The sequence below is a fragment of the Wolbachia endosymbiont (group B) of Ablattaria laevigata genome, assembly GCF_964277395.1.
GTDB lineage: Bacteria > Pseudomonadota > Alphaproteobacteria > Rickettsiales > Anaplasmataceae > Wolbachia.
In genome coordinates this window covers 230687-288357 of the sequence record NZ_OZ195519.1, presented here as the reverse complement: position 1 = coordinate 288357, position 57671 = coordinate 230687, and the positions used below count along the sequence as shown (strand labels likewise).

General features: G+C 33.6%; 66 protein-coding genes, 2 tRNA genes and 2 pseudogenes (2 of these 70 running past the window's edge). 16 read left to right on the top strand and 54 right to left on the bottom strand.

The window, feature by feature from the left end; genetic code table 11:
- A protein-coding gene (locus ACICP1_RS01495; protein ID WP_395460943.1) for a heme lyase CcmF/NrfE family subunit crosses the window boundary here: on the bottom strand, positions 1-911 show its beginning. Its footprint begins 1171 nt before the window's first position; 911 of the gene's 2082 nt are visible here — the first part of the coding sequence; the start codon lies at positions 909-911; its stop codon lies off the left edge, out of view.
- A gap of 146 nt (positions 912-1057) precedes the next feature.
- Here ACICP1_RS01495 and ACICP1_RS01490 point away from each other — a divergent pair, with 146 nt between their 5' ends.
- A complete protein-coding gene (locus tag ACICP1_RS01490; RefSeq protein WP_395460942.1) occupies positions 1058-2308 on the top strand; it encodes a hypothetical protein in 1251 nt (416 codons plus the stop codon).
- 221 nt (positions 2309-2529) lie between these two features.
- On the opposite strand, the gene ACICP1_RS01485 is transcribed toward ACICP1_RS01490, so the two are convergent.
- A complete protein-coding gene (locus ACICP1_RS01485) occupies positions 2530-2826 on the bottom strand; it encodes a JAB domain-containing protein (protein WP_395461300.1) in 297 nt (98 codons plus the stop codon).
- 204 nt (positions 2827-3030) lie between these two features.
- Between ACICP1_RS01485 and ACICP1_RS01480 the strand changes: the two genes are divergently transcribed.
- The 3 genes from ACICP1_RS01480 to ACICP1_RS01470 all read left to right on the top strand — a co-directional run bounded on the left by ACICP1_RS01480 (position 3031) and on the right by ACICP1_RS01470 (position 4976).
- On the top strand, positions 3031-3978 hold the full coding sequence (locus ACICP1_RS01480) for an IS110 family transposase (RefSeq protein ID WP_395460941.1): 948 nt from the start codon (positions 3031-3033) through the stop codon (positions 3976-3978).
- A gap of 139 nt (positions 3979-4117) precedes the next feature.
- Positions 4118-4465 (top strand): IS630 transposase-related protein, encoded by a 348-nt coding sequence (locus tag ACICP1_RS01475; protein ID WP_213864026.1) that lies wholly within the window; start codon positions 4118-4120, stop codon positions 4463-4465.
- 10 nt (positions 4466-4475) lie between these two features.
- Positions 4476-4976, top strand: a complete 501-nt coding sequence (locus ACICP1_RS01470; RefSeq protein ID WP_213864029.1) for an IS630 family transposase — start codon at positions 4476-4478, stop codon at positions 4974-4976.
- A 58-nt stretch (positions 4977-5034) separates the two neighbouring features.
- Here ACICP1_RS01470 and ACICP1_RS01465 read toward each other — a convergent pair whose 3' ends face one another.
- Positions 5035-5493 (bottom strand): RadC family protein, encoded by a 459-nt coding sequence (locus ACICP1_RS01465; RefSeq protein WP_395460940.1) that lies wholly within the window; start codon positions 5491-5493, stop codon positions 5035-5037.
- A gap of 731 nt (positions 5494-6224) precedes the next feature.
- On the opposite strand from ACICP1_RS01465, the gene ACICP1_RS01460 reads away from it, so the two are divergent.
- Complete coding sequence (locus ACICP1_RS01460) at positions 6225-7331, top strand: D-alanyl-D-alanine carboxypeptidase family protein (protein WP_010405178.1); 1107 nt, start codon at positions 6225-6227, stop codon at positions 7329-7331.
- A 32-nt stretch (positions 7332-7363) separates the two neighbouring features.
- Here the strand turns inward: ACICP1_RS01460 and rmuC are convergent, their stop codons facing one another.
- The 4 genes from rmuC to ACICP1_RS01440 form a co-directional block, all read right to left on the bottom strand.
- Positions 7364-8704, bottom strand: coding sequence for a DNA recombination protein RmuC (gene rmuC / locus ACICP1_RS01455; protein WP_064085792.1), 1341 nt, complete (start codon positions 8702-8704; stop codon positions 7364-7366).
- A 263-nt stretch (positions 8705-8967) separates the two neighbouring features.
- Entirely contained in the window at positions 8968-10128 is a 1161-nt protein-coding gene (locus ACICP1_RS01450; RefSeq protein ID WP_353281697.1) for a porin, read from the bottom strand.
- 100 nt (positions 10129-10228) lie between these two features.
- Entirely contained in the window at positions 10229-11032 is an 804-nt protein-coding gene (locus tag ACICP1_RS01445) for a hypothetical protein (protein ID WP_264375901.1), read from the bottom strand.
- A 172-nt stretch (positions 11033-11204) separates the two neighbouring features.
- Positions 11205-12227: a hypothetical protein gene (locus ACICP1_RS01440; protein WP_353281695.1), complete on the bottom strand. Its 1023-nt coding sequence runs from the start codon at positions 12225-12227 to the stop codon at positions 11205-11207.
- Positions 12228-12452: 225 nt separating this feature from the next.
- Here ACICP1_RS01440 and secA point away from each other — a divergent pair, with 225 nt between their 5' ends.
- Positions 12453-15104: a preprotein translocase subunit SecA gene (gene secA, locus ACICP1_RS01435; RefSeq protein ID WP_010405317.1), complete on the top strand. Its 2652-nt coding sequence runs from the start codon at positions 12453-12455 to the stop codon at positions 15102-15104.
- Between the two features lie 130 nt (positions 15105-15234).
- Here the strand turns inward: secA and ACICP1_RS01430 are convergent, their stop codons facing one another.
- The 3 genes from ACICP1_RS01430 to dprA form a co-directional block, all read right to left on the bottom strand.
- Entirely contained in the window at positions 15235-15543 is a 309-nt protein-coding gene (locus tag ACICP1_RS01430) for a transposase (RefSeq protein WP_264375903.1), read from the bottom strand.
- A gap of 630 nt (positions 15544-16173) precedes the next feature.
- Complete coding sequence (locus tag ACICP1_RS01425; protein ID WP_010405218.1) at positions 16174-16314, bottom strand: hypothetical protein; 141 nt, start codon at positions 16312-16314, stop codon at positions 16174-16176.
- A gap of 274 nt (positions 16315-16588) precedes the next feature.
- On the bottom strand, positions 16589-17665 hold the full coding sequence (dprA, locus tag ACICP1_RS01420; RefSeq protein WP_353281691.1) for a DNA-processing protein DprA: 1077 nt from the start codon (positions 17663-17665) through the stop codon (positions 16589-16591).
- 61 nt (positions 17666-17726) lie between these two features.
- Between dprA and ACICP1_RS01415 the strand changes: the two genes are divergently transcribed.
- Positions 17727-18101: a ferredoxin family protein gene (locus ACICP1_RS01415; RefSeq protein ID WP_010405211.1), complete on the top strand. Its 375-nt coding sequence runs from the start codon at positions 17727-17729 to the stop codon at positions 18099-18101.
- Between the two features lie 32 nt (positions 18102-18133).
- On the opposite strand, the gene ACICP1_RS01410 is transcribed toward ACICP1_RS01415, so the two are convergent.
- Both ACICP1_RS01410 and ACICP1_RS01405 read right to left on the bottom strand, forming a co-directional pair.
- Positions 18134-18400, bottom strand: a complete 267-nt coding sequence (locus ACICP1_RS01410; RefSeq protein WP_010405208.1) for a hypothetical protein — start codon at positions 18398-18400, stop codon at positions 18134-18136.
- Positions 18401-18560: 160 nt separating this feature from the next.
- Positions 18561-18884 carry a hypothetical protein gene (locus tag ACICP1_RS01405; RefSeq protein WP_139686411.1) on the bottom strand — a complete coding sequence of 108 codons (324 nt, stop codon included), beginning with the start codon at positions 18882-18884 and terminating at the stop codon, positions 18561-18563.
- Positions 18885-19333: 449 nt separating this feature from the next.
- Between ACICP1_RS01405 and ACICP1_RS01400 the strand changes: the two genes are divergently transcribed.
- The 4 genes and pseudogenes from ACICP1_RS01400 (at position 19334) to ACICP1_RS01385 (ending at position 22448) form a co-directional block, all read left to right on the top strand.
- Complete coding sequence (locus ACICP1_RS01400; RefSeq protein ID WP_039833309.1) at positions 19334-20287, top strand: D-alanine--D-alanine ligase; 954 nt, start codon at positions 19334-19336, stop codon at positions 20285-20287.
- The gene (locus ACICP1_RS01395; RefSeq protein ID WP_010401947.1) at positions 20268-21026 is read left to right on the top strand and encodes a cell division protein FtsQ/DivIB; all 759 of its coding nucleotides are present in this window, start codon (positions 20268-20270) and stop codon (positions 21024-21026) included. Before ACICP1_RS01400 ends, ACICP1_RS01395 begins: the two co-directional genes overlap by 20 nt.
- Positions 21027-21252: 226 nt before the next feature.
- Positions 21253-21566 (top strand): annotated as a pseudogene (locus tag ACICP1_RS01390) (transposase); the annotation flags it as partial.
- Positions 21567-21627: 61 nt separating this feature from the next.
- A pseudogene (locus ACICP1_RS01385) lies at positions 21628-22448 on the top strand (IS630 family transposase).
- A 50-nt stretch (positions 22449-22498) separates the two neighbouring features.
- Here ACICP1_RS01385 and ACICP1_RS01380 read toward each other — a convergent pair.
- The 3 genes from ACICP1_RS01380 to ppdK all read right to left on the bottom strand — a co-directional run bounded on the left by ACICP1_RS01380 (position 22499) and on the right by ppdK (position 28014).
- Positions 22499-23533 carry an efflux RND transporter periplasmic adaptor subunit gene (locus tag ACICP1_RS01380; RefSeq protein WP_395460939.1) on the bottom strand — a complete coding sequence of 345 codons (1035 nt, stop codon included), beginning with the start codon at positions 23531-23533 and terminating at the stop codon, positions 22499-22501.
- A gap of 257 nt (positions 23534-23790) precedes the next feature.
- Positions 23791-25188, bottom strand: coding sequence for a hypothetical protein (locus ACICP1_RS01375; RefSeq protein WP_395460938.1), 1398 nt, complete (start codon positions 25186-25188; stop codon positions 23791-23793).
- A 156-nt stretch (positions 25189-25344) separates the two neighbouring features.
- Positions 25345-28014: a pyruvate, phosphate dikinase gene (gene ppdK / locus ACICP1_RS01370; protein ID WP_395460937.1), complete on the bottom strand. Its 2670-nt coding sequence runs from the start codon at positions 28012-28014 to the stop codon at positions 25345-25347.
- A 540-nt stretch (positions 28015-28554) separates the two neighbouring features.
- Here ppdK and fabG point away from each other — a divergent pair.
- Positions 28555-29289: a 3-oxoacyl-[acyl-carrier-protein] reductase gene (gene fabG / locus ACICP1_RS01365; protein ID WP_395460936.1), complete on the top strand. Its 735-nt coding sequence runs from the start codon at positions 28555-28557 to the stop codon at positions 29287-29289.
- 93 nt (positions 29290-29382) lie between these two features.
- Entirely contained in the window at positions 29383-29718 is a 336-nt protein-coding gene (locus ACICP1_RS01360; protein ID WP_265041683.1) for a TrbC/VirB2 family protein, read from the top strand.
- Between the two features lies 1 nt (position 29719).
- Here the strand turns inward: ACICP1_RS01360 and ACICP1_RS01355 are convergent, their stop codons facing one another.
- From ACICP1_RS01355 to carA, 36 genes are all read right to left on the bottom strand, one after another.
- The gene (locus tag ACICP1_RS01355) at positions 29720-31009 is read right to left on the bottom strand and encodes a M48 family metalloprotease (RefSeq protein ID WP_395460935.1); all 1290 of its coding nucleotides are present in this window, start codon (positions 31007-31009) and stop codon (positions 29720-29722) included.
- 71 nt (positions 31010-31080) lie between these two features.
- On the bottom strand, positions 31081-31725 hold the full coding sequence (gene ribB, locus ACICP1_RS01350; protein ID WP_007302560.1) for a 3,4-dihydroxy-2-butanone-4-phosphate synthase: 645 nt from the start codon (positions 31723-31725) through the stop codon (positions 31081-31083).
- Between the two features lie 3 nt (positions 31726-31728).
- Positions 31729-32223, bottom strand: a complete 495-nt coding sequence (gene greA / locus ACICP1_RS01345) for a transcription elongation factor GreA (protein ID WP_007302559.1) — start codon at positions 32221-32223, stop codon at positions 31729-31731.
- Positions 32224-32232: 9 nt separating this feature from the next.
- On the bottom strand, positions 32233-33774 hold the full coding sequence (gene atpA, locus ACICP1_RS01340) for a F0F1 ATP synthase subunit alpha (protein WP_007302558.1): 1542 nt from the start codon (positions 33772-33774) through the stop codon (positions 32233-32235).
- The gene (atpH, locus tag ACICP1_RS01335; protein WP_007302557.1) at positions 33771-34319 is read right to left on the bottom strand and encodes an ATP synthase F1 subunit delta; all 549 of its coding nucleotides are present in this window, start codon (positions 34317-34319) and stop codon (positions 33771-33773) included. The genes atpA and atpH overlap by 4 nt, the downstream gene beginning before the upstream one ends.
- Before the next feature lie 38 nt (positions 34320-34357).
- Entirely contained in the window at positions 34358-34711 is a 354-nt protein-coding gene (locus ACICP1_RS01330; protein WP_127464124.1) for a YraN family protein, read from the bottom strand.
- Positions 34712-34722: 11 nt separating this feature from the next.
- Entirely contained in the window at positions 34723-35151 is a 429-nt protein-coding gene (gene rplQ / locus ACICP1_RS01325; RefSeq protein WP_010404731.1) for a 50S ribosomal protein L17, read from the bottom strand.
- Positions 35152-35158: 7 nt separating this feature from the next.
- Positions 35159-36226 (bottom strand): DNA-directed RNA polymerase subunit alpha, encoded by a 1068-nt coding sequence (locus ACICP1_RS01320; protein ID WP_264375913.1) that lies wholly within the window; start codon positions 36224-36226, stop codon positions 35159-35161.
- Positions 36227-36246: 20 nt separating this feature from the next.
- Complete coding sequence (gene rpsK, locus ACICP1_RS01315; RefSeq protein WP_006012273.1) at positions 36247-36633, bottom strand: 30S ribosomal protein S11; 387 nt, start codon at positions 36631-36633, stop codon at positions 36247-36249.
- Between the two features lie 24 nt (positions 36634-36657).
- A complete protein-coding gene (rpsM, locus tag ACICP1_RS01310; protein ID WP_010404723.1) occupies positions 36658-37026 on the bottom strand; it encodes a 30S ribosomal protein S13 in 369 nt (122 codons plus the stop codon).
- Between the two features lie 59 nt (positions 37027-37085).
- Complete coding sequence (locus ACICP1_RS01305) at positions 37086-37727, bottom strand: adenylate kinase family protein (RefSeq protein WP_264374634.1); 642 nt, start codon at positions 37725-37727, stop codon at positions 37086-37088.
- Complete coding sequence (gene secY / locus ACICP1_RS01300; protein WP_010404717.1) at positions 37724-39052, bottom strand: preprotein translocase subunit SecY; 1329 nt, start codon at positions 39050-39052, stop codon at positions 37724-37726. The genes ACICP1_RS01305 and secY overlap by 4 nt, the downstream gene beginning before the upstream one ends.
- Before the next feature lie 3 nt (positions 39053-39055).
- Positions 39056-39526 (bottom strand): 50S ribosomal protein L15, encoded by a 471-nt coding sequence (rplO, locus tag ACICP1_RS01295; RefSeq protein ID WP_006012263.1) that lies wholly within the window; start codon positions 39524-39526, stop codon positions 39056-39058.
- Between the two features lie 3 nt (positions 39527-39529).
- Complete coding sequence (gene rpsE, locus ACICP1_RS01290) at positions 39530-40042, bottom strand: 30S ribosomal protein S5 (RefSeq protein ID WP_010404712.1); 513 nt, start codon at positions 40040-40042, stop codon at positions 39530-39532.
- 12 nt (positions 40043-40054) lie between these two features.
- On the bottom strand, positions 40055-40426 hold the full coding sequence (gene rplR, locus ACICP1_RS01285; protein ID WP_052265059.1) for a 50S ribosomal protein L18: 372 nt from the start codon (positions 40424-40426) through the stop codon (positions 40055-40057).
- A 5-nt stretch (positions 40427-40431) separates the two neighbouring features.
- Positions 40432-40977 (bottom strand): 50S ribosomal protein L6, encoded by a 546-nt coding sequence (gene rplF, locus ACICP1_RS01280; protein ID WP_395460934.1) that lies wholly within the window; start codon positions 40975-40977, stop codon positions 40432-40434.
- A 16-nt stretch (positions 40978-40993) separates the two neighbouring features.
- Positions 40994-41389: a 30S ribosomal protein S8 gene (gene rpsH / locus ACICP1_RS01275; protein WP_007302546.1), complete on the bottom strand. Its 396-nt coding sequence runs from the start codon at positions 41387-41389 to the stop codon at positions 40994-40996.
- A 22-nt stretch (positions 41390-41411) separates the two neighbouring features.
- Complete coding sequence (gene rpsN, locus ACICP1_RS01270; RefSeq protein WP_007302545.1) at positions 41412-41720, bottom strand: 30S ribosomal protein S14; 309 nt, start codon at positions 41718-41720, stop codon at positions 41412-41414.
- 12 nt (positions 41721-41732) lie between these two features.
- On the bottom strand, positions 41733-42269 hold the full coding sequence (gene rplE / locus ACICP1_RS01265) for a 50S ribosomal protein L5 (RefSeq protein ID WP_052265060.1): 537 nt from the start codon (positions 42267-42269) through the stop codon (positions 41733-41735).
- A 6-nt stretch (positions 42270-42275) separates the two neighbouring features.
- On the bottom strand, positions 42276-42593 hold the full coding sequence (rplX, locus tag ACICP1_RS01260; protein WP_010404700.1) for a 50S ribosomal protein L24: 318 nt from the start codon (positions 42591-42593) through the stop codon (positions 42276-42278).
- On the bottom strand, positions 42593-42952 hold the full coding sequence (gene rplN, locus ACICP1_RS01255) for a 50S ribosomal protein L14 (protein WP_395460933.1): 360 nt from the start codon (positions 42950-42952) through the stop codon (positions 42593-42595). The genes rplX and rplN overlap by 1 nt, the downstream gene beginning before the upstream one ends.
- Positions 42953-42970: 18 nt before the next feature.
- Complete coding sequence (gene rpsQ, locus ACICP1_RS01250) at positions 42971-43201, bottom strand: 30S ribosomal protein S17 (protein WP_010404696.1); 231 nt, start codon at positions 43199-43201, stop codon at positions 42971-42973.
- On the bottom strand, positions 43194-43397 hold the full coding sequence (rpmC, locus tag ACICP1_RS01245) for a 50S ribosomal protein L29 (RefSeq protein WP_007302540.1): 204 nt from the start codon (positions 43395-43397) through the stop codon (positions 43194-43196). Before rpmC ends, rpsQ begins: the two co-directional genes overlap by 8 nt.
- A gap of 11 nt (positions 43398-43408) precedes the next feature.
- Positions 43409-43822, bottom strand: a complete 414-nt coding sequence (gene rplP / locus ACICP1_RS01240; RefSeq protein ID WP_006012233.1) for a 50S ribosomal protein L16 — start codon at positions 43820-43822, stop codon at positions 43409-43411.
- A gap of 11 nt (positions 43823-43833) precedes the next feature.
- Positions 43834-44454 (bottom strand): 30S ribosomal protein S3, encoded by a 621-nt coding sequence (rpsC, locus tag ACICP1_RS01235; RefSeq protein WP_353278293.1) that lies wholly within the window; start codon positions 44452-44454, stop codon positions 43834-43836.
- A gap of 39 nt (positions 44455-44493) precedes the next feature.
- A complete protein-coding gene (gene rplV / locus ACICP1_RS01230) occupies positions 44494-44844 on the bottom strand; it encodes a 50S ribosomal protein L22 (RefSeq protein WP_007302537.1) in 351 nt (116 codons plus the stop codon).
- Positions 44845-44853: 9 nt separating this feature from the next.
- Positions 44854-45138 carry a 30S ribosomal protein S19 gene (gene rpsS / locus ACICP1_RS01225; RefSeq protein WP_010404687.1) on the bottom strand — a complete coding sequence of 95 codons (285 nt, stop codon included), beginning with the start codon at positions 45136-45138 and terminating at the stop codon, positions 44854-44856.
- 3 nt (positions 45139-45141) lie between these two features.
- On the bottom strand, positions 45142-45966 hold the full coding sequence (gene rplB, locus ACICP1_RS01220; RefSeq protein ID WP_264682342.1) for a 50S ribosomal protein L2: 825 nt from the start codon (positions 45964-45966) through the stop codon (positions 45142-45144).
- A gap of 1 nt (position 45967) precedes the next feature.
- Complete coding sequence (locus tag ACICP1_RS01215) at positions 45968-46255, bottom strand: 50S ribosomal protein L23 (protein WP_015588346.1); 288 nt, start codon at positions 46253-46255, stop codon at positions 45968-45970.
- Positions 46252-46866, bottom strand: a complete 615-nt coding sequence (gene rplD / locus ACICP1_RS01210; RefSeq protein WP_006012216.1) for a 50S ribosomal protein L4 — start codon at positions 46864-46866, stop codon at positions 46252-46254. Before rplD ends, ACICP1_RS01215 begins: the two co-directional genes overlap by 4 nt.
- Before the next feature lie 2 nt (positions 46867-46868).
- Complete coding sequence (gene rplC, locus ACICP1_RS01205) at positions 46869-47591, bottom strand: 50S ribosomal protein L3 (protein WP_395460932.1); 723 nt, start codon at positions 47589-47591, stop codon at positions 46869-46871.
- 16 nt (positions 47592-47607) lie between these two features.
- Positions 47608-47922: a 30S ribosomal protein S10 gene (gene rpsJ / locus ACICP1_RS01200; protein WP_395461299.1), complete on the bottom strand. Its 315-nt coding sequence runs from the start codon at positions 47920-47922 to the stop codon at positions 47608-47610.
- 14 nt (positions 47923-47936) lie between these two features.
- Positions 47937-49109 carry an elongation factor Tu gene (gene tuf / locus ACICP1_RS01195; protein WP_395460931.1) on the bottom strand — a complete coding sequence of 391 codons (1173 nt, stop codon included), beginning with the start codon at positions 49107-49109 and terminating at the stop codon, positions 47937-47939.
- 77 nt (positions 49110-49186) lie between these two features.
- Positions 49187-49257: transfer RNA gene (locus tag ACICP1_RS01190), tRNA-Gly, on the bottom strand.
- 4 nt (positions 49258-49261) lie between these two features.
- Positions 49262-49343 (bottom strand) — tRNA-Tyr (locus tag ACICP1_RS01185).
- Between the two features lie 109 nt (positions 49344-49452).
- Positions 49453-50541, bottom strand: a complete 1089-nt coding sequence (carA, locus tag ACICP1_RS01180) for a glutamine-hydrolyzing carbamoyl-phosphate synthase small subunit (RefSeq protein ID WP_395460930.1) — start codon at positions 50539-50541, stop codon at positions 49453-49455.
- Positions 50542-50830: 289 nt separating this feature from the next.
- Here carA and ACICP1_RS01175 point away from each other — a divergent pair, with 289 nt between their 5' ends.
- Entirely contained in the window at positions 50831-51460 is a 630-nt protein-coding gene (locus ACICP1_RS01175; protein WP_264682331.1) for an SDR family NAD(P)-dependent oxidoreductase, read from the top strand.
- Between the two features lie 132 nt (positions 51461-51592).
- Complete coding sequence (locus ACICP1_RS01170) at positions 51593-52060, top strand: hypothetical protein (RefSeq protein WP_010407187.1); 468 nt, start codon at positions 51593-51595, stop codon at positions 52058-52060.
- A gap of 553 nt (positions 52061-52613) precedes the next feature.
- On the opposite strand, the gene fsa is transcribed toward ACICP1_RS01170, so the two are convergent.
- The gene (gene fsa / locus ACICP1_RS01165) at positions 52614-53258 is read right to left on the bottom strand and encodes a fructose-6-phosphate aldolase (RefSeq protein ID WP_007302527.1); all 645 of its coding nucleotides are present in this window, start codon (positions 53256-53258) and stop codon (positions 52614-52616) included.
- Between the two features lie 409 nt (positions 53259-53667).
- Here fsa and ACICP1_RS01160 point away from each other — a divergent pair, with 409 nt between their 5' ends.
- Positions 53668-56013, top strand: a complete 2346-nt coding sequence (locus tag ACICP1_RS01160) for a hypothetical protein (RefSeq protein WP_395460929.1) — start codon at positions 53668-53670, stop codon at positions 56011-56013.
- A 369-nt stretch (positions 56014-56382) separates the two neighbouring features.
- Here ACICP1_RS01160 and ACICP1_RS01155 read toward each other — a convergent pair whose 3' ends face one another.
- A complete protein-coding gene (locus tag ACICP1_RS01155) occupies positions 56383-56724 on the bottom strand; it encodes a F0F1 ATP synthase subunit epsilon (protein WP_012482002.1) in 342 nt (113 codons plus the stop codon).
- Positions 56725-56729: 5 nt separating this feature from the next.
- On the bottom strand, positions 56730-57671 hold the 3' portion of the coding sequence (gene atpD / locus ACICP1_RS01150) for a F0F1 ATP synthase subunit beta (RefSeq protein WP_264374808.1). It continues 495 nt past the right edge of the window; 942 of the gene's 1437 nt are visible here — the last part of the coding sequence; its start codon lies off the right edge, out of view; it ends in the stop codon at positions 56730-56732.

The following is a 57671-nucleotide window of genomic DNA, read 5'->3' as shown; positions in this document are numbered from 1 at the left end:
ATAGCAAAATTCCTTAAAGTATTGAAATTTCGTACAACGAGCAACAAATGTGTCAGCGCCACTGCAATTAGCCACGGCATCAAAGAAACGTTTTCCACTGGATCCCAAAACCAAAATCCACCCCAACCGAGTTCACGATATGCCCACCAGCTACCCAAGCTGATGCCCAAAGTGAGCAGCGACCAAGAAATAAGTACCCAAGGCCTGACAATTTTAGCCCAAACATTTCCTTCAGTATTTAAAATTAATCCAGCTATAGAGAGCGAAAAAGGAACGCTAAATCCAAGGTACCCCAAATATAATACCGGTGGATGAATAGCAAGGCCTATATCCTGCAATATCGGATTAAAACCCAGTCCATCTGTTTCAATGCCTGGCATTTTAGTGAAGGGGCTGGATTCAAGTAAAGTGAACAGTAAAAAACAAAAGCAAATCAAGCCTTGGGTGATAAGAGATATTTTTTTTAATTTACTACCATTAGTTCGTTCTGGTGTCATTCCAGTGCTTGACACTGGAATCCAGTTTTTATTACACTGCCATTTGATGTACTCATTTGCAATTAAATTCCAGTGTCTGGGCACTGGGATGACAGAAGGTATATAAATATCCATTAGTAATAAATACATGACAAGCACTAAGGTCCAAAGCAACATAGACCCTTCTTTATTTCCCCAAACACCACAAATCTTATAGATTAAAGGTTTTGTTGTGTGTGAGTGGTAATATACGTTTTCAAGTGAGAAATCATTTTTAATGTGGCAGTAGATCAAAATAGCCATTGATGCTGACACACAAAAAAATATGGCAGAGGAGACGAATCGGTAAGAACTAAACGGTAGAAACAAATACGTTAAAGATAACAAACAGGCTATGAGTAGCGATATATTCCCAAATTCAGGCATAAGATTCATATAATGATATTACTAATAATAAATTGGGAGTTAAAGTTTTAATATAGGAACAAAGTTAATCTTCAATTATATTAATAGTAAGTAAAAATTAAGCATTAAGCTTTTATACTTTATATTATATAACATTAATATTGTGAGGTAATATTATGAGCACAACTAAGATTAGTGAATTTCTATTCAATATAAAAGGTAAAGTGGCAAAACAACATGCTGAACCAATAATTGAAAAAAATCTCTATACTATTTTAGGATTCAAAGATGTAGAAGATTTAGAACATAAGACAAGTAAGTCCGTTAACAAAAAAATTTGGCAGCTATTTATTGATTGCTTTACAAAGGAAATAGATTATGTAGCAACTAAGCAAGTTGTAAAAAACGTTGTTTGTAATATTGCCAAAAGTGCCCAAGGGAATGCTTTTACTGAAGCTGAAAGCTTAATCTTAAACGAAAAACAAGATAATAAAAAGAGAGAAAGAGCGATTAAAAAAGCTACTAGTATTTTAAAAAAAATCAATCCAGAAAAAGCCTTCAATGAACTTTCAGTAATAAAAAAACAAGCCGAAGATTTTTTACAAACCGATTTTTATAAGGCGCAGAGCAAACCACTGCCAGGATTTGCTACATCTGGTGCACAGCTTTTTGCGGAAACTTTGAAATATATAGAAACACTAGAAAAATTATCAGAAGTTAAAAAGGAAGATTTAACTAAGAGTTTCCTATTAAATTATATTAGTTCACTGAACAAAAAGTATCCTAAATCACAAGGTAAAAGGGAAGATGCTATACGAATACTATCAAGCGATGAGTTGAAGAATTTTTACAATAAATGTATAGAAGAAGGAATGTTACAACCAATGGTATCTTATAAAGAATGCAAAAACCTATTTGATAAAATGAACCAGGCGAAGAATGAATCCAAAAGTATAATTGGAAGAAAAGAACAGGAAGGAAACTTGGAGAAAATAGATAAGTCGATAGTCAGTGCAATTAATGACATAAAAAAACATAGAGAAGCAATCCTTAACTGTAAAGATTTTCAAAGTTCTTACATAAAAGAGAAAAAAGAACATCCATTTAGAGGTACCTCATGTCAAAAAATGATTGATATATATCAAGAGAGAATTGCTGGATATCAGGAAAAAATTCGTCAAAACCTAAACCAAATAAGAGCAATATTAAAAGATACGCCGCAAGATGTGAAGGAAATAATCAATTGTGTGCATGAAGCAGAGCAGTATGATGAAATTTTTGATTCGGCTTTAATTTGTTTACCGAACATACAGAATAAGCTAGATATTCAACCAGAAAATCCCCTAACAGAACTCAGAGCTTCACAAATTAACGTTGAAATTGAGCTAACTAGGCTCTGTGAACAAAATATTAGAGTAAGCATGTGAGTGCTTCAACAAAATTCAAAAAACCAATAAAGACCTCATAAGTCTTATCAAAACAGGAGATTTCTAATAGTGGCAAATACCATGTATTTCTTTCAATTTGCCACTATTACGCCACCTAAATCACACATTGTCTTCCATGAAGGAAAATTTTGCTCCACTGCAAACACCTCATGTATAGATTTACTTCCATAATAAGAAAAATGGCAAAAGCAATTTTAGATCTACTCTAATAAAAGCCTATTTTCCTTGAAACTAAAATAGCTACTAAATGTGATAATAATATGATCTATTAATTCTATTCCTATGCTTTTGCAAGCTTCTGCAAGCTGTCTGGTGAGAAACATATCGCTACTTGAAGGCTGTATATCTCCACTTGGGTGATTGTGGGATATTACAATCGATGTTGAGCCAATCAAAAGAGCGCGTTTTATGATCTCTCTAACATAAAGAGGAGTTTGATCTATTGTACCAAAGTTTTGTAGATCTTCTGCTATTAGACGATTGTAAGTTGGAAATATGATATAAAAGAAGCAAGAAGGAAGGTAACTCTATAAAAAAATATAGTTATCAAAGGCTTGAGCGACCGTAAGACGGTAGTATTACACATACGTAGATATCAAGGTACTCAAGCCTATCCTTCGAGACGTTTGAATAGTTGTTTGGGACATACATATGCACCCGTTTACAATCTTAAATTTTAACTTAAACTCTCGAGGTTCTTTATGGTTATATCCTATCAAAATTTTATTGGCATTGATATCGGAAAACTTGAATTTGTTATTGCAGTGAATGAACAAAAAAGTGTTATCAAGTTTGACAATAGTTGTTCTGGCTGGAAACAATTTTACCAAAAATTTTCAAATATCTTACCCAATTCCATGATAATTTTAGAAGCTACAGGAGGCTATGAGCTTGGCTTATTGTATTTTCTTATTGACAGAAACATTGCTGTGCATCGTGCTAATACTCGTCAAGTTAAAAACTTCATTCTATCTCATGGAACTTTGGCAAAGACTGACAATCTGGATGCAAAAGCGCTCGCCCAATATGGTGCTGAGCGTTGTGGACGTCTGCAGCTATTTACACCTATCTCAAAAGAACAAACCACCTTATTTACACTTTGTCAGCGCCGTGATGATATTACGAAAATGCTTGTTCAAGAAAAAAATAGGCTTAAAACTCCTGGAAATGATTACATTAAGGAAAGTTGTCAACAAACTATTGAATTCCTCAATAATCAGGTAGAAAAGCTTGATCAAGCTATACAAAAAATAGTCAATGAAAACCCTGAACTGAACCGATACCAGAAGATTCTTGAAACAGTTCCTGGAATAGGTAGAAAAACCTCTCAATGTTTATTGTGCCTTATACCGGAACTTGGTTCCTTAAACAAAAGGCAAATTGCAAGCCTTGCAGGTGTTGCACCTCATCCTAAGGAAAGTGGTAAAGCTATTGGTTACCGAAGGATTGTAGGTGGAAGAAGTAACGTTCGTTCAAAGCTTTTCACAGCTGCTATGGCTGCTAGAAACTCCAAGTCAGAACTTGCTGCTTTTTATTGTAAGCTTATTGATAGTGGTAAAAGAAAGATGGTAGCACTCACTGCACTTATGCGTAAAATTATAGTCATCGCCAATGCCAGACTTAAAGAAGCAATTAATTTGCATGTTTAGAAATTTACATGGCAATAATTAAAATTAGTTAATGAATATGTGCGTCCACACACACTAAACGCACATATTCATTGGTTTAAGCAAGGTATAGTATTTCCTAAAGTAAATGATAAAGGTATAATAAAGTATTTGAGTTATAATGGCATATAGTGTGGATTTAAGGGAAAAGGCAGTATTGATGATAGAAAAAGGTAAGACAAAGGTTGAGGTAGCAGAGCTTATGGAGATAGGAATAGCAACTCTGTACCGTTGGTTAAAAAAGAAAGCTGCTGGTGAAAGCCTCAAGCCATCTAAAAACGGTAGCTTTATTCGAAAAATAGACCCCAAAATACTCGAAGAATATGTTACAAAGAATCCAGATCATACTCTGGCAGAGATGAAACAAAATCTTGGATTTGGAATAAACTCAATTTGGTATAGACTAAAACAGCTAAAAATTACTTTAAAAAAAAGTCACACTATATCAAGAGCGCAATCAAGAAGATAGGGAGCAATTTATTGATAAAATCTCAAAAATAGACCATTCCAGCATCTTATATATAGATGAAGCAGGAGTTGATAATAAGTTATACCGAGAATATGGACGCGCTCCAAGAGGAAAGAAAATTTATGCAGATATTCCAGGGAGAACTCGAGAGAGAATCAGTATAGTAGCCGGGTGGATTGGAAAGAGATTTATTGCACCAATGACTTTCAAAGGTGGGTGTGACAAAGAGGTATTCAATACATGGTTGGAGAAGATGTTATTACCTACATTGCCACTTGGCACAACTATAGTTATGGATAATGCTACATTTCATAAGACCACTAAAACAAAATCATTAATAGAGTCTTTTGGCTGTCATTTGCTGTATCTTCCAACATATTCACCAGATTTGAATCCTATAGAATACTGTTGGCATACCATCAAAAGCCGCCTCAGACCTCTCATGTATAAATATACAGACTTACAGCTTTTGGTTGGTAATACCATAATGGAACTTTATCATCCATTTTAGAAAATACTATAGTAGCTGTTTGATATAAAATTCTATTCTTATACGACAAAGCAGGGGTTTATTGCCCATATGAAGTTGCAAAATTACACAAATAAAAAATTTTTAAACATAGTTGATATCTTTTATTCATATAGATAACGCGAAAATTTTCTTTATTAAGGCTTCCTATACTTGCTTTTAAATAATCAAGCAATTTTTCCCAATTATTGATTATAGGTAAGTCCTTTATTTCTTCTCGTGCAGAACGAACAAAAGCCTGTTTCACACAAAAGATAGCAGATATGGCTGCATTATTAACTCCTTTAATATTTTGCAGTGCTTCTAAATCGGCATTAAAAACCTTATTTAAACTACCAAAATTTTCTATCAAACTCTTTGCTACTGGCTTTACATCGATTCTACTATATGCTGAATATAAAATGTGTTCTAAAATCTCATAATCAAGTAATGATTGTCCGTTATCTAAAATAATTCTCTCTCTTAGGCGCTTTCTATGACCTTTTTTGTAATCTTTCATTATTCATGAATTGCTTATCTCTTATAATAAGAAATTGAATTTTTAAGTAAAATATTTAATAAAACACATGAAGCATAATTGTAAATTTTTGAAGACAGCAAATGAAAGTAGCCCCTCTCTTGTCATCCCCTGCTCCCTCCTTCTTGTCATTCAAGTAGCCTCAATCCCAGTGTCCCTTCTATATATCATCCCAGTGCTCCTTCTATGTCATCCCAGTGCTCCTTCTATGTCATCCCAGTGCTCCTTCTATGTCATCCCAGTGCTTGACACTGGTTTCTTACCAACAAAAACCTTGCATAACTTTTGTGCTCAAAAAATTTCCAGCATCAAGTGCTGGCCTGAAGCTTTAGCTGTAAATATTAAGAAATTTACCAAGCGAAAAAAAAGGCAAAAAAATCCCCGTGTAACGAGTTTTGACCCTATAATAATGTAAATTGGCGCTGTAATAATGTGCTAACGCTTAAAATAAGCGCGTTTTGGCTGAATGTAGAAAAAATAAAAAAGACATGCAGCCGCTATAATTTTTATGTAATTTGCCAATAAATATCTGAGTTTTTTACTGAATTTTTGTTGTTGAACCCGCGCGGATCGAAAACAAGGATAAATACTCTTATTGTCATAATAAGGGGGCTGGCGCAGTTTGTCAAGGAAGTTTTATGCGAGAGATCTATTGAAATGCTCGTGCAAAATCATACTATTAATTAGTACACTATAAATTTAAAATTATAAATATGTTAAGCAAATTAGTAACTTTGCTATTAATTTTTATATTTCCTTTTTACTCATACTCATATCAGTTTAGAACCAAAGCAAAGCAAGCAATTGTCTTAGATTTAGCTTCAGACTCGTTCATTTTTGAACACAATTCCAGGGAAAAAATGGCCCCATCTTCAATGAGCAAATTGATGACTTTATATGTAGCTTTTGATTATCTAAAAGCTGGAATAATAAAAATGGAAGATAAATTTCGAGTAAGTAGAAAAGCATGGGAAAGGAAAGGCTCTTCTATGTTTTTGAAAGAAGGTCAATTTGTTACGGTAAAAGAACTACTTGAAGGAGTTACAATTGCCTCAGGTAATGATGCATGCATAGCGCTAGCCGAGGGTATTGCAGGATCAGAGGAGAATTTTGTTGCTGAAATGAATGAAGTTGCACAAGATTTAAATCTTAATGATAGTCATTTTGTTAACTCAAGCGGGTGGCCAGATGAAAACCATTTTATGAGCGCAAAAGACTTGGTAACACTGGCAAAAAGGATTTTTACTGATTTTCCTGAATACTATGATCTATTCTCTGAACAATATTTGACATATAACGATATTGTACAAAAAAATAAAAATCTTTTACTTTTCCATGATATTGGAGTTGATGGTCTAAAGACAGGTCATACAAGTGCTGGTGGTTATGGCATTATAGCATCTGCAAAACGGAACGATAGAAGAATTTTTGCTGTCGTGAATGGTTTGGACACCGAGAAAGAGCGAATAGAGGAAGCAAAAAGACTAATACAATATTCCTTAAATCATTTTAATACCAAGAAAATATTTGCTAAGGATAGCGTAGTTGAAGAAATAAATATTGTTTATGGAAAAGATAAAAAAGTGCCCGTTACAGTTGCAAACGATGTTACCATAACTTATAACCGCAGATTACATGATAAAATTAAAGTGCGTATTGAGTATAAAGATATGGTACCCGCACCAATTAAAAAAGGTCAAGAAGTGGGCAAAATTTTTGTAGAAATACCTGGTACTGAGCAACAAACTATACCTGTTTATGCAGCAAATGATGTGCAGAAATTGAGCTATATAAAAAAAATTTTTAGAAAGTTGTTTTAATCAGCAAATGTAAGTTAAGGAGACCTGAAATACTAATCTACTTTCAACCTCTCAGCATGTAAACTGCGTGGTAAAGATTCCAACTCTTTTGCAGCAGTGAGTTCTTTATTTTTTGCATGTATACCAAGCTTATTGAATTCTCGGGCAGCAGGAAACACTCTTGCCTCAAGCGAACCAGCAGTTTTATTGTAATGATCAACAGCACTTTTTAAGCTTCTGCGTAAATTATCAAAATTTTCGCCCATTGTGCAGATTCGCTCATATAAAATATGGCCTAGTTCACTTATTTTCTTTGCATTTTCAGCTATCATCTCTTGCTTCCATCCATAGGCTACTGCCCTAAGTAGCGCGATTAAAGTGATTGGTGTTGCAATAATTACTTTTTTTTCTATTCCAATTTCTATCAAAGCTGGTTCACATTCTAGTGCTGCGCTGAAAACCCCTTCTCCTGTTAAAAAAAGCACCACAAACTCTGGCGTATTTTCAAATTGGTTCCAATATTCCTTTCTGCCTAGATCGTTTATATGTTTTTTTATCGCCAGAGAATGATTCTTCAACTTTTCCCTTTGTATCTGCAAATCATTTTGTGACATAGCATCCATATAAGAATCAAGTGGCACTTTAGCATCTATTATTATTTGCTTTCCTGATGGCATTTTTATTATTAAATCAGGACGTAACAAATTATCCTCATTTTTATCAACCACTGAAGCTTGAGTAAAAAAATCGCAATATTCAACCATTCCCGCCATTTCTACCACTCTTTTGAGCTGCATTTCACCCCACTTACCCCTAATGTGAGGTTTCCTCAGGGCGTTAGCAAGGTTAGAGGTTTGACTCATTAATGCTCCAATTTGCTCCCTTAAACCTTCATAGGCCCCTACCCTCTCCTTCTCTAGCTCACGTATTTCACTGTCGAATTTTTCTAATTTTTCTTTTATTGGAGTGATAACTTCGTTGATCGTTGCTTGCCTTTTTTTGAAGTCACTTTCTGTTTCTTTTAGCTTATTATCGATCACTTCTTTTGCTAAGTTCAGAAAATTATTATTGTTTACCTGAAGAGCATCAAGAGAAAGTGCTTTAAAAGTGTTCGTAAGCCTCTCCTCTGCTTTTGTTAGTAATTCTATTTCCTTTTTCTTTTCTTCACGCTCTTTTTGAAGAATTACTTCAAGTTCTGCGTTCCTCACTTTCAAATCAACTATTTCCTTATTTTTATCTACTAAAGACTGTTTTGCCTCTTGAAGTTCATGTTCTACTTTAAGTAAATTCTTCTCAAGATTCTCACTAAATTTTCTGTTCTTTCTTACAACAATATAGAGAAATAGTAGTAAAAAAAGGAAATTCAATACAAAAGCTATAGAATTGAAAAGCATCAGAACACAGAAAAAACCGCACTCACAATACTATCTAATTTTTTTATATATAAAAAAGAAAAAAAGAGCACCTGAAGAGATGCGCTTACTGAAGGGCTTGGTTTGCTAATTAATAACCGTTTTCTTCTACACTTGGATTAGTAACAGAATGTCTTTTTATTGAAAATCTTATGTAATAGTTATTTTTATAATATCAAATAGCACATATATTAACAACTCAATTTTACTCTCATTATTACAATACTTACATACCAGTTACTTCACTAAAAACTTAGCTTCAATCCGGCCAAAAGCACATATCCGGAGTTATTATCTTCCACTGCAAGCTCCTTAGTACTAAATCTTACAATATCAAAGTAATATGAAGTACCAACAGCTAATGGATATTCAAGACTGAAAGCCTGTGATGTTAATTCGTTTGTACCTTTGTCTGCAATATCCCTGCTACTACTAAAATATGTTAAGCTCACTTTACGAGAATCAGAATGATAAGCAATACCTGCATTTACATAATGCATATTATTTGTTTCATGACTACGCTTCTCACCAGATTTACCACCATTCCCGTACGACAAAATGCAATCAAGTTCAAAAAGCTTTAGTTTCACACCAAAATTCCAGTGTAGTAATTGATTATGACACTGAAGATCGCTAGAATTTTTGTTTGTACAATCAGTTAAATTTTCCCTTGCAAATTCACCAGTCAAAGCAGTAGTAAAATTTATTTCATCTGATAGGGCATTTTTATAGGAAAGACCAGCGGCTATTAAATTATTATATTGTAAATTATTTTTACCTGGAACATAACTGAATCCAAGTTGAAAGTTATGAATTTCAGGAGAAATATAGTTTATCATTGGTTGTTTTAACTTCAGCTCTAGTCCATTATAGTCGCTGTAAACATTGGGTTTTACCCAAAATACCTTGTCCTTATCATACCCAGGGTCATCATCTTTTTTTCCATTACCGCGCAGATTTGCATAGTTTGTCCAATGACCATTTATTCCCCCAGCAGCTGTATAAATTTTTGAAGTGTTAATTAACATACTCTGACTAACTAAACTTCCTTTACCATATTCAAATGATCCAAACTCCTGATTCTTTATGATAAAATACCACTTCTCCATTTCTAACTTTTCTATGTCTAGTGCCTTTAAGTTTGCAATACCAGAAACTCCTGCCTTAACATCAAAACCCATTTTAGTATTTGGATAAACTTGCTGTAAATAAAGCAAGCGCAGGTCTGAATAGCTTGAGGTCTTGTCTTTTGTAGAGCTAAAAGAATCTCTGTTGAAAGCGTAGCCAAATCTTAAATCTATTTTTCCATCTAGTTCTGCATAAAATATCTCCTTATCTAGAATTACCCTAGCATTGACACTCCCTACCACGAATAATAATGAAAATAGTTTGATCAGTAACCTCATAGTTAAGCTTAAATTTTTAATATAAGCTTAATAGAAATAAAAAACAATTCTTATATTGTGTAGAACTTAGATACTACAAACCAATTAATGACAAAAGCGTTTAAGCATTCTTCACACTATGTTTTTGAATTATATTTCCATAAATAATTGATATACTTGGTAACTTTCGCTTTAGTAACTGCTTATTAATGGTAGAATATATACGACTAATTATTTTAGATGTGTTCTTTGCATCACAGTTAATCAAAATAAAAAGCACCTTATTCTCATCAATAAATCCTAGAAAATCATCACTACGGCAATTTTTATAAAAATGCTCTGTGATCATACTCAATGCATCGTTTATCTCATTAAATTTATTATTGAAGCCTATTATTCCTATAACTGCATTAATTTGATATTCAAAGGCAAAATTCAATATGACATATAACTCCAAAATCGTTGAATCATTGTCTGGTATATCAAACAAGTTGTGTTTTTTATATTTCTTACCCATCAGATATTTATCCCTAAACATTGCTAGCTTATGAAACAGGCTAATGTCACGTATCAATAGCTCATAATTAATCTTGCTATTAGTAAATTGAGTTGTGCGAAAAACTTTTACCTTTGTTTTTATATCTTCTCCTTTAGCGTCGATTAAAGAAAAGCCTATCACTTTTGGCAATATATCGGGCAAATCGCGCCCATCTTCAGTATACTCCAAATAGCTTTTCATATCTTCAGCTGCTCTTTTACTTAAAATATTGATTAACGGCTTATTAAGTAAATTCTCTCCCTCACATTTTAATAAATTCCTTGCAGCTTGATTGAGTCCCAAGATTAATACGTTCTTTTTCTCATTATCCTGACAAACAGATATCACAGCATCATCTTTCCTTCTTTCAGTTATAAAATCTTCCATATCTTCTCACATATAACGTATTTATAAGTATAATAAGATTGTATTAAAATTCATTTACCCATTAATATACTTGATAAAGTATAGAAAAATCGTCATGTTGCTGCATGTTCTAAGTCATGATAAAGGAATCAAAATTACAAATATAATTTTGCTTATTCTCTTTATACCTTCACTACAACAACTTATTTTGCTGTATTGGATTAGATGGTTGAATATAACCTAAACTACTGTAACACGATTCTTCGTATGAAGGTAGTAGTTCCTCAAGCGGTGCTGAAGGTTGTACTTTTTCATAATTGTCAGAAGGAAAATTGTCTAATTCTTTATTATTAGTTGCCTTATCCATACATTTTATTGGTTGCTCTATATAGTCTTGTATTTCTTTTGTAAAACTATGATTTAGATAACAACTTGTTAAGTAAGCTACACCTGCTACTGTTAGTGCTAATGCTACAAAAACTAAAGGTGAAGCTCCTATACACCTAAAAACCTTTACTTTATACATACTCATATGAGCAGGTGGGTCAATGGTTGTTGCCAAAAAAATAAAAAAACCAAGTGAAAAAAATATTAACACGCAAATTCCACCCAATGAACAAGATCCTAACGCTACTTCTTTTAATGATTCTTCGTTTTTCTTTTTATTATTAAGGCTTCGATACATTTTATTAACGTTAGTATTGCTAATATAATCTTCTAGTTCTTTTAAAATTTGAGTCTTTAACTCTTCAATCTCATTATCTATTAACGAATAGTATTTTTTATACCGCTGCTTCAATTGAACGTCTAATACTGATTTACCACCATTGAGAAGATTTAAAATGTCTTTTTTGCATAACTCAATCTCCTGAGAAATTTTAGAATCGTTTTGTCCTTTTATATCTTGATCCACTTTATCCTGTAGTTTTTGACCAAAATCTTTAAATACAGTTCTGCAAGAAAGGTATTTTAATATAATAGGTAAAGCTAGCTCATTTCCCTTACTAAGCAAAGATAAAAGCTTCAAAGCGAAAGAATTAGGTACTGCCTCTCTTGGTAGAATTAAGGTGAAATCTTCCAATACTTGGCAAACTAATTTTATTGAAGAATCTTTAAACCCTTTTGTACCAAATTTTAATGAAGCAAAAAATTCTTCTAATTCTTCAAAAGGACAACTATTTTCCTCTAATTTTACTTTTATAATATTGCTTAACATTGTGACTCCACTAACCGTTTTATACATGTAGCTTAACACTATTTTAATAATTTATTAAGAAAGTTTAATTATTAATTATAATATTTAATAAAATAAATAGACTCTTTTACATTTCATCTGCAAGAATCTTTTGCTTAGTTTGTAAATAAAGATTTTCTGAATCTAATTGCCGCAGGTTACGTTTAGTAATATAATCTCATATTAAATAAAACTTTACCTAAGTTTATGCCAGACTCTACGTTAGTTTTAACAACTATTCTTATATTCTTCATCTTTACATTGTCACTTTTTTTTATAAAAAGGATATTTGGATCAACGAACAAGAAGATAATAAAATCCTTCAGAAAAATTGCTCAGCAGATTAATGCGCTAGAGCAAGAAATGCAGAGCTTATCTGATGAGGATCTTGCTAGTAAAACTGCGGAATTAAAACAAGAACTGAAAAATGGAAAAACACTAAATGACCTTCTCGTACCTGCATTTGCGGTTGTACGAGAAGCATCACGAAGATTCCTTAACATGAGGCATTTCGACGTTCAGCTAATTGGTGGCATGGTTCTCCATAATGGCATGATATCAGAAATGAAAACAGGAGAAGGAAAGACACTCGTCGCAACTTTAGCCGCATATCTAAATTCTTTAGAAGGAAAAGGTGTGCACGTCGTAACTGTTAACGACTATCTTGCAAAACGAGATACAGAGTGGATGAGTAAATTATATAATTCTCTTGGAGTTTCTGTTGCATTTATTACAAATAATTTGACAGACGACGAGAGAAAAAAGGCTTATAGCGCAGATATCGTATACTCAACAAATAATGAACTTGCCTTTGATTATCTACGAGATAATATGAAATTTTCTCAAGAAGATATGGTTCAGAGAGGCTTCAATTATGCAATAGTAGACGAAGTAGACTCCATACTGATTGATGAAGCGCGTACTCCGCTCATTATTTCTGGCCCACTTGAGGAAAATAATCAGATATATAAGCATATCAATAAAATAGTAATCAAATTAGTTGATTCTGACTATGAAGTCGATGAAAAGAGTAGAGCAGTGTTCCTCACTGAAAATGGCATTTCACGAGTGGAGGAATTACTAAAATCGTATAACCTCATTCCTGAAAATTCCTCGCTCTATGATACTAGCAATATTATACTGACTCATTATATAGATCAAGCACTTCGTGCACATAAGCTGTTTACTGCTGATAAAGATTATATAGTGAAAAACGGTAAGGTGGTAATTATTGATGAGTTTACTGGGCGCATGATGGAAGGTAGGAGATATTCTGATGGTCTTCACCAGGCACTGGAGGCAAAGGAGAATCTTGAAATTCAGCATGAAAGTCAAACTTTAGCATCAGTCACATTTCAGAACTACTTTCGTATGTACAACAAACTTTCTGGTATGACAGGAACAGCAGCAACAGAGGCAGAAGAATTTCGTGATATATATAGATTAAATGTAGTAAAAATTCCAACTAATGTGCCTGTTAAAAGAATAGATGTTGATGATGAAATTTATGGCACAGAAAAAGAAAAATTTAGTGCTGTATTGAAGTTTATAGCGGAATGTCACAAACGCCTTCAACCAGTGCTTGTTGGCACTGTGAGTATTGAAAATTCTGAAAAACTTTCCGATCTTTTGAAAAGCCATTCTCTTAAGCATTCAGTATTGAATGCTCGTTATCATGAACAAGAAGCGTATATAATAGCGCAAGCTGGAATACCAGGCAGCATTACTATAGCAACAAACATGGCAGGACGTGGAACTGATATTCAGCTTGGTGGAAATGTTGAAATGATTGCAAAAATAGAGCTCGAGAAAATAAAAAATGCTGATGAAAGAGAAAAAAAATATCAAGAAATAGTCAAAAGAGTAAAAAAAGATAAGGAAATTGCTATAAAAGCTGGTGGCTTATGTGTTATTGGAACCGAAAGGCATGAAAGCAGGAGAATAGATGATCAATTACGTGGACGTTCTGGCCGCCAAGGTGACCCTGGACTTTCTAAGTTCTTTCTATCACTTGAAGATGATTTAATGAGGATATTTGGTTCTGATAGAATGAGGAATTTTTTGCAAAAAGTGGGACTAAAGAACAACGAGGCTATTCATCATCCATGGATTAATAAAGCACTTGAAAAAGCACAGAAGAAAGTTGAAGTTAGAAATTATGATGTGCGGAAGTCTTTGCTAAAGTTTGATGATGTAATCAACAATCAACGTAAAGTTATTTTTAAGCAGAGAAATCATATTTTAAACAATGAAATCAATGATTTAGTTGAAGTATATAGTGAAGTAAATGAGGATATAATAGAAGGTATAGTACAAAGTGGTTATTACGAAGATTATGTTGAAGATATTGCAAAAGAATTCCATATAAGATACGGGATAACGCTTAATCTAGAAGAGTTTTTGAATAAACAAGAAGCCTTGGATTATATAAATGACAAGATACAAGAATTTTTTACTGAGAAAGAAAAATATTTCAATAGTCAACAAACTACAGATTTGTGGAATACGATAGTGAAACAAGTGATGATCATGACACTTGATCATTTATGGAGGGAGCACCTTTCGGTCTTAGAGAGCCTAAGACAAAGCATAAATTTGCGTGCCATGGGGCAAAAAGACCCACTGAATGAATTTAAACGCGAAGCTTTCTTAATGTTTGAGTCGATGCTTGAAAAGTGGGGGGAGCTTACCATTCACCGCCTAGCGCACTTTAAGTTGCTAGACAATCAAGAAATAGGCAATAGGTCACGCTCTACTAAAAATAGCAGACTTCCAAAAGTTTCAAGAAATGACAAGTGCCCTTGTAACTCTGGAAAAAAATACAAACACTGTCACGGTGCAGTTGCCGTAGTGAATTAGTTGTTGCAAGCACATTATAGCTGCTATAGCTAACCGAAGTAAGATTTGCCCGAGCACTAAAAAACAAAATCAATAGCCGAATTAATATTGGGCCAAAAGGTTTGTAGAGCCTTTCTTATGGCGTGCTTGATCAGAACTTCTCAATCGGATTTAAATCTGGCGAGTATGGAGGCAAGAACAAAATTTTACACCCAATATTTTCTATCAAATTTTTCATCCTTGCAGATTTATAAAAGCTCGCATTGTCGAGAACAATAGTCTGTCCAGGTTTAAATACAGGAACAAGTACATTTTCTACATAAGCATCAAAAATCTCCCTGTTGCAGTAGCCATCAATTATCCATGATGCTTTAACTTTTCCTTCATTCAGTGCTCCAATTATGCTTACCCTCTTTCTTTTAAACCCTGGGCAAATAACCTCTTGCCTCTTTGAGACCACCCATATTCATAAAATTCATTGTCCTCTATTCCAGACTCATCTATGTATATCAAGTTTCCTTTATTTATTTCTTCTACTTTTTTTATGAACTCTTTGCGTTTCTCTTTATCTCTTTCTCGATAAAGAAAAGTTTTTTTTATATGTATAGTTTACTTTGCTAAGGTAGTTATATACTGTGCTTCTACACATATTACCAAATTCTTCAATTATCTTTTCAATTCTAATATCTTAATTTCCATCCAGAAATTTGGCAAATCTATCTAAGTCTTTAATCTTATGACCATATCCTTTGTGATAGCCTGAAGATGGTTTCTGTTTCTTTTTTCCTTTTCCTCCACAAATATATTGGTTTTATGCTCACTTTGAATATTTGACTGATTTTTTTATCGTCATTGTTTTTTTATCGACTCCTTTGAGAACACGTTCTTTCAGATCCTCACTATATGGACTTGGCATCTTCTTCTTTCTCATTACTTATTATACCATTCTAACCAATTTTGCCATATAGCTAAACCTTTCTTGGGTTAGCTATAGATGATAAAATATTTGATTCTAGTTCTTTATAGTCTACTAATCCGGTAGTTCTATTTGCTTGACTCATTTCAAACCTCCATTTTTTATATCAATTTATTACTTTTCTTTTCGGCTTGACACACTTTTTTGAACGTTCCCCACTTTTTCTATCACCTTTTCAAATTCTTCTACAGTTAAGCCTGTTATATTACGAAAATTTCTTGGGTGTTTCTTTATATTGTAGTAACTAAAGCTCATTTTTTTACCTTACTCTATCTGCTTATTCCTCTTCCATCATTTTATCATTACCTTTTGCAGCAGGTCTATTGATGCATGAGTCTGGAATCTAGGAATTCTGATTATATATTAGGAATTCTGATTATATATTAAGTTAGTAAGTATAAAAGTTATGTAAAAATACAACGTTTTTAGTGAGATTACGGAAAGCCAGCGTCACACGCTGGAATGACATCTTTCTTGGTGGACTCAAATCATAATGTTTGTACGGTTGTGGATTTATAACTAAAGCAATCTAGAAAATTAATGATATTTTATTCCCCGGCAAACGCTCTATTTTATTTTCCGTCTCTAGTTCCAAAAGAGCCATTAGAGCTATATTGGTAGAAAGTCCGCTTGCTAATATAAGTTCATCTATATCAACAGGTACAGAGTTAATATGATCAACTATAACAGATTTTGCCTGTTGTAATTTTTCTTGTTTTTGGTCAGCAACGGTATCAAATAGATTTTTTTGCTGAAGAGGTAAACTAAATCTCACGCTCTCTACTATATCATCAGCGGATTCAACAAGTTTAGCGCCGTTCTTAATTAAATAATTACTACCACTACAGCGTGAATCTAAAGGGAAACCAGAAACTGCAAACACCTCTCTTCCTTGATTCAAAGCAAAATCTGCTGTGATGAGAGAACCAGACTTTTTTGATGCTTCAATTACCACAACACCGAGTGAAAGGCCAGATATAATTCGGTTTCTTTGGGGAAAATACTGAGGCTTTGGTTTAGTAGCAAATGGAAGCTCAGTAATTACTAACCCGCCATTTTCAGTGATTCTTTTGTATAGATCAAAATTTTCTCTTGGGTATACTACGTCAATTCCGTTTGCTGTGACAGCAATGGTTGGGTGATTTTTGTATATTACACTGTTTGCTGCAGTATCGATCCCTCTTGCAAGTCCAGAAATTACGATGAAACCAACTTCGCTTAAATCAAGTGCCAACTTATTGGCAAAATTTCTTCCATTGATTGAAGAATTACGTCCACCGATTATTGCAATTATCTCACGGCTTAACAATGATATATCACCAAGTGTAGTTATTACAGGAGGACAACTCGGTATATTCCTTAAAATGTCAGGGTAATCTGGATCACATGCTGGTATTATTTTGGCTCCAATTTTTTCTGCATTCTTAATTTCTTCTTGTACATTTTTAATTCCATAATCCTTGTTAGCCAATTCATTAAGATACTTAAGCACTTCATCTAGTGAGCCACATGCTCTTAGTATACTAAAAAACTTTACTGGTCCCACAGTTCTAGCCAAGCTTAGCCATATTTCTAATTCTTCGTTATTTAATTTATTTATCTTCATAAAAGGCTTGAATTTCTTATCAGTTTAGTGTACCCAAGATAATGCAAATATACAGTATTTTATGACGCATTTTGTTACAGATAAATGCATAAAATGTAAATATACGGACTGTGTAGAAGTATGTCCCGTTGACTGCTTTTATGAAGGTAAAAATATGCTCGTGATTAACCCAGATGAGTGTATTGATTGTGGAGTGTGTATACCTGAATGTCCAGTAGATGCAATTGTAACTGATGATTCCATAAAAGATATTCTAGAGCTAGATGAAGGCTTACTGAACAATGAACAAAAAATCTTTAAATCATTTTACAACATAAATGTAGAATATTCGCAAAAGTGGCCAAATGTCACAGCTAAAAAGCAACCCCTAGATACAGCAGAAGAGTATAAAGAAAAAAAGGATAAAACAGCTTATTTTGACGAAAATTTAGGGTAATAGAGTACGAAAGTGGACTCACACTTTTTTGATTAAATAGACATTGAATTGTAAGCATCTATTTCATCTGCCATAGACGATAATTGTGCACTCTCAAAACGGAGATTGTTTGCAATGTCTATTAATTTCTCACTAATTTGTGAACGAAGTTCAGGCACTGGAAAGAAAGTATCACATCTAGCCTTGCACAGAGGTTTGTCTGTTTCATTGAACGCCTCTTCACAGTTTTTATGGCAAATATGAGATAGGTTGCGTGCCTGAAACGTTAATGAATTCGAGTTTTGTGTAGACATAACCATAATATACTCCTAAATTAAAAAACTAACTCCACGGTAGCATTTATGTGTTAATAAAATTGTAATATTTATATTAGCATAATTACTTTTCAGATACGTTTATTACTTTATTGAAAAGTTCAGAATAAATAGAGAGTACAAAAGAAGCCTCACATCTTTTTGGTTAAATAGACATTGAATCGTAAATGTGCGTTTCATCAGAAAATATATCAGCAGATGATATATTACTATCAATATTGTCTGGTTTAAGTTCATTGTTCAGATTCTCGAAATCTTTTTGAATTGTTTCAATTGTCTTCTTTAAATTACCATACTCTCCCCATAACTTGGTATTGGTTAAATGAATATTATTGCTTAGATTCTTGAAATCTTCTTTAATTGTTTCAATTGTCTTCTTTGAGTTATAATGCGCTCCCCATAACGGTCCAGTGATTGATTTAATACAAACTTCACTTAATGAACATTGATTATTATCTTTTTCTGACATAATATTCTCCTTAATTAATATTATATTTAATATAGTATAAAAGTATTAATACTATATTAAATATGGAATCAAAAGTAAATAAAGCAATACAGGAACGTCTTACAGTTGATTCAGTGAATCTTGCACCATAGCTTTAAAGGGTTTAGAAGACTAAGAGTTGGCGATGTGTATTATACAGACACCAAAAACATGAAGTAACTATCGTTACAATAGGATATAGGGACACCATTTACGTTTGAAGGAAATATGTTTTGCAATAACCCTATTCTATAATGCAAAACCCAATGTATTACTTGCAATCTGGTGTCTGATCACAAAGGAACCAGTTTACATAAAACTACTTGCCACCTGCAAATTGCAATATCTGTACAGCTGTGGAATTTTTCAAAGCGTTTTTTCTATTGAAGATAAAAGTATCTTTTATATATGATATATAGCAAAATATTAGGGTGCTTATGGTTCCAACTATAGCAATTTTAAGTGGTGGATTTTCTTGCGAAAGAGAAATATCGCTTATGAGCGGAAAAGCAGTAAAGAAGGCGCTTGATAGCCTTTCATATAATGCAATAGAAATAGATGTTGATAGCAACATTGCTCAAAAGCTTAAAAAAACTAATCCCGCTCTTGCTTTTATTGCTCTACATGGACCTTATGGTGAAGATGGCTGTATTCAAGGTTTACTGGAGATTTTAGGTATAAAATATACACACTCAGAAGTTATGGCTTCGGCTGTTGCTATGAATAAAGTGATGTCAAAGCATATATTCCATTCTCTTAATATCGACACTCCAAGAGGTTATGTAATTAGTCGAGAAGATGTGCTAAAAAATAATATTAAAGTTGATTATCCGTACGTCTTAAAACCGATTAACGAAGGCTCAAGCATTGGAGTACACATGATTTTCTCACATGAGGATTACTTAGAGCTGAAAAATAACAGTTCTACTATAATGGAAAAGATGATCATAGAAGAATACATACCGGGTATAGAGTTACATACTGCTGTGTTGCTGAATGAAGCAATTGGCACTATGGAAATACGACCAAAAAATAAATTCTATGATTATGAAGCAAAGTATACAGATGGATTTGCAGAACATATATTTCCTGCTAAAATTCCTGACAACATATATAGAATGACCTTGGAACACGCACTAAAAGTTCATCAATTTTTAGGATGCAAAACTGTTTCCCGCTCAGACTTCCGTTATAATCCCCAAAATAACACTTTAAAAATGCTTGAGATTAATACACATCCTGGCTTTACTGAATTATCGTTAGTACCAGAAATTGCAAAATTGACAAAAGGAATTGATTTTAATGAATTAATTAAAATTATTGTCAAAGACAGTTTACACCACAAGAATATTAGAGATCAAGCCGATGTTGAACAATGTTACTAGAAGCCAAAGGAGTTTTTTGCGCAAGTGTGCTTTCATGATTATAACTGCACTTTTCCTTACACTAGTACTTTATAGTTCACTTGATAAAATAACAAATCGATTCAATTACTACTTTACTTGGTGTAACGATCGCTTATCGAGCTTATTAATTAGCAATGGATTTTCAATCGACAAAGTAACCGTTACTGGAAACAAATTTACAAATGAACAGGACATTCTAAGTTTAGTAGATAGAACACAACCTATCATGTATGTATCACTCTCAAAACTAACAGATAATATACAATCTGTAAGCGAATGGATAAAACATGTAAGAATTTATAGGATTTTACCCAACACCTTACGCATTGATGTAAATGAACACAAACCTTTTGCTCTTTGGAAAGATGATAACAGAACTTCAGTAATTGACTCTGAAGGTAAAGTAATCGTAGATGATTACCAGATAGATAACCTCGTTATAATCAAAGGACAAAATTCGTTATCAAGCCTAAAATTCATTAAAGATATACTAGAGAGGAAAACTCAATTAAGTGATCATATTTCTTCTTGTGTTTATGTAGGCAATAGAAGATGGAATATCATACTCGATAACAGTGCCACAGTAAAATTGCCTGAAGATAATCCTTATAGCGCATGGGATTATTTAAGCCACTTGCAAAATACAACCGACTTTACTTTTAGCAATTGGAGCATAATTGATATGCGTGTTGCTGATAAGATCTTTGTGAAGAAGTGATCTGCTCGGTGCTCCTTTTCATTTCATGCAAGTAGCCCTTTCTCTGTCATATGAGTAGCTTAAAACTGGAATCCAGATTGCAAGTAATTGATTGGGTTGGGTGAGTATGGGTTTTGCATTATAGAAGGAAGCATTAACCATTACTAAACAAAAAGGGGAGTGTTAAATAAACTGTGTCAAACCGAGAAGTAAAGTAATAAATTGATAAAAAAATGGAGGTTTGACAATGAGTCAAGCAAACACAACTACCGGTTTGGTAGACTATAAAGAATTAGAAACAAATATCTTATCATCTATACGAGAAGGAAGACCATTGACAGGAAGAGATGGAGCATTAACACCATTTATAAAAAAACTGCTAGAGGGAAGGCGAGATAGAAAACCATTTGTCGGCTGAAAGCAAAGAAAACAAACGAAGAAATTCAAAGACTTTACGGACAAGTATTTGAACTATTGACACCAAGAGATAGAGAAGGAAGTTTCGAGCCACAAGTAGTCAGAAAAAGGCAAACAACCGAACTTGAAGCAAAGGTTTTAAGTATAGCCCTTCTCATAATAGTCCAAAAAGAGTAAGATGGATTGATAGTAGTGGAAGGTAAGGATGCCAGTAGCATATAGTTATGACTTAAGAAAAAAGGTAATGGAAGCATTGGATGAAGGAGAGAGTGGAGAAACTGTTGCCAAGAGATTTAAGATCGGAAAAACAACTTTATATGAGTGGAAGAAAAGACGTGAGAAAACGGGAGATTTTCAGTCAAAAAAGCCTGGAAGCGTGGCATAAAATTACCGACTGGAATGCATTTGCCGAATTTGCAAATGAGCAAGGTGGCAAAACTCAGTCAGAGATGCTGGGGCAATATTAGTAGACAAACAATTCATCGAGCACTTAAAAATATAGGATTCACAAGAAAAAAAAGACCTACGGATATAAAGAAAGAAATGAAGAAAAGCGAGCTCAATTTTCAAAGGTTATAGCAACAAAAGAACCTAAAGAATTAGTGTATATAGATGAGTCTGGACACTGAACCTATGGTTATTGCCAGAAAGGACAGCGGTTTTATGCCCTAAAATCTGGGAAGAAAACTCAACGAATTAGCATGGTTGCAGCCTTAAGTGGAAGAAAAATAATTGCTCCGTTAACCTTTAAAGGCCATTGCAATATGGATATCTTTAATAAATGGTTTGAGCAGTTTCTGACACCGATTTTGGAACCTGGACAAACTGTTATCCTTGATAATGCTACTTTTCATAAGTCTAATAAGATTTGCTAAAGGAGTTGGTGCAGAAATTTTATATCTTCCTCCATATTCTCCAGATTTTAACAAAATTGAACATTATTGGTTTGCTATAAAAAACAGAACCAGGAAAAACATTCCTTTATTCAAATCTTTTCGTCATGCTGTCGATTCTTCTTTCTTATGACCTTTTTGGACTATTATGGGAAGGGCTATAACTGATACTGAAGTTATGTCTTAAACCTTATCACCAGGCTTAACAAATAGATGGCCCAATGTTATTAACTTTATAGGCTTATCTTCGTTATTTACCACCACCCAAACACCATCGTTTTCATGATCAACAATTTCTATTGGTGTAAATACTACATAATTATTGTCATCAACAATCTTTATTCCAAGAACACCATCGTCACTTAAGCTCAAGGCTGAAGAAGGAATTTTATATGCAAATTTTTCACCTGAAGGTAGGCTTACACTAGCAGTCAGTCCTTGCAAGGATATAATTTCATTATCAGTTACCTTGACCTCCACTCTATAAGATCCAGTTTTAGGCTCAGCAATTTTACTAATAAAACTCACTTCACCTACTAATTCCCTTCCGTCTAGCAAATTAATTTGCGCTGCACTACCCAGTTTTATTTTATTTACTTCATTTTCTGAAACATACAACACTACAAGAACCTGATCAAAATTAACTATGTCAGTTATCTTATGTCCAAGATTAACAAAATCCCCTTCATTTACGTTGATCTTATCTATATAACCATCAATAGGAGATTTAATCGCAGTGTTTTCTAAATCCAATTCTAGCCTTTTTAGGTCAGCTTTTGCACTCTGCAATGCAGTAAAAGCTGATTCCACTCTTATCTGTGCTCCATAGCCTTTTTTATTCAATTTTCGAGAGGAATCATACTCAATTTCACGCTGATTTAATAAAGCTTTGGCTTTCTCAACTTGTGCAACTCTGTCATAATCTTCTATCTTTAAAATTACATCGCCTCTTTTTACTTTTTCACCATCAGACAAATAAATAGCAATAACTTGACCACTTGTTCTTGAGACAAGGCTTGCCCTATGCAAGGGATTTACTGTACCAGAAAAATTTAAATATACAGTGCGATTTTGTGGAGTATAATCCTGAGTTTTTACTGAAAAACTACTAATTGGATTATCACTATGAACCGCCTGATCTTTTTTTAAAAATGTATTGTTGATAAAAAACAGTAGAATAAGAGCAATACTGGAAACGATGATTACTTTGTTTCTCATCCTTAAACAGTAAAATTTATTGACCAATCTTGTTAGAAATAACTGCATAAATTTTTGAATCAGAAGTGTAAGTATAACACAGCTATTGTCACTCTATAAATAGTTTTATATGAGCAAGTTTTCTTACAATAAATAAGTTTTTATTGCAAAAATGCAATTTTTAATCAAATAAAAAAGTTGTGCATAAAATTTCCATCATATTATATGATGAAAATAAGAATATTGTAACAAAACTAAATATATATTTAAACAGAGCTTTAGCCCATCACTAAACCAACACCCAATTGCTCAACACTATCAATTTTAATTTGTAAAGTGCCCTTTATAAATTTATTAGCCTGGTCTGTACTCATAAAAACTGTATGTTTATTGGGCATTAATTTTTCCATATCAGCTCTATTTTTTTTATCTTGCAAATGAGGTTCGCAAATATAGCTATACTTTTTAAAATCTAGAAGTTTAGCAAAGCCATCACGATCATTCTCATGGTGAAAAGCAACATTTATACCTACTATTTCGTCCGTTTCTTGCAGCTTTCCATCTTTATCTATTACCTGTGCCTTAGCAAGCGCAACTGTAGGTTTATGGCCATAATTTGCTCCAATAACCCTTCTTATTGAATGTTCTATTGCTATTTTTTGCACTTCAGGATTTTCATCAAACTCTTTCAAAAAATTAAGGTGTAAGTTAATATATTCAGAGTATTTCAATCTGTGTTTTTTATGTATAGTTGGTTTGTAGGACAGTTCATTTGTAGGTGACTTATAGTTTGCAAGAAGCAATTTTTGTTCATACTGCTCATTAAATTCCTTTATCTTTTCAAAATGTCTTTCATATTGAGTCAATCCATCTTTCCCTTTTTTCTTCATCCTTTCCAAGAATTTCTCTACAGGTTCTCGTTTGGCTAGACTAATTTTGCGTATAAGCGGAATTTGTTTTTTCAAGCTAATCCAATATGGTAGGCAAACAACTTTTGCATCTTCCGAAAATAGACCTTCTAACTTTTTCACTGCATTGTATAAGTTTGCTGATTCTGGTTTATAATGCCCGCTATTATTGTCTATATAAGTTATTTTACCATTTACCACTTTCATTAAACCAGAACATAAAACTGGACTACCACCTGCAAGAGTTGAATGACGATAAGCCCATTCGCTTTTGTTAACATTAATATGTTCATGAGTTACTAATTTTCCATCAAGCGTGATCACATAAGCTACACAACCTTTTTTACCCTTACTAATTTTATCAGTTGTATCATATAGTTTGTCTTCAAAGCCTTTTAACTTGTTACCTTCCACTTCTGGCATTAAGTCCACGTATAATTTTCCTTCATGAGGAATTTTAGTATATTCTGCTTGGTCATCTGGAGTAAAATACTTAACCCTTGTATTAGTTCCAGGAATTTTTCTTCCTTCAACTCCAACTTCTGGAAACAAATTATATCGTGGAAAAAAATAAGTAAAATTATTCTCTATCCAATACAGAATCTTATTTATGATACCAAAAACTTTTCTATTACCTAAATCAATAGAGAGTTGCTGTTCCTTTGGTACTGCTAGATGATTGGACTTTGTACCAGATTTACCAAATTCTTTGGCAGCATATTTAAACTTTTCTAGTAAATATTTCTTACTTTCTTTTGATACTGACATTTTTACCTCACTCACTATTATTTTATCCTATATTATTTTAGACAAAAAGTCAATCTTTCTTAAGATATTAAGAAAAAAGTAGCAGCAAAATAGCTAAACTGACTTAGATTTATCGACAATTTGAAAAATCATCATTCCGCTACTTGTTAGCGAAATCTATGTTCGTACAGTTGTGCTGCCCAACAAACTTATGCTAAGCTGTGCTGCCACTAATTTTGCAACCGGTACTCTATAGGGCGAGCATGACACATAATCAACCCCTGATTTGATGAAAAACTCTATGGACTGTGGATTCGCTCCATGCTCTCCACATATACCAAGTTTAATTTCTTTTCTGGTTTTTTTGCCCCTTTCGATAGCTATTCTGATTAATTCCCCTACCCCTTCAACATCTAGCACCTCAAATGGATCGTTTTCAAATATGTTGCTTTCCTTATAAGAATCGAGGAAATTAACTGAATCATCTCGTGAAAGTCCCATAGTTGTTTGTGTTAAATCATTAGTGCCAAAGCTAAAAAATTCTGCGTGTTTTGCGAGTTTGTCAGCAATCAGTGCTGCTCGTGGCAGTTCTATCATCGTTCCGATTGAATAGTTCACATCGAAATTTTCGGCTTCTTTCTTTATTAACTCGCATATCAGAATAAACTCTTTCTCACTCATGATAAAAGGAATCATGATTTCAGGTTTCACTTCTATCTTCTTTTCTTTCCTTAATTCACTTGCAGCACTGAGTATTGCCCTAATTTGCATGCCATATATTTCAGGATGAGAAATGGCAAGTCTACAACCTCGATGGCCAAGCATTGGATTTTTTTCTGATAACTGTGCTATTTTATTTTTTACTGATTCAACTGACTTATTCAGTGATTTGGCAATTTTCTCTATAATAGATTGATTGTGGGGCAAAAACTCATGTAGAGGTGGATCAAGTAAACGTATAGTAACCTCCCTGCCCTCCATAATAGAAAATATTTCTTTGAAATCAGACTTTTGCATTTCTTCGAGTTTATTTAATGCATTTGCCCTTTCATTTTCATCATCAGCTATTATCAATTTTTGAATGAATTCGATTCTATCACTAGCAAAAAACATATGTTCTGTGCGACATAATCCTATACCTTCTGAACCGAATTCTTTTGCAATTTTTGCATCTTTTGGAGTATCAGCATTCGCTCTCACCTTCACTGTTTTGATTTCATCTACCCAGTTAATTATCGTTTTGAATTCTTGAGATAATTCAGGCAAAATTGTAGGAAGAATACCAAGCATAACCTCTCCTGTTCCTCCATTGATGGTGATTGATTCACCTTTATTTACTTTTATATCCCCCATAGAAAGAAATTTTTCATCTTTATCAATATAAAGTCCATTTAGACTACAAATGCATGGTTTACCCATTCCACGAGTTACAACAGCGGCATGCGAGGTCATACCTCCTCGCGCTGTTACTATTCCACTTGCGGCATTCATTCCATTAATATCTTCAGGGCTCGTCTCTGATCTTACCAAAATTACTTTTTTACCCTGCTCTGCAGCTTTTTCAGCATCACTTGCACTGAATACTACATATCCAGAAGCAACACCTGGAGAAGCTGGCAGTCCTTTGCCTATTACTTCTTGATCGATTTTAACATCAAGAACTGGATGCAATAAATTGTCAAAAGTTTTTGGATCAATTCTCAATATTCCTTCCTCTTTTGTAATCACTCCTTCGTTTACCATATCAACTATTATGCGAATAGCAGCTTCGGCTGTGCGCTTGCCAGACCTAGTCTGCAAAATCCATAACTTACCGTCCTGTACAGTAAATTCGATATCCTGCATGTCCTTATTATGACTTTCAAGTTTTTCACATACCGCGCATAATTCTCGGTAGATGTTTGGTAGCAACTTCTCTATGGTGTTTTCTTGCTCGCCGTTAACTGGCATAGGAGTATAAACACCAGAAACCACATCCTCACCCTGAGCATTAACTAAAAACTCACCAAAAAGCTTTTTTTCTCCAGTTGAAGGATTACGTGTAAATATCACGCCGGTTGCAGAATTATCGTTCAGATTGCCAAAAACCATTGCTTGTACATTAACCGCAGTTCCAAGGTTTTCAGAAATACTATGTATTCTTCTATAGGAAACAGCCCTATCGTTTTTCCAAGAGGCAAATACTGCATTAACCGAGTTTAACAATTGCTCTTCAACGTTCTGCGGGAAATGCTTTCCAGTTTTTTCACATACTATCTCTTTAAAATCATTAACAATTTTCTTTAAAACATCAACATTAAGATCAGCTAAGCTTTTTGCTCCACTTTTTTGCTGTTCACTATCAACAATGTCTTGAAATAAGTGATGGTCAAGCTGTAGTACAACACTCGAGTACATCATGATGAAACGACAGTAGCTATCATAGGCAAAACGTTCGCCACTTTTTTTTGCAAGCCCAACAACGGTTTCATCATTTAGACCAACATTTAAAATAGTATCAAGCATGCCCGGCATTGAATTCACACTACCAGAGCGTATGGAAACTAATAAAGGATTATTTGAATCCCCGAATTTACAACCGATGTCACTTTCGAGCATCGCCATGTAGTTTTTTATCTCGTTACGTAGATCACAAGACAATTCATTATCTTGACAATAGGCCTGACAAACAGCAGTGGAAATTGTAAAACCAGGTGGAACAGGAATGCCAATGTTACACATCTCTGCCAGATTTGCTCCCTTCCCTCCTAGTAGATTTCTCATTGCTGCATTACCTTCACAGTTGCTTTGGCTAAAGTAATATATTAACTTTTCTTGCATTTTTTTCGGATTTTCACTAATAAACATACTATACATACTATTCTAATAAATTTGTCAGGCAGGAGTAATAAATTTTGTAAAATTCAGCACAATTAAATAGCCTCTTTTCCTTTCATTCTAATGTCCCTATTGTCATTCAAGTATTCTTTCCTGTCATCTCAATGACCTCTATGATGTCATACCTGTTGGAGTATGAATGTAGCCTTATCTCACACTCCTGTCATTCCAGTACTGGGATCCAGAAGACTGATCAAGTAATAAGAACTAGTCACGCGCTGGCTCTCTTAAATTACTTTAGCTATAAGTGTTAAGAAATTTACCAATCAAAAAAAGGCAAAAGAATCCACATGGTGCTGATTTTATTACTGTAATTGATAATGTGCTAACGCTTAAACGAAGCGAGTTTAGGCTGAATAGAAAAAAATAAAAAAAGGCATGCAGCCGCCATAATTTTCGCCAATAAACACAAGAGTTGTCAAGAAGCTTCTATTAAATGAAAGTTATGAAAAAAATCTATTGCAAGTCTTTTAATATTCTGTTAAGAGCTGGGATAATATAAAAATTATCATGTTCGGATTAGAAGACAGGAAATTTCTGATTACTGGTGCATCAGGCGGAATAGGGCAAGCAATTGTAGAAATTATGCATAAGGCCAGAGCAACTTTATGTATTTCTAGTACAAAAAAAGAAGTACTCGAAGAAGTTGCTAAAAAATATGAAAAAAACATTCACGTACTTCCTTGCGACTTATCAAATCCTGAAGAGGTAAATCAACTAATAAATAAAGCAAGTGAGTTGATGAAAGGCTTTGATGGACTCATATGCAATGCAGGAATTACACAAGACAGCTTATTGTTGAGAATGACAGATGAAGCATGGCAAAAGGTAATTGATATTAATTTGAACTCTACATTTAAACTAAATAGAGAAGCATGCAGAAAATTAATTAAAAACAACCGGGGAAGAATCATAAATATTTCCTCAATAGTAGGATTGACAGGAAATGCCGGGCAAGTAAATTATGCAGCATCAAAAGCTGGAATAATAGCTATGAGCAAATCTATAGCAAAAGAAGTTGCAAGTCGCGGTGTAACAGTAAATTGCATTGCTCCTGGGTTTATAGATACTAAGATGACTGAAGTTTTAAATGAAAAACAAAAAGAAAAAATATTAGATAATATTCCAATGCAAAGAATGGGAACAGGAGAAGAAATAGCAGCAGGGGTATTGTTTTTAGCAAGCGACGAAGCAAGATATATAACGGGGCATGTGCTTAACATCAATGGTGGGCTATTTATGTAGCAACACTTATTTATGGACAAACTATGAGTTTTACCTTAAAATAAATATATATAAATTTAGATTCACACTAGTTTATTACTTGGAGGCAAAAGAATGAGCTATATAATAAAAAAATTTTTTAATGCTTTATGTATAGTGCTGTTTCTCTCTTTTTCAGATTACGCAAATGCTGCTACTGATATAGATGATACAACTGCCCAAGTAATATGCAATATTATTGGTTATATTTGGGGAATAGGTGGGCCACTTATGACTGTAGTCATAATAGGTGCAGCTTTGCTTGCAATATTTGGTAGAATGCCATGGCCAGCTCTCTTTGCCCTAGGTATGTTTTGTGGTGTATTTTTTGGTGCCAAAGCGATTATAATGAAAATTATACCCGATAGCATTAAACAAGGTAGTATGTTGAGCAAGTGTGGGGAAAAATAACTTAAAAATCAGGATATTTTTGTGTGTATTGTTCCTTCATGTCTTCAATCTGTAACAAATAATGACTGTCTTTCGGTAAAGTTTTAACAGCTACCTCAGCGTATTTCATAAATTTCTCTAAATCACCTTCAATACAAGCCTTCTTTGTCAAAGCAAAGTAATACATTGCCATATCAGCGCTACGTTTATATGCAATACTTAAATACTTCCAGACAAAAGCGTTATTTGCTTCTACGCTTGCAATCTGCTCCAGGTAAAAAATTGCCTTCTCTACGTCACCGTATAACAATAAAGTATGAGATAATGCAAGTTTCACTAAATAGTTATTCTTCTCAGATAAATATCTAAGTGATTCTTCATACATTTTTATTGCTTCACTTAAATTTCCAGCTTTGTATAACATCTCCGCTTTTAATTCATATAAATAAGGATCATTGCGTGACTCTTGAATCAATGAATTAACTTTAGTAATAGCCTCTTCTATCTTTCCTTGCCTATAGTGAATTACAGCATTTACATACTTAGAACTACCTTCATATTTATTAGATAACACATGAATAGGAGCAAAGAAAGAGTCTAGCTTTGCAACCATACGCTCAAACTTCAGCAATTTATCTACAAGGATTGGTTTTATATTGTTTTTAATCTTATAATTCTGTACAGCAAATATACGCTTATCACTAAGTGGGTGAGTGCGGAAATACTCTTCAGTGTTTTCATGCTCAATACTCTTAAAATAGTCAAAAATCTCTTTCATACCCAAATTATCATAGCCAGATTCATCTAGGTATCTTAAAGCATAGCTATCTGCTACACTCTCTTGCTCTTGAGAATAGTTAAAAAACAACCTTGAACTAAGCGTTACACCACTAAGCAAGATTGCACTCGCAACCTGAGGGTTAATGACAATACTAGAAACTAATCCTACCATATAACTAATCATTGCTATTGATTGAAAATAACCTACAGCACTACTCATTTGTAATACATGACCAGCAGATATATGAGCAATTTCATGTGCTAATATACCAAGTAAGACATAAGGTTCAGTCGAATATTGTAAAAGCCCTAAATGAATGAAAATGCTATTATTGTTAATTACAAAAGCATTAATCGATCTATCATCAACTATAAAAACTTTTATTTTATCATTATCAATACCCGCAGCAGAAAATAAAGGTTGCGCTAGATCCTTAACTACCGCTTCCACTTCACTATCTCTAATAATACTAACAGAGTAAGCGCTATTACAGTATACGAAAAAAAATAGTAAAACAAAAAGCTTAGACATGGAAATTCCTTGTTTGTATAACTTTGAGGAATTTTATATTTTAACACTTAAACTATACGAATCTATAAACGCTAGTTTAAATTTTGAACGTAACTGATAAGTTTATCAATGGTAGTTAACTTAATATTATGTTGTTCAGCAAATTCAAGCAACTGGGGTAAGCGCATCATAGAGCCATCATCATTCACTAATTCACAAATAACTGCAGAATGATTACATCCCACTAACTTAGCTATCTCAACACTTGCTTCAGTATGACCAGCACGTTGCTCTACTCCACCCTCATGTGCAATCACAGGAAAAATATGACCGGGAGTTATAATGTCATCCTGAGTTCTATTTTTATCAATAGCAACATGTATAGTTTTTGTTCTATCCTCAGCTGAAACACCCGTAGTAATACCATAACGTGCATCAATTGATGTAGTAAAAGCAGTATGATTTTCACCAACATTTTTTTTTTCCATGAAACTAAGGCCTAACCTTTTCATGTGAACTTTAGTCATTGCTAAACAAACAATCCCTGTACCGTATCTAACCATAAAAGCCACATGTTCTGGCTCTAATTTCTCAGCTAATACAATCAGATCACCTTCATTCTCTCTGTTTTCATCGTCAACTAAAATGAATAATTTACCAGAACTAGCATCCCTTAATACATCTTCCACAGAAGAAATACCGGGTAGACTAATTGAAGGATAAGTTACTTGTACCATGATTTACTTAAACTCAATCTTAACTATTTTATACAATTTCTCTCCATTTGGCACTATCACTTCCACATACTCACCAACTTTTTTGCCAATTAAAGCACTACCGAGTGGTGAATCCGTAGAGATCAACTGCTTTGAAGCATCAGCTTCATACCCACCTACAATCTTATAAACATATTCTATTTCACTGTTATCATCACCGAGCATGCTTACCGTAACAGTTGCACCAAACATTACTGTATCACCAGACAAATTTTTTACTTCTATCACTTCTGCATGTGAAAGTTTACTCTCTACCTCAATTATGCGGCCTTCAATAAAACTTAATCTTTCCCGTGCTGCATGATATTCTGCATTTTCAGATAAATCGCCTTGATCACGAGCATCAGAAATAGCCTGTATGATAGAAGGTTTTTCTTCCTTTAATTTCTCAAGTTCGACTTGCATACTCTCAAAACCTTCCCTTGTAATAGGAAACTTGTTAACAATGGATGAAGTCATAATCACCGCCTAAACGCAATTAAATTGAGTGACAAAATCACTCACAATACCAAGAATATCATCTTTTATATCATCATTCATGTCACCTGACAACTTTTTTAAAACTCCAGGGTGAACAGTTTGAAAATAATTGATAAGATCACACTCGAACCTATTGATGTTGCTCACCTGTACCTTATTTAATTGACCATACAGATTAGAAAAGATATACATAAGCAATACTTGCTCTTCTATTTGCATAGGTGAATACTGTTTTTGCTTTAATAATTCAATAAGGTATTTACCTTTGTTTAAGGACAATTGAACAGTAGCATCAAGATCAGAACCAAATTTAGCAAAGTCTTCCAGTTCTCTATATTGGGCCAAACTCAGCTTTATAGAACCAGCAACTTTTTTCACAGATTTCAATTGTGCAGCAGAGCCAACCCGAGAAACCGATAAACCTATATTCACTGCAGGGCGAAATCCTTTGTGAAACAATTCAGACTCAAGAAAAATTTGTCCATCGGTAATTGAAATCACATTAGTTGGAACATATGCAGATACATCGCCAGCCTGAGTCTCAATAATCGGCAAAGCAGTCAAAGATCCCTGTCCTTTTTCATCAGACATTTTGGCAGCTCTTTCAAGCAAGCGAGAGTGTACATAGAATATATCTCCAGGATAAGCTTCACGACCAGGAGGACGTCTAAGCAATAAGGACATCTGCCTATATGCCACAGCATGCTTAGATAAATCATCATATACCACCAAGCAATGCATTCCATTATCACGGAAAAATTCTCCAATAGTGCAACCGGTATAAGGTGCTAAAAATTGCATAGGCGCGCAGTCAGATGCGCTAGCCACAACTACGGTTGTATACTCTAATGCTCCACTTTCTTTTAGCTTATTCACCACTTTTGCTACTGTCGAAATTTTTTGTCCAATAGCAACATAAACACAGTAAATTTTTTGATTTTCGTTTACCTCATCGTTAATCTTCTTCTGATTGATAATAGTATCAATCGCAATAGTGGTTTTACCAATTTGTCTATCGCCAATAATTAATTCACGTTGCCCTCTACCTATAGGAATCAACAAATCTATAATTTTAATTCCTGTCTGCAGAGGTTCATGCACAGATTTACGGTCAATAATACCTGGCGCTTTAGATTCTATATACATTTTGTTCTTGGCTCTAATTTCTCCGCCATCGTCTATAGGATCGCCTAATGCATTTACAACTCTCCCTAATAATTCATGACCTACAGGCACCTGTACAACATCACCACTACATTTTACAACGTCCCCTTCTTTTACATCACGGTCATTGCCAAGCACAACTATTCCAGCTGTATCATGATCTAAATCAAGAACTATTCCTTCTACACCGCTTGCAAAAGATACCTTTTCACCAAACTTTGCTTTTTCCAGCCCATAGACCAATGTGATACCATCCGTTACTGAAATTACTTCACCTATATTTTCTCGTTTTATAGGATTATCAAATGTCTCAACCTTCTCTTTTATTATGTTTACTACTTCAGAGGCATTTATGCTATTCTTCATATACAATTCCTTATTTTCAACATTTCCATTTTACTCAAATCAACCAATCTATCCAAATAACTCTTAAGCGAAGCATCAATCACGTTAAAACCATACCTAACTACAAAGCCACCTAGTATAGAAGGATCAACCACATGACTGACTTTTATTATTTTACCAAGAAAGTTCAAAGATTCAGTAATTATTTTTATATCAGGTTTCTTTAAAATCTCTGCTGATTTTATAGTAATTTCCAATTCATTTTCACTTTCCCTTACAAGATTTAAGAATTTTTCTAATATAAGGATTAATAAACGGGAGCGCTTGTTTGCAAGTGTAACCATAATAAATTTGACTAAGTTTTCACTCAAGTTCTCCTTTATAGAAAGTATCGCTTCTTTTTTGTGCAAAAGAGAAACCATAGGATGAGATAGATACACAAAAACATCTTGATCTTTAAAAAAAGCTAACAAAAATTCTACTTCTTTTCTTATAATACCTAATCTGCTTCCTGAGACATGAAACAGTGCTCTAGCATAAGATGAAACTAAATTATTGTTTTTCATATTCAATTACCTGTTCTAGTAAATCTAAATTATTTTAGCTACCATTGTTCAATCCAAGCATTTTTTATATAAATAGGTCTTCTCCTTAAGGAAAGAAAACATAAATCATATCTGACTGAATAATCTAAAAAATCAAGATTTTTACTTAAGAAATATTTAGAAGAATTTATAATAGACTGACACTGAAAATGAGATATCGGTACTTCTTTTCCAAATAAACTTGTTTTAACTTCTATAAAAATCAGCTCCCTTTTTTTAGATACAATTAAGTCAATTTCACCCAACTTACAACGGAAGCGACGTTTTATAACATTATAGAATTTCAGCTTTAAATATATCGAAACTAACAATTCTCCAAAGTAACCTACAAAATAGCGTAACCTACTTATCATAAAAAGAATAATTAGCTTTGTGTAACTACTTTGCTTCCTTTTTTATTTTTACTATAAATCTCACCTTTTGCTGAAATATCTCTATCAACTAGCTCTATCACTGCCATTGGAGCGCAATCACCCTTTCGAGTACCAAATTTTATTATTCTAGAATATCCACCTTTACGGTCTTGATAACGATTAGCTAGAACGCTTAATAATTTATCAACTACTAACTTACTATTATGAAGACGTGAAAGCAAAAGCCTTCTACCATGTAAAGAATCGTTATTCTTAGCAATTGTAATAAACTTTTCCACATATGGACGAAGTGCTTTAGCCTTTGGTAAAGTAGTTACAATCTGCTCATGATTAATTAACGAGATAGATAGATTCTTTAACATTGATAACCTATGCTCGGTACAACGAGACAGTTTATTTTTCTTTATTCCATGTTTCATATACTACCTAATCCTCATCAGTATGTTGTTTAGCCAGTTCATCTATATCCTTAGGCGGCCAATTTGGTATATTCATACCCAAAGACAAACCTGAATTATTTAAAATTGCCTTGATTTCATTCAAAGACTTTCGGCCAAAATTAGCAGTTCTTAACATTTCAACTTCCGTCTTTTGCACAAGATCACCTATATAAGTGATATTTTCATTTTTCAGACAGTTATGAGATCTAACAGATAATTCCATTTCATCTACTTTACGCAATAGAACAGGATCATAGCCCAAATCTTTAGCACCACTAGACAAAGAAACCTGCGATTTTTTATAACTCATATCAGAACTAATAAAAGGCTGAAATTGCTCCTGTAATATTCTTGCAGCATAGTCAACAGCTTGACTTGGAGAGATTGTACCATCAGTTTCAATTGACAATATTAGCTTATCTTTATCAGTAACTTGACCAACACGACTATTCTCTACTCTATACGAAACCCTCTCGACAGGACTATATAAAGCATTAACTGGAATGAAACCAATTAAATCTTGTTCATTCATAAGCTTTAAAAATTCATTTTCTTTATATTTATTTACAGGAAGATAACCTTTTCCGCTAGCAACATATATAGTAATGTTAAGCTCCACATCTTGACCTAGTGTACATATCACCAAATCTTTATTAACAATAGAGCATTGGTCATCAGTTTCTATCATTCCAGCTAATACTTGACAAGGCCCTTTAGCGCTCAAATTTAAGCACTTATTAGACGTGTTATTTAGCTTACATCTCAACATGCCCATATTTAATGCTATATCAGTTATGTCTTCCCTAACTCCTTGGATCGAAGTAAATTCATGATTCACGCCTTCAATTTTTATTCCATAAACAGCACTACCGCGAAGAGAAGACAACATTACACGCCTTAATGCATGACCCAACGTTAAAGCAAAACCACTTTCCAAAGGTTCTAGAACTATATCACCTTTTTTACTTGAATCACCTGATATTACCTTAATCGCATTAGGCTTAGTTAATCTATCTAAATTTCCACAGAAAGAGACATTATCACTATAATACATACAAAAACCTTCCAAATATCCTATACTCTTCTTTTTTTCCTTAGTCTACACCCATTATGAGGTATCGCCGTTTTATCTGCAATTGAAGTGACAGTCAATCCACAATTCCTAAGTGCTTTAACTGCAGCTTCTGCACCAAAACCAGGACCACGAATTATTACAGAAACAACCTTCATACCAAATCTCTCTATTACTTTCTTCGCAGCAGAATCGGCAACCTTACCTGCAGCATAAGGTGTGGATTTTCTCGAACCAGAAAAACCACATGCACCAACAGAAGTCTGGTAAAGCGTATTACCACAAACATCAGTCACATTTACAAAAGTATTATTAAAAGTTGCACGAATATGGACAATACCAGTAATAAACCTTTTTGTATTCTTACCAACCGTTTTAACTTTTTTCATAAAAACTCACGATAATAACAAATTTTATTTTTTTCCAGCAATAGGCAATTTAGATCTGCCTTTACGAGTTTTAGCATTAGTATGGGTTCTTTGTCCCCTCACAGGCAAACCTTTTCTATGCCTTAATCCTCTATAGCAACCGATTTCTATTAAAGATTTTATATCCATAGCCACTTTTTTTCTGAGCTCACCCTCTATGACATATTTTTGCCTAATAAAACTACTAATTTTCTCTATATCTTCATCTTGTAATTCTGAAACACGCTTACGCTCATCAATTTTACAGCTACGACAAATTATATTCGCAGTAGTAATACCTATACCATGTATATAAGTTAATGCAAAAGGAATACACTTCTTCACCGGAACATTTATGCCTGCAATACGTGCCACTGATACCTCGATACTTTATTAATAATAACTCTTAATTTATACCATAAAACAACTTATAGTCAAATCAAATTACAAGAAATTTTACTTTCAATCTCTTGCATTACTCTATCAACACTCAAATTAGCGTTAATTGTTAACAACTTGCCCTTATAATACTCGCGCAAACCCTTTATCTGAGAATGATATTCTCTTATCCTCTTATTAATTGCAAGCATATTAGCATCATCAATTCTCTTCTCCAATCTCGTACTTTTACATTTAGCACAAGTAGTATTCTTAAAAGAAGATATACTATATATACTTTTACAATCCAAACAAGTAAGACGATCTTTTAATCTATCAATTGCAATATTATCGTCAAGCTGCAACTCAATTACAAGATCAACATCCCTATTGCATCTTTTTTGCAAAACTTGAGTTAAAAAATGAGCTTGATTTAAATTTCTTGGAAAACCATCTAACAAAAAATCACCATCTATTAATGCAAGCTGGTCACACAATAATTTACATATAACTTCATCTTGAATTAAATTACCAGATTCAACAGTATCCTTTATTCCTTTACCTAATTTACTCCCACTAGATATAATATTCCTTAATAAATCTCCTACTGAAACTAATTTAAAATTATACTTTGCTATTAACAAACTGGACTGAGTACCCTTACCAGAGCCAGGAGGACCAAAAATTGTAATGATCACTTTAGTCTCCTTGTTTTAGACTCATATTTCTTTATCCAACTATCGTACCTATTTGAAAAAACATAAGATTGTACTTGCATAATAGTATCAGTAATAACGTTAACTATAATCAGCAAGCTCGTCCCACCAAAAATAAATGGTATATCATAATGATACCTCATAATTTCAGGTATAGTACATATTACCACCAAATACGCAGACCCAATAAATGTTAATTTAAAAACTATATCTTGAAGATAATCAGAAGTATGTTTTCCAGGCCCTCTACCAGGAATAAAACCACCATTTTTCCTAAGAAAATCAGCATTTTCCTCTGGATTAAATATAAAATTGGTATAGAAAAAATTAAAAAGTACTATGAGTATTAAGTAAGTTATAATGTACATCACTTTATTTGCCATAAAGTAGTTTAAAATAAAATCAGCAATGGCATGACCTTTATAGAAATTTGCAATTGAAATAGGCGTTAATAGAATTGCGTTAGCAAAAATAGTTGGTATTACACCAGATAAATTGATCTTCAATGGAATGTAAGTAAAATCATCATTATGTAATTTTTTAAACTGTTTTTTGGGATATTGAACAATTACCTTTCTATAAGAAGATTCTGTAAAAATGACTAAAAGGAGCAGTAAAAAAAACAATGCTATAACAAAAAGGGTAATGAAAAACGACATACTACCATTTTTATTTAATGTTAGCAGAGATGATAAAGCATTATGTAATTCAGATGTTATGCCAGTAAAAATGATTAATGAGATACCATTGCCTATACCGCTCACACTGATCCGCTCACCAAGCCATATTAAAAATATAGTTCCACCTAAAAGGCTAAAGACACCTATAGTACGAAACATAATACCAGGTTCAACTACAACTAATACCCCTTCCCTATTCATTCTTTCTAACCCTATTAAGATCGTAATTGATTGAAAGATACAAAACACTATAGTCATATAGCGTATATAAGAGTTCATCTTTCGACGTCCTAACTCTCCTTCATTTTTAATTTCATTGATTCCTTTAACGGCAGAAGATAATAATTGCATAACTATGGATGCAACTATGTATGGCATAACGTTTAACGCCAAGATCGTCATTCTAGCTAAAGCGCCACCAGAAAATAAATTAAATACTCCAAAAACACCAGAACTCTCTTTTGGAAATATATCATTGATTATATCAAGATTAACTCCAGGAATAGGAACATAAGTGCCTAAACGATAACAAACTAAAGCCATTAGCGTAAAAAATATACGCTTTAGTAAATCACTTTTATATAACAACGTAGAATCCAAACTATTAAATGCAAATTTACTGCTCATGATTTACGATAGTATTTCTACACTACCACCAACTGAAGCTACAGATCTTTTTGCAGCTTCTGATGCAAAATCAACATGAAACACAAATTTTTCGCTTAATTTACCCTTATTAAGAAGTTTGATTTTACTTTTAACAGATCTGATAAAACCTAATTTATGCAGTAGCTCCTTATCTATGATAGAATCCTTGACTATTTTTTTAGCTTCCATTAAGCACTGTACATCACCAACATTAAATATAGAGTATAAGTTTTTGCGTATAGGCTTAAAACCTCTTTTAGGTAAACGAGTATATATAGACTGCTGTCCACCTTCAAAACCATTTATAGAAACGCCACTTCTCGCTTTTTGCCCTTTATGCCCCCTACCAGATGTTTTACCTTTACCACAACCAATACCTCTACCTAATAATTTAGGCTTCTTTTTCTTAGATAATTTGGTAAACACAGAATTTAATTTTACAGCATCATTCATACTTTACCTATTTCCAACTATCTCACTAATCTTTTTACCCCTCTTACCTGCCACTTGGCGAGGAGATAACATAACATCAAAAGCCTTAAATACTGCACATATAATATTATGGGGATCATTTGATCTAGTAGACTTAGCTACCACATCCTTTATACCTAATACCTCAAAAACCGACCTCATTGCTCCACCAGCAATAATACCTGTTCCAGTTCTTGCAGCTCTTAAAACTATCTCACCAGAACAAAATTTAGCTTTAATATCATGATGTAAAGTTCTACCTTCACGTAAGTACACCCTAATCATCGACTTCTTTGCAGCATTTACAGCTTTCACTCTTGCTTCAGCAACCTCTGCGTGTTTACCTATTCCACATCCTACCCTACCCTTACCATCACCAACAACAACCAAAGTTGAAAATGAAAATCTTCTACCACCTTTAGTAACCGTTGTTACCCTTCGCACTGAAACCAAAAGTTCTGATAAATCATTATTATTTTGTAAATTCTTTACAGCCATATTTAAAACCTTCTAAAATTTAAATCCAGAGCTTCTTAAAGCCTCAGCAAATTGAGAAATCAATCCTGTATACTTATATGCTCCCCGATCAAAGACGAACCGCTGCTGCAATTTTGTACTAGGCAGACGCTCAATCAATAAAGAAGAAACCTGTTTTATAGTTTCAGCATTGACCCTACCTTTACATACATTCCTAATTTTATCATCCAAAGTAGAAGCAGAAGCTAGGGTTATTCCTTTTGCATCGTTAATCAACTGAACGTAAAAATGTTTATTAGACTTAAATACGGATATACGTAAACGTCCAGCGCTCTTATCGAGCTTCGCTCTATTACGAAGTTTCCTTTTTTCATAGCTACTTAAAAAATTATACAATCTTTTCATTTTAATTACTTCTTTTTATTTACAACCTTACGCAGCATAAATTTGCCTTTTATTACAATACCCTTACCTTTATAAGGATCATATTTTCTAATTTTGCATATATCAGAAGCCACCATATAGACTTTTTGCTTATCCATACCGCGAATCACTAAATGAGTTGGCTTTATACACTTAATCTCAACGTCTTTAGGCACTTTATACTTAATATTATGACTATAACCAAGATATAAAGTCAAATACTTATCATCACATTCTGCTTTATACCCCACACCATTAATCTCAAGATCAACAGAAAAATCATTAACCATACCGTTAATCATGTTATTAATATTACTTCTATAAGTGCCCCATATAGATTTTATTTTATCATAATCATCCCTGCCTTGATCAACAGAAAGTAACAATTGATTATCAACTATCTGACACAGAATGCCACTACACAAGTTCAGCTCTTTTTCTGCCCTAACACTTCTTATTAATACCCTACCATCATTATATTCAACTGAAAGATCAGCAGGAATATTGATAGGTGAGGCACCTATACGAGACATACATTTCTCCTATCATTTAAAATACACGACACAAAACTTCTCCACCAACTTTTAATCTACGTGCATTATAATCGGTCATCACTCCTTTCGGTGTAGATATAATAAAAATTCCAAGACCATTATATGCTTTAGAAATGTCCTTACACTTAGAATAATAACGACAACCGGGCTTTGATACCCTAGCTATATCATTAATCACAGGTGATTTATCATAATACTTCAACTGCACAACAAGCGAAGGGATACTATCACTCTCTTGCTTTTCATAATTAAGAATATACCCTTCCTCTTTTAAGATCTTCAATATAGAAGAATTCACTTTAGAGAATAGGACTCTTGTTTCCCTATGCATTGCCAATTGAGCATTACGTATTCTTGTTAAAAAATCACCAATACCATCAGATAACGACACTATTACACTCCTTATATCACATTTACCAACTAGATTTTGTAACCCCTGGAACTTGTCCAAAAGAACACAAATCACGTAAAACAATCCTACATAAACCAAATTTTCTATATACTCCTCTCGGCCTACCAGTTAAAGCGCATCTATTCCTAATTCTGATTTTAGAAGAATCTCTAGGCAATTTTTTAATCAGCTTACTTTGAGCTGCAAACCTTTTTGCAATAGATAAATCCTTATTATTCATTATAGATTTTAATTCTTCCCTTCTCTCCCTATACTGATCGCATAACTTTATTCTACGAAGATTCTTCTGTATCATGGATTTTTTTGCCATATATATTTTCTCTCAATTATCAAAAAAAGGGAATTTAAGAGCCAGTAATAATTCCTTTGCTTCCTTATCACTAACTGCACTTGTTATAATATTAATATCCATACCTCTAATTTTACTTATTTTATCATAGTCTATTTCTAAAAATGATATATGCTCCTTGATACCAAGGGAAAAATTACCATGACCATCAAATTGCTTCACACTAAACCCTCTAAAATCTTTTTCCCTTGGCAAAGCAATATATATTAATCTTTCTAAGAATTCATACATTTTATTTCTACGCAAAGTCACTTTACAACCTACAGTTGCACCTTTTCTAATTTTGAAACCAGAAATAGATTTTTTTGCAAAGGTTAACACAGGCTTTTGCCCAGTAATCAAATGTAGATTATCAAATGGCTCATTTATCGCTTTATTGTCCGTAGCAGCATCTCCAACGCCCATATTGATACACACCTTGACAAGTTTAGGCACTTGCATTACATTGCCGTAATTAAACTTATCCTTTAAGGATTTTACTATATTATCTTTATACAACTGTTTAAACATATCAACCTAATCTATCACTTCTCCAGAAACTTTCGCAAAACGCACTTTTCTACCATCTATAATCTTAAATCCTACTTTAGTTGGAGTTTTACACTTAGGATCCAATATTGCAACATTGGATACATCAATAGCTAACTCTTTATTCAATATACCACCACCACTACCAGCTCTTGGTTTAGTATGTCTCTTACACACATTTACGCCAGAAACAACTACTTTCTTTTTAGCATCACGTATTATAACTTTGATTACCTTACCAATTTTTCTCTTATCTTTACCAGTTAAAACTATAATATCATCACCACTTTTTATTTTAGCACTCATTATAAAACCTCATCAGCTAATGACATTATTTTCATAAAAGAACCAGATAACAACTTTTTTACTGGACCAAACACCCGAGTGCCAAGTGGTTCACCTTGATCATTAATTAAAACCACAGCATTGCTAGAAAAACGAATTACAGAACCATCAGATTTCTTAACACTATTTTTTACTCTAACAACAACTGCTTTATATACTTTTCCTTTTTCAACTTTACCTTTTGGGTTAATAGACTTAGTAGATATAACAATCGTATCACCTACAGATGCAGATTTCCTACCACCTAACAAGCCAATACAAAGCACTGCACGCGCACCAGAATTATCAGCTACTTCTAACAATGTATTTTTTTGAATCATATAAATACCTATTCCTTTTTAGCTATTGATAACAACCCATTTTTTAGTAACAGAAATAGGCTTATGTTCCTGTATTAAAACCCTATCTCCCTTTTTGCAACTATTATTCTCATCATGTGCTGTATACTTCTTGTATTTTTTAATAACTTTTTTATACAGCCTATCCTTATACACTTGTAACACCGAAACCTTTACAGTCTTATCAGACTCAGCATTAGTTACGACACCACAAAAAACCTTCTTAGGCATTTTTTCCCTCTCTCTTTCTTCTATTTAATACAGTTAGACTACGAGCTATGCTCTTTCTTATTAAGCTAAAACGCGAAAAATTGTTGCACTGGCCCAGCTTTTTTTGAAAAGCCAAATTAACAAATTCTTTCCTCAAATTCACAAGAAGTTCATGTAATCCTTGTGAAGATTCTGATTCAAATTTAACTATATCCATTGCAACTCCATTCAATTATGATTAGATATAAATTTACACTTCATAGGAAGCTTAGCAGTCGCTTTTTCAAGCGCCAATCTTGCTAAATGCATGGGAACATCACTACTAATTTCAAACAAAACCCTACCGGGCTTAGCTTTAAATACCCAAAATTCAACACTACCTTTCCCTTTACCCATACGTACATCTGCTGGCTTTTTACTAACCGGGGTATCAGGAAAAATTCTTATCCACACTTTACCAGAGCGTTTTAACGTTCTAGATATTACGCGCCTTGCAGTTTCAATATGCTTAGACTGAACCTTACCTACTTCCATAGCTTTTAATCCATAATCTCCAAAAGACAGCGTGCTACCACCCTTAGCATTACCCTTGATTCTCCCCTTAAATACCTTTTTATATTTACTCTTTTTGGGAACAAACATTTCAATATACCTTAACTACCAACATAAACCCAAACTTTAACTCCTATAATACCACATATAGTCTTCGCTTCACAAAAAGCATAATCTATATTAGCACGCAAAGTGTGTAAAGGCAAACGACCTTCTTTGTACCATTCAGTACGAGCTATTTCAGCTCCGCCAAGACGCCCAGAGCAACTTACTTTAATACCCTCAGCACCCATCTTCAAACAATTTTGAATAGCTTTTTTCATCGCTCTTCTACATGAAATCCTTTTTTCTAGCTGATGTGTAATACTCCTTGATATTAAAACTGCATCTATTTCAGACTTTTTAACTCCTACTACATTCACTTCGACACTACTTTCTACTTTTTTAGCTATTTTTTGCTTTATCTTCTCAACATCCAAACCTTTCTTACCTATTATAACTCCAGGCTTAGAAGAATGTATTATTACAGACACTAAATTAATTGTACGCTCTACAGTTACTTTAGAAATACCAGCATGCTTAAAGGATTCATTTATATAACTGCGAATAAATAGATCTTGATGCAATTTCTGTTTATAATCGTCTGTAGCACACCAAACAGAATCCCAGGTATTACTATTTATTTGCAATCTAAATACTTTAGGATTAACCTTCTGTCCCATATTTTTACACTTTCCTTATTAATTTTCCATTTCTATAAATCATACAATTTCTTTCAATTTTATAGTTATATTACTATAAAATTTGCTCATTCTATTAGCCCTACCCATAGCTTTTGGATATACTCTACGCAAAGTAAGTGACTTACCTATTAAAATTTCCTTTATATATAAATTATCAACGTTCAATCCATAATTATTTTGAGCATTAGCAATTGCAGAATTCAACACCTTCATTATAAAACCGGCAGCCTTTTTTTCACAAAATCTTAATTGTACATTAGCAAAAGAAACTTTTTTATTACGCACTAAATCAGCAACCAAATTTAATTTGCGAGGAGTTGATCTTAAAACCTTAGAACCAGCCTCAACTATTATATCCCTATTTTTCATATCAATTACCTACCTTCTTGTTGCCTTTTTATCACCACCGTGCCCAGTAAATTTACGAGTAGGTGAAAATTCACCAAATTTATGACCTATCATATTCTGATTATCAACACTAACAGGAATGTAATCTTTACCATTATAAACAGCAAACTTTAAACCCAAACAATTAGGAAGAATTACAGAAGCCCTGGAATGAATTTTTATCACCTTATTAATAGAACCCTCTTTTAAAGCTCTCTGAACTAATCTTAGTACAGATGGATGTAAAAAAGGTGGTTTCCATACAGATCTACTCATAAATTAACCTTTCAATTTTTTTATATACTTATCACTAGATTTATTTTTTTTCCTAGTTTTCTTTCCTTTTGTTGCAACACCCCAAGGAGTAACAGGATGACGACCGCCAGAAGTTTTTCCCTCTCCACCTCCATGAGGATGGTCAACCGGATTCATTGCAACTCCACGTACAGTAGGTCTAATCCCAAGCCACCTACTTCTCCCAGCTTTACCCAACTTTCTATTCTTATGGTCAGGGTTAGATACTACACCAATAGTAGCCTTGCAAGAAGATAAAATCAACCTAATTTGACCAGACCTGAGTCGTAATAAAACATATTGGCCATCACGACCAACGATTTGTGCATAACAACCAGCAGCTCTAGCAATCGCAGCACCATTACCTGGCTTCAGCTCAATATTATGAACGAAAGAACCAACAGGTATATGCTTGAGTAGTAAACAATTCCCTGGCAAAATATCAGCATCATCTCCAGCTATCACAACATCACCAGGCTTCATACCTTGAGGAGCTAATATATAAGATTTAGCATCATCTTCCTTATATGATACTAATGCTAAAAACCCACTTCTATTTGGATCATACTCTATTTTCTCAACTATACCCTGATCACTTCTATTACGTTTGAAATCTATAACTCTATACTTCTTCTTGTGACCACCACCTCTATGACGAGTTGTAATTCTACCATGATTATTTCTTCCACCACTGGATTTTTTACCAAATACAAGAGACTTCTCCGGCTTATCTTTTGATAAACCAACTTTACTTATTAATACAGTCCCACGAGAAGACGGAGTAACAGGATTAAAAAATTTCATACCCATATTAAACGCTCATTATATCTAATTTTTGACCATCTATCAAAGAAAAATAAACCTTTTTTCTCTGTTTTTTACAACCAATCACACCCCTAAACCGTCTATATTTAGGTTTAACTCTAATAACATTTATAGAAGAAATTCTGACATTAAATAAAGACTCTATTGCCGATTTTATTTGACGCTTATTTACATTTACAAAAACATACAAAGAGTATTTATTAAACTTCTCTCTTAAAAGAGAAGCCTTTTCTGTGATTACAGGAGATTTTATTATATTATTATATTTAATCATAACAATCTACCTTCAAGATGCTTTAAAGTGTCTTTTGTTAACATCACGCATTCATGATTCAATATATCAAAAACATTTAACCCAATAGGTTTGATTAAATCTACATAATGCAAATTTTTAGCAGCACGTAACAAATCATCTCCATAATCACCAACTATTAAAAAAGAAGAAAATTTAAAATTTTTAATATATTCACACATTTTAGATGTTTTCTTCACATCAACATTTAAACTATCAAGAACAATAACTTGATTATTTAAATATTTTAGAGATAAAGCAATTTTCAAACCAAATTTACGTACTTTTTTATTAAGAGAATAAGCATGACTCCTCACAACAGGACCAAAAATAATTCCACCACCTCTAAACTGAGGAGATCGCAAGCTCCCCTGTCTCGCCCTACCGGTACGTTTTTGACCATACGGCTTAGCTGTTGTACCAGAAACATCACTGATACCCTTTGTTTTATGAGCACCAACTCTTCTCTTTGCTAATTGCCATCTCACTATATCATGCAAAATACTCAATTTTTGCTTGGCAGAAAATATCAAGGGATTAAGCTCAACACTACCTACATTATTATTAGATAGATCAACTAATTCACATTCCATAACTAACTCACCAAATTATTAGCATCATCACTCATATTCAACAGCAGACCTGCTGGAAAAGGAACATCTTTATGTAAAGGCTTTTTAACTGCATCTCTCACAAAAACATAAGAGTTTTTAAACCCAGGAACATTATTACCCTTTACAGCAATTATGCTATTTTCATAATCAATGGATAATATTTTCATATTCTGTACAGTTACTCTGCTATTACCTAAATGACCAGCCATTTTCTTCCCCTTGAATACTCTACCAGGATCTTGACATTGACCAGTAGAACCTTGTGATCTATGAGCAATAGAAACACCATGAGATGCCCTAAGCCCACTGAAGTTATGCCGCTTCATCACACCAGCAAACCCTTTGCCTAAAGAATAACCCGTAATATCAAGATATTGACCAACTACAAAATGATTAACCCCCACCTTTTTACCACATTCTATTCCGAATAGATCAGTTAATCTACTTTCGTATAATTTACATTTATTATTTATACCCTTTTTCTTTAAATATTCCAACTGAGGTTTTGCTATTTTTTTAAAATCTCCTGTGCCTAAAATGACTGAATTGTAGCCACATTCATCTTGTCCTTTTATATCGATAATATAAGTTTCGCTGAGATGTAATAAGGTTACAGCCATGCGACTATTATCAAAATACATAGCAGTATGGCCAACATTCATCATTAACAAACCAATTCTCCTAAGCGAATTTATTCTCTTCATTTTCTTTTCCTAAATATTAACCTTCCTTAACCTTTAAATCCACTTCTACACCAGCAGAAAAAGATAAATCTGCAAGCATCTGCATCATAGTAGAAGTAGGATTATGTACAACAACTAACCGCTTAGAAATTCTCATTTCAAATTGCTCACGAGATTTTTTATCAACATGAGGAGACCTATTAACAGTAAATTTAGAATCTTTTCTTGGCAACGCAATCGGACCAGATAAATCTGCATTAAACTGCTTTAATTGATCAATAAACTCGCGAATACACTTTTCCAATAAAGAACAATCGAAAGCTTTGATTCTAATATATATATCTTGCTTCATCTTAGTTATTACACTCATTCTAAAATTTCCGAAACAACGCCAGAACCAACAGTTCTACCACCTTCTCTTATCGCAAAACGTAATCCTTTATCCATTGCTATTGGTACTTGCAACTCCACTTCTATACTCACATTGTCCCCTGGCATTACCATCTCCTTTCCATCTAGCAATTTTATGCTCCCAGTTACATCCGTTGTCCTTAAATAAAACTGTGGCTGATAATTTCCAAAAAATGGTGTATGCCTTCCTCCTTCTTCTTTCTTCAATATATACACCTCCGCATTAAATTTCTTATGCGGGGTTATTGTCCCTGGTTTTGCCAATACTTGCCCTCTCTCCACTTCTTCTCTCTTTGTTCCTCTTAGTAGTATTCCTACATTGAGTCCTGCACTCCCCTTATCTAGCAACTTCTTAAACATCTCAACACCAGTACATGTCGTCTTTTGCGTCGCTTTCAGACCTATTATCTCTATCTCATCCCCTGTCTTTATCTCCCCCTTCTCTATTCTTCCTGTTACTACCGTCCCTCGGCCCGATATTGAAAATACATCTTCTATTGGCAACAAAAACGGCAAATCTACAGGCCTTGGAGGTACTGCCACATACTCATCTAACTTCTCCATCAATTTATCTATTGATTTCTTTCCATACTCACTACTATCATCCTCTAATGCTTTTAACGCAGACCCAACTATCACAGGCACTTCATCACCTGGAAATCCATACTTACTCAGCAACTCTCTCACTTCCATTTCTACCAAATCTATCATATCAGCATCAGCAACATCAGCTTTATTTATATATACCACGATATATCCAACACCCACCTGTTTTGCCAGCAATATATGCTCTCTCGTTTGTGGCATCGGCCCATCAACCCCTGACACTACCAATATCGCTGCATCCATCTGTGCTGCACCTACTATCATATTCTTTACATAATCAGCATGTCCAGGGCAATCAACGTGTGCATAGTGTCTCTTTTCTGTTTGATATTCAACATGCGCTGTTGCTATTGTTATACCTCTCTTTCTCTCTTCTGGCGCTTTATCTATTTGATCATATGCTACAAAATTACCATAATGCTTTGTTATCGCCGCTGTTAACGTTGTCTTCCCATGATCCACATGTCCTATCGTTCCCACGTTTACATGCGGCTTTCCAAATGCTTCTACTATCGCTGTCATAATTTTAACTCTTCTACCTAAAATACAAATACATCAATAAATAATATGTTGATTTTATATAAATACAACAAAAAAAGAGCGGATAGTGGGAATCGAACCCACGTCACTAGCTTGGAAGGCTAGAGCTCTACCATTGAGCTATACCCGCACAATGGAGGAGGTAGGATTCGAACCTACGTACGCAATGCGGACAGATTTACAGTCTGTTACCTTTAACCACTCGGTCACTCCTCCACAAAAATCTGTTAAGAGAACACTACCTTAACTTAAGTTTTATTATTCCTAATATTAAACATCCAAATCCAAAAGATCAAGTAATAAAAGCTAATCTAACTGATTTCAGTTAGATTTTACTTTTATATAACAAAATATTGTCAATAAAACGCCCAAATAAGTAATGTGAATCATGTGTACCTGGCGCTTCTTCTGGATGGTATTGAGTAGAAAAGACTGGGTAATCCTTCATCATTATCCCCTCTACACTATTATCAAATAGAGAAATATGAGTAACTTCAACGTTACTTGGAAGAGAAGCTGAATCAACAACAAAACCATGATTTTGGCTAGTTATCTCAACTTTTTTACTCTCCAGATCATAAACTGGATGATTACTCCCTCGATGACCAATATCCATCTTGACAGTCTTTGCTCCCAAAGTAACTGCAAGTAATTGATGGCCCAGGCATATGCCAAAAACTGGTATTTTAGATTTCACAATAATTTCTATTTCTGAAATTACACTCTCTCCTATCTCTTGTGGATCACCAGGGCCATTTGAAAGCACTATACCATCTGGATTCATGCTTAATATTTTGTGAGCAAAACCTGTATCTGGTTTGACTAATTCAACCGTACAATCAAGTTCTACTAAGCGTGAGATTATACTATTTTTTATACCGAAATCAACAATTACAACCCTATATTTTGCATTAAGAACGCTTTGAAAGTTATTACTTAAACTGACTTTCTTAGTTATTTCTATTCCATTTACAGATTTGTATTTCTTCAATTCATCTAATATATGTGCCTCACTTGACGGACATATCATTCCATTTTGAGATCCATGTTTTCTCAAATATCTCGTCAAAGCTCTAGTATCAATTCCCGATATCCCAACTACATTATTTTTCTCCAACCAATCATTTAAACTAATATATGAAGAAGAGTGAGACATAGGAGAAAGTTCACGCATAACCACACCACTTGCAAAAATTTTCTCTCCTTCATTATCTTTATGATTTATTCCAACATTACCAATATGAGGAAAAGTGAACGCTATTATTTGATCAGCAAAAGAAGGATCTGTTATAGTATGCTGATAACCTGTCATACCAGTGGTAAAACAAACTTCACCTATACATTTGCCTCTTTTACCTACCGATTTTCCCAAAAAGCACTTGCCATCTTGTAAAACTAAAGCTGCATCCTGCATTTAATTCTCTCAACTCATTTAAAATATTATATAAGAATTTTAAATTACAAGTAAGCAAATACTAAATTTCCCTTTAAGTTTATATAAAATTCAAAATTATAAGTAGCTTTCTTTTTTTATTATTTAGCAAAATTATAGCAAACTTAACTTGTGTGAATAGGCAATAGTCATTACATTCATACTTCATGTTATATAAATTCACATGGATAGAAAAACTTGTCTCATTACAGGAGCATCATCTGTCATTGGAGAAAGTCTAGCACGGTTGCTCATTAAAGATGGATGATTTGTGGTTGGCATTGCAAGGCGCACTGAAAAACTGGAAAAATTAAAAGAAGAATTAGGTAGTAATTTTTTACCTATAACATGTGATGTAAGCAAAAGTGAAAATATTAAAAACTCGTCTGATTTTTTAAAAAAGCAAAATATTATACCAAATCTCTTTTTTCTTAATGCAGGATGTGGCGAAATAGAAGATAAGTTTCATACCAACATTCATAGAAAAACATTTGAAACCAATTATTTTGGAGTTATCAACTGGATTGAAGAATGGATTCATCATAATTCCTTGGCAACTTTTGCGGTTATATCTTCTCTTGTTGCTATGCATGCAACACCACATGCTTCTGCATACTGTGCCAGCAAAGCAGCACTAAAAAGTTGTTTTCAATCACTAAAAATCCAATATGCTAACAGTAGCACAAAGTTTATCACCATAATGCCAGGGCCAGTAAAAACAGATATGTTTAAGTCTAATAAACCACTTCCCTTCATATGGGAGCCAGAAAAAGCTGCAGCATATATTTTAAAAAGTATATTTAAAGGAAAGAAAGTTATAGCGTTTCCAATTTTCTGGCGGTTATTTTTTCATATTTTACAAATTCTTCCCACTAAAATGACTGCAAGAATCTTACGATAATCACCAAATCTACCATCTTGTAAAGCTAAAGCTCTTCAAAACTCAATCGCAAGCTTCTCCACACAAAAACATCTTGACTATCGCATGTTTCATATTATATGAATAAACTGTTAATGAAAGTGGAGGGTTGCAATGCCTAATAATACAGATCAGTCTAAAAAAATAAATGAGAAATGGTTATTTATAGGAGGTGCTTCACTGTTTCTTGTAATAATGCTACCATCAATTTTTCTCTTAGCAAAAATAGCTATGATGTTTGTTATAATCTCAACTACAGCAATAGCAATAAAAATTGCCTCAAAAGCAATATCAAACGTTTTAGAGGATAAAGAGAATCAATCAACACAAAATAAAATTATAAACCTAGCTATTGGAGCAGTGTCCATACTTGCAGGTGGGATATCATTACTTATTACAGCAAAAGTTGGTTTCATCGCAATATGTTCAACTATAGCTATTTTAGCTCTGTATGAATATATTAAAGATGAAAAAATAGGTAAGGATATAAATGATAAATTCGATGAAATAGCTAATAATACAACTGAGTTTTGCGTCAACAGCATTGAAAAACTTATTCCATCACAAAGTTGTGAAGTGTAATCTTTTGTTTATAAATTTTTAGATGCATGGCTAACCAGTGCTTCTTCTCTTGTCATCCCAGTGCTTGACACTGGGATCCATCATCACTAGAAGCATTGCATTTTAACATTACTTTTATAGTCATAAATTTAACTAGATTCCAGTGTCAAGCACTGGAATGACATTGTTTATTATATGCCGTATTGCAATATTCGTACAGCTGTGTACGTAAAACTGGAATGACATGTTCGTAAAATTACGGTAAAAAATTACTTGACAAACTCTAATAGTTTTGTTACCATGCACAGTGAAGGTGTTCTAGAGCTCGGAATCTATCTTCGTCTGCAGACTTTTCAATTCAACTAATCTATAATCTTCAGTTAAAATATATTTTAGCTATACTTCGGTCGTAGCTGTATACATTTTTCTCAATCTTTTTTATTAGTGGAGGACTATCATGTTTAAAACACTGAATTACGCATATCATTGACCTACATGTCTTTAAAGGACAGATGGTACCTATGTCCTTTTTATATAAATTATTGTGTTTTTATGTCTTTTTTAGCAATATCATTTATTGTTTTACGCCCCAGTCTTTTTCAAATATTGCGAGCCCTTGATCAGTAAGTGGATGATTAATTAACTGTCTAAGTATTTTTGCTGGCACAGTAATTGAATGAGCACCAAGCCGTGCAGCTTCTATTACATGTGCTGGACTTCTTACTGATGCAACAAGAACTTTTGTCTTAAAATTATAATTAGAATATATAGTGCATATATCTTCTATTAGCGATAAGCCATCATAGCTTATATCATCAAGGCGACCAACAAAGGGAGAAATAAAACAAGCACCGGCCTTAGCGGCAAACAGTGCTTGTCCAGGAGAAAAACATAATGTAATGTTAGCAGGTATTTTATGTTCTGTCCACAACTTTTTACAAGAAATTAATCCTTCATGTGTAAGGGGTAACTTTACTACGATATTACTAGCGATTTTCGCTAACTTAAGGCCTTCCTTAACCATATCTTCATGGCTATCTGCAACAACTTCAACACTAACAGGCCCTTTTATAATAGAACATATTTCGCTTACTAAATCTTCGTACTTATCTTTATGTCCAGATTTTGCTATTAAAGAAGGATTAGTTGTTATGCCATCAATGAACTCTTTTAGCTCCTTAATTTCATTCAAATCAACACTATCAAGAAAAATTTCCATATTATTGTCCTATTAAAAACCTATTTTTACAAAATATTGTCATCTTTGAAAAGTATTAAATAAAATCGGATTTTTAACTCAACTCAATTTTCAGTCCGTTAGGAAAGAAAATATTGCACTGAGACACAGTATAGCGCTTTCCTTAATTGGTTGCATTTTATTAACAAAATTAGCATAACCAATTTCTGAAGTTTACTAGCTTTACGTTCAATAGAAATTCTTGCATAGCCTAAAACTTAGTGCTACTATTAGTATAGTAACACAAATAGGTAGTGAGGAACAATAAACAAAATGACTAAGTTCGAGTTTAACGCTCGCAATTAAATTCAACTAAAAAGGTTAATATAAAAGGAGTTAATCACTCCTAAAGTAAATATATTATCAGAACAATAGTAATAAGGGGTATACTATGTCAACAAATTTCCCGACATTGAAAAACATATTAGCAGAGCTGAAAAGAAAAAATAGCATTACTGTTTTAGAAGAACATTGTCAGGAAAAATGGGAGGTTTATGACTTGCTCATGGATTTAACAAATGATGAAAATTTTAAGCAAGCATATATAGATCTATCTTTCAACAAGAGCTTTAAAAAAAACTTTATAGAATTAGCAAATCAGGCAAAAAAAGCTGTAAGTAAGTATTTTAGAGACAAAGACATAGACCTTCGAGCTTTTTATGTAGAAACTAACAATTCTGATAAGGTGTTAAACATTAATCTTATTAATTACAATAGAAGTGAGCCAATAAGAATTAGTGATATCTTACAGCAAGAAAGGGATATTAGCACATTGAATATCTATTGCGATAAAAAGCATGACATATACGCTTACCGAAAAGGTAAGGAAAGACATTATGAATTTAAAGAGGGTGCATATTATGAAATGACAAGCACTTGGCCTGTGCAGGACAAGGATGGGAAAACTTTTACCTGTACTATGGTTATGAATGTAAGTAATTCTGGTATAACTAAAGTACTACAGTTTAATGGTAAAGATTTTGAATCGCCACCTGAGGAGTTTTTGGAATTAATAAGACAAAATGAAGAATTATATATTCAAGGTCTCTCTCTACATGACGCTGTCAAAGCATTATTGGAGAAGAATAAAGATGCTCCAGCTGTTATTAATCTGCAAAATAATGAACATATCGTAATCAATAAAGATGAAAAGATGAAAGATCTTGAAAATGATGCTAAAAGCAATCCTATTCTTTCTTTCACTAGCAACAATGTATCAGAGGTTAATCCACAGCAGATTGCAACTCAGGCAATTGCAACTCAAACAGAAGTTAATTCACAACAACTAGATCAAAAGCTTACAAAAGCTGAGCAAGAAATTAGAGAATTAAATGAGCAGAGGAACGAATTACGATATAGGTTCGACAAGGCTGAACAAGAACTTGAAGAGTTAGAAAAGCACAATAGTGACTTACAGAATGAACTTGGAGAAGAAAAGCAAGAAATTAGAGAATTAAACGAGCAAAAGAATAAATTACAATATAGGCTCGATGAGGCTGAGCAAGAAATTAGAGAATTAAATGAACTGAGGAACAATTTACAGCATAGGCTCGAAGAGGCCAAGCAAGAATTTGAAAAGCATAATAGCGATTTACAGAATAAACTTGGAGAAGAAAAGCAAAAAAATGCAAAATTACAAACTGAACTGACACAAAAAGATGAAAAACTAGCAAATATGTCAACAGAGCTGCAAGAAAGAGCGCAAGAACTTGAAGGTGCATATGAAGAAAAGAAAGACCTGAAGAAAAAGCTGGAAGTTGCCAATGTAAAAAATAAGAAACTGGAAGATACATTGCAGATAGAGAGCGAGCAATCAGAACGTATAATGATCGAAGAGAATGAGCGCTTAACGAATTTAAAATATAGGCTCGACAAGGCTGAGCAAGAATTTGAAAAGCATAATAGTGATTTACAGAATGAACTTGGAGAGGAAAAGCAAAAAAATGCAAAATTGCAAGCCGAACTGACACAAAAAAATGAAAAACTAGCAAATATGTCAACAGAGCTGCAAGAGAAAATACAAGAACTTGAAAGTGCACATGAAGGAAAGAAAGATCTAGAGAAAAAGTTAACAATTGCTAATGCAAAAAATGAAAAACTGGAAGATAAATTGAAACAGTTTAAAAAAGCGGAAGAGGAAGCAGAAGATATATTAAATGAAAATTGGAAAGATATACAGAATTTAAAATTTACAATTCTACGCTTAGATGATAAGTACAACACAAATCTGGAATCTTATAAACAAGAGGTAGATCAGCTAAAGCAGGAATATGAAGGGTTAAAGAACGAGGTAGAGCTTAAAGATGAGCAAATTAAGAAGTATAAGCAACAGTTGTCGCAGAAGAGAGAAGAAACAAAAGAGAATCAATTACTGACAAAGATTAAAGAATTGGAAGAATGTAATGAGCACTTGACAGAAATAATTGGAAATAAAGCTCTGGAAATTGAAAGAATAACTGGAGAAAGAAAAGAGCTAAAAGGTACAGTGCAATACTTAAATAGTCAAGTAGAACTGTTAAGTCCAGTAATTGATCAAGTACTTGTTAATAAAAAGGAAGTTTTTGATAATAATTCAAAAATGTTTTACCAGCTTACAGAGAAAATTGATGATTCAGAAAAAAAATCTAGGTCTTTAAGCCTTGATAGCGCATTTCATAGCGATCACTGTAATTCACTTCTAGACTTAATCAGCAGTCCCTCAAAGGTGTGTAGCCAAAGTCAGCGTGGAAATGTTTAAAGATGCACATGAGACCAGCGGCTTCTTTATTCAAGTAGCCCCTCTTGTCATCCGAGTAGTGTGACACATAGCTGTACGAACATTGCAATACGGCACATAATAAATAATGTCATGCCAGTGCCTAGACACTGGGATCTAGTTTTTGGACATTGTTTCTGACATATGTTCTTAAGAACTATTGTTTACTGCATAATTTGCAAATACTTTTTATATCTGGATCCCAGTGTCACGCACTGGGACGACAAGAAGGAAGATACTGGAATGACATCTTCCCTTAACCATAATGTTTGTACAGTTGTGTGTCAGCTACTTGAACGACAAACATTGAGATGACAAGAGTAGACTTATTTCTTGAACAAAAAAGAGCCCCTAAAGAGATTTGACATCAAGATAACTTAAATATATACCAACTCTCTTATCTTTTAATGATTCCTCATCATGAGTCAAATGATCAAAAACCTGAATTTGATTCGTTATAATGCTACAATTATTATTTGCAACCTCTAATATACCATTATCAATTACAACTTTTTCCTTTGTCTGGTTACTCATTTGAGCAGTAATTATACCAGGCAATAAATAAATTAAGTAAGGAGAATGGTAAGCTAAAATCACTAGCTCTCCTTCAAGCCCATTCACTGAAAGCGAAACCACTTCATCGAATGAAATTCGATTATCAGGAGAAAAAAATTGCACCTTAAAAGTGTTCATAATCTTTAATGTCCGGCTCCAACTTCAGCTTTTATTGATTCAGCCTTTTCTATTGCTTCACTTATACTTCCCACCATATAAAAAGCAGCTTCTGGCAGATGATCATATTTACCTTCAATAATTCCTTTAAAACTAGAAATAGTATCAGAAAGTGAAACAAATTTGCCAGACATGCCAGTAAATACCTCCGCAACATGAAAAGGTTGAGAAAGAAACTTCTGAATTTTACGAGCTCTATCAACAATAATTTTATCTTCATCAGATAGTTCATCCATACCAAGTATTGCGATAATATCTTGCAGCGACTTATAAGTTTGCAATATACGTTTCACTTCAGAAGCCACATTATAATGCTCTTCACCAATGATTTCAGCAGATAAAGACTGAGAAGTTGAGTCAAGTGGATCAACAGCAGGATATATACCCATTTCAGCTATCTGCCTTGACAACACTGTGGTTGCATCAAGATGAGAGAATGTAGTTGCTGGAGCTGGATCGGTCAAATCGTCTGCAGGAACATATATAGCCTGTACAGAAGTAATAGAACCAGCAGTAGTTGAGGCTATTCTCTCTTGCATAGCGCCCATATCAGTCGCAAGAGTTGGCTGATAACCAACAGCCGACGGTATTCTTCCAAGCAAAGCAGAAATTTCAGAGCCAGCTTGAGTAAAACGGAAGATATTATCTACAAAAAATAGAACATCTTGATTTTCATGATCACGAAAATACTCCGCCATAGTTAGTGCTGTTAAAGCAACCCTAGCCCTTGCTCCAGGAGGTTCATTCATTTGACCATAAACCAAAACGGCTTGAGATTTTTCGTGCTCATTTATATCTATTACATTCGAAGTAATCATCTCGTTATAAAGATCATTACCTTCACGCGTTCTCTCTCCTACTCCAGCAAACACAGAAAATCCTTTATGAGCTTTTGCTATGTTGTTAAT

Excerpts from the sequence above, each read along its gene's own strand:
- ACICP1_RS01490 (WP_395460942.1), top strand. The coding sequence starts at position 1,058 with ATGAGCACAACTAAGATTAGTGAATTTCTATTCAATATAAAAGGTAAA.
- ACICP1_RS01480 (WP_395460941.1), top strand. The coding sequence starts at position 3,031 with ATGGTTATATCCTATCAAAATTTTATTGGCATTGATATCGGAAAACTT.
- ACICP1_RS01475 (WP_213864026.1), top strand. The coding sequence starts at position 4,118 with ATGGCATATAGTGTGGATTTAAGGGAAAAGGCAGTATTGATGATAGAA.
- ACICP1_RS01465 (WP_395460940.1), bottom strand. The coding sequence starts at position 5,493 with ATGAAAGATTACAAAAAAGGTCATAGAAAGCGCCTAAGAGAGAGAATT.
- ACICP1_RS01460 (WP_010405178.1), top strand. The coding sequence starts at position 6,225 with ATGTTAAGCAAATTAGTAACTTTGCTATTAATTTTTATATTTCCTTTT.
- rmuC (WP_064085792.1), bottom strand. The coding sequence starts at position 8,704 with ATGCTTTTCAATTCTATAGCTTTTGTATTGAATTTCCTTTTTTTACTA.
- ACICP1_RS01450 (WP_353281697.1), bottom strand. The coding sequence starts at position 10,128 with ATGAGGTTACTGATCAAACTATTTTCATTATTATTCGTGGTAGGGAGT.
- ACICP1_RS01445 (WP_264375901.1), bottom strand. The coding sequence starts at position 11,032 with ATGGAAGATTTTATAACTGAAAGAAGGAAAGATGATGCTGTGATATCT.
- ACICP1_RS01440 (WP_353281695.1), bottom strand. The coding sequence starts at position 12,227 with ATGTTAAGCAATATTATAAAAGTAAAATTAGAGGAAAATAGTTGTCCT.
- secA (WP_010405317.1), top strand. The coding sequence starts at position 12,453 with ATGCCAGACTCTACGTTAGTTTTAACAACTATTCTTATATTCTTCATC.
- ACICP1_RS01425 (WP_010405218.1), bottom strand. The coding sequence starts at position 16,314 with ATGAGCTTTAGTTACTACAATATAAAGAAACACCCAAGAAATTTTCGT.
- dprA (WP_353281691.1), bottom strand. The coding sequence starts at position 17,665 with ATGAAGATAAATAAATTAAATAACGAAGAATTAGAAATATGGCTAAGC.
- ACICP1_RS01415 (WP_010405211.1), top strand. The coding sequence starts at position 17,727 with ATGACGCATTTTGTTACAGATAAATGCATAAAATGTAAATATACGGAC.
- ACICP1_RS01410 (WP_010405208.1), bottom strand. The coding sequence starts at position 18,400 with ATGGTTATGTCTACACAAAACTCGAATTCATTAACGTTTCAGGCACGC.
- ACICP1_RS01405 (WP_139686411.1), bottom strand. The coding sequence starts at position 18,884 with ATGTCAGAAAAAGATAATAATCAATGTTCATTAAGTGAAGTTTGTATT.
- ACICP1_RS01395 (WP_010401947.1), top strand. The coding sequence starts at position 20,268 with ATGTTGAACAATGTTACTAGAAGCCAAAGGAGTTTTTTGCGCAAGTGT.
- ACICP1_RS01380 (WP_395460939.1), bottom strand. The coding sequence starts at position 23,533 with ATGAGAAACAAAGTAATCATCGTTTCCAGTATTGCTCTTATTCTACTG.
- ACICP1_RS01375 (WP_395460938.1), bottom strand. The coding sequence starts at position 25,188 with ATGTCAGTATCAAAAGAAAGTAAGAAATATTTACTAGAAAAGTTTAAA.
- ppdK (WP_395460937.1), bottom strand. The coding sequence starts at position 28,014 with ATGTTTATTAGTGAAAATCCGAAAAAAATGCAAGAAAAGTTAATATAT.
- fabG (WP_395460936.1), top strand. The coding sequence starts at position 28,555 with ATGTTCGGATTAGAAGACAGGAAATTTCTGATTACTGGTGCATCAGGC.
- ACICP1_RS01360 (WP_265041683.1), top strand. The coding sequence starts at position 29,383 with ATGAGCTATATAATAAAAAAATTTTTTAATGCTTTATGTATAGTGCTG.
- ACICP1_RS01355 (WP_395460935.1), bottom strand. The coding sequence starts at position 31,009 with ATGTCTAAGCTTTTTGTTTTACTATTTTTTTTCGTATACTGTAATAGC.
- ribB (WP_007302560.1), bottom strand. The coding sequence starts at position 31,725 with ATGGTACAAGTAACTTATCCTTCAATTAGTCTACCCGGTATTTCTTCT.
- greA (WP_007302559.1), bottom strand. The coding sequence starts at position 32,223 with ATGACTTCATCCATTGTTAACAAGTTTCCTATTACAAGGGAAGGTTTT.
- atpA (WP_007302558.1), bottom strand. The coding sequence starts at position 33,774 with ATGAAGAATAGCATAAATGCCTCTGAAGTAGTAAACATAATAAAAGAG.
- atpH (WP_007302557.1), bottom strand. The coding sequence starts at position 34,319 with ATGAAAAACAATAATTTAGTTTCATCTTATGCTAGAGCACTGTTTCAT.
- ACICP1_RS01330 (WP_127464124.1), bottom strand. The coding sequence starts at position 34,711 with ATGATAAGTAGGTTACGCTATTTTGTAGGTTACTTTGGAGAATTGTTA.
- rplQ (WP_010404731.1), bottom strand. The coding sequence starts at position 35,151 with ATGAAACATGGAATAAAGAAAAATAAACTGTCTCGTTGTACCGAGCAT.
- ACICP1_RS01320 (WP_264375913.1), bottom strand. The coding sequence starts at position 36,226 with ATGTATTATAGTGATAATGTCTCTTTCTGTGGAAATTTAGATAGATTA.
- rpsK (WP_006012273.1), bottom strand. The coding sequence starts at position 36,633 with ATGAAAAAAGTTAAAACGGTTGGTAAGAATACAAAAAGGTTTATTACT.
- secY (WP_010404717.1), bottom strand. The coding sequence starts at position 39,052 with ATGAGCAGTAAATTTGCATTTAATAGTTTGGATTCTACGTTGTTATAT.
- rplO (WP_006012263.1), bottom strand. The coding sequence starts at position 39,526 with ATGAATGATGCTGTAAAATTAAATTCTGTGTTTACCAAATTATCTAAG.
- rpsE (WP_010404712.1), bottom strand. The coding sequence starts at position 40,042 with ATGGCTGTAAAGAATTTACAAAATAATAATGATTTATCAGAACTTTTG.
- rplR (WP_052265059.1), bottom strand. The coding sequence starts at position 40,426 with ATGAAAAGATTGTATAATTTTTTAAGTAGCTATGAAAAAAGGAAACTT.
- rplF (WP_395460934.1), bottom strand. The coding sequence starts at position 40,977 with ATGTCTCGTATAGGTGCCTCACCTATCAATATTCCTGCTGATCTTTCA.
- rpsN (WP_007302545.1), bottom strand. The coding sequence starts at position 41,720 with ATGGCAAAAAAATCCATGATACAGAAGAATCTTCGTAGAATAAAGTTA.
- rplE (WP_052265060.1), bottom strand. The coding sequence starts at position 42,269 with ATGTTTAAACAGTTGTATAAAGATAATATAGTAAAATCCTTAAAGGAT.
- rplX (WP_010404700.1), bottom strand. The coding sequence starts at position 42,593 with ATGAGTGCTAAAATAAAAAGTGGTGATGATATTATAGTTTTAACTGGT.
- rplN (WP_395460933.1), bottom strand. The coding sequence starts at position 42,952 with ATGATTCAAAAAAATACATTGTTAGAAGTAGCTGATAATTCTGGTGCG.
- rpsQ (WP_010404696.1), bottom strand. The coding sequence starts at position 43,201 with ATGCCTAAGAAGGTTTTTTGTGGTGTCGTAACTAATGCTGAGTCTGAT.
- rpmC (WP_007302540.1), bottom strand. The coding sequence starts at position 43,397 with ATGGATATAGTTAAATTTGAATCAGAATCTTCACAAGGATTACATGAA.
- rplP (WP_006012233.1), bottom strand. The coding sequence starts at position 43,822 with ATGTTTGTTCCCAAAAAGAGTAAATATAAAAAGGTATTTAAGGGGAGA.
- rpsC (WP_353278293.1), bottom strand. The coding sequence starts at position 44,454 with ATGGGACAGAAGGTTAATCCTAAAGTATTTAGATTGCAAATAAATAGT.
- rplV (WP_007302537.1), bottom strand. The coding sequence starts at position 44,844 with ATGAAAAATAGGGATATAATAGTTGAGGCTGGTTCTAAGGTTTTAAGA.
- rpsS (WP_010404687.1), bottom strand. The coding sequence starts at position 45,138 with ATGAGTAGATCTGTATGGAAACCACCTTTTTTACATCCATCTGTACTA.
- rplB (WP_264682342.1), bottom strand. The coding sequence starts at position 45,966 with ATGGGTATGAAATTTTTTAATCCTGTTACTCCGTCTTCTCGTGGGACT.
- ACICP1_RS01215 (WP_015588346.1), bottom strand. The coding sequence starts at position 46,255 with ATGATTAAATATAATAATATAATAAAATCTCCTGTAATCACAGAAAAG.
- rplD (WP_006012216.1), bottom strand. The coding sequence starts at position 46,866 with ATGGAATGTGAATTAGTTGATCTATCTAATAATAATGTAGGTAGTGTT.
- rplC (WP_395460932.1), bottom strand. The coding sequence starts at position 47,591 with ATGAAGAGAATAAATTCGCTTAGGAGAATTGGTTTGTTAATGATGAAT.
- rpsJ (WP_395461299.1), bottom strand. The coding sequence starts at position 47,922 with ATGAAGCAAGATATATATATTAGAATCAAAGCTTTCGATTGTTCTTTA.
- tuf (WP_395460931.1), bottom strand. The coding sequence starts at position 49,109 with ATGACAGCGATAGTAGAAGCATTTGGAAAGCCGCATGTAAACGTGGGA.
- carA (WP_395460930.1), bottom strand. The coding sequence starts at position 50,541 with ATGCAGGATGCAGCTTTAGTTTTACAAGATGGCAAGTGCTTTTTGGGA.
- ACICP1_RS01170 (WP_010407187.1), top strand. The coding sequence starts at position 51,593 with ATGCCTAATAATACAGATCAGTCTAAAAAAATAAATGAGAAATGGTTA.
- fsa (WP_007302527.1), bottom strand. The coding sequence starts at position 53,258 with ATGGAAATTTTTCTTGATAGTGTTGATTTGAATGAAATTAAGGAGCTA.
- ACICP1_RS01160 (WP_395460929.1), top strand. The coding sequence starts at position 53,668 with ATGTCAACAAATTTCCCGACATTGAAAAACATATTAGCAGAGCTGAAA.
- ACICP1_RS01155 (WP_012482002.1), bottom strand. The coding sequence starts at position 56,724 with ATGAACACTTTTAAGGTGCAATTTTTTTCTCCTGATAATCGAATTTCA.